This is a genomic window from Candidatus Latescibacter sp. (genome assembly GCA_030692375.1).
Taxonomy (GTDB): Bacteria; Latescibacterota; Latescibacteria; order Latescibacterales; family Latescibacteraceae; genus JAUYCD01.
The window spans coordinates 1-42,734 of the sequence record JAUYCD010000086.1 but is presented as its reverse complement, the minus strand read 5'-3'; the positions used below and the strand labels follow the sequence as shown (position 1 = coordinate 42,734).

The following is a 42,734-nucleotide window of genomic DNA, read 5'->3' as shown; positions in this document are numbered from 1 at the left end:
CTACAGCCCCCTAAATCCCCCAAAGGGGGACTTAAAAGACTGCAATACAAGGCTTAATTGGTTTTTTTAAAAAAGTTACACCTTCACATTTTCATCTTTACCGCGAAAAGTCCCCCTTCGGGGGATTTAGGGGGCTGCACTTAAAAATTAATAGTATTTGTTTAATAAAGAATTAGAAAAATATCATAGCAAGTTTGTGAATAATCCGGGCTAAATAAAATATAGCAAAATCTGTTCTTAACGGCACTTACTTTATACATCTTTAGTATTTTTAAAATTATATCGTGAGGACTGCTTGTAATATCCGTTTCGTTTTTGTATACTTTTCTCAGAGAGCGCACGAAGAAAAGGCAGGAGCAGTGCTCTCATTTCAGAGATGCCATATTTAACCCTATAGATGCCGCATACTTTCACGGCCAGACACGATTTACAGCAAGGAGAATCTCTCATGAAAAACGTCCTGAGCGCCCGTATCCCTGTTTTTTGTTTCCTGCTGTCCCTGATTTCCTTTACCGCCTTCAGCCAGTCTTTGGATGTCACAAAGTTGAAGAAAATACAACTGAAGAAATATATTGCAGGCGGTCTCATCTGGAAAGGCCAAAGCACCCAGAATACCAACTGGAATAAAATCTGCGAGAGTCCCGACGGCTGTATATGGTTTACCGGCGGCGACCACTGGGGTTCGGACGATTTCAGCCGCGCCGACCGCTACGACCGTCCCTGGGGATTCGGCAATACTGCAATATGTTATTATGATCCTAAAAAAGACAAATCTTTTGTCGAGTTCGAGTTGGACAAAGCCAGCGCCCTCTTTTCCAACGCTGAAACTCCCGGTTACGGGAAAATCCATTCCAACATCCAGGCCGATTCCAAAGGCAACCTGTATATGGCAGGATACCTGGGAAGCTCCTACAACCATGAATACACCCAGGCAAATTTTCCGAAAAGCTTCCAGGGCGGAGCGCTTATCCGGTACACTCCCTCCACCGGCCACGTGGAGTACTTCGGCATCCCATGCCCGAACGGCGCAGTGGTGGCTCTCTACTACGACGAGAAGCATAATTTCGTGAACGGCCTCACGGTGAATCGCGCAACATTCTGGCGTGTCAACCTGACCACCCGGGAGCTCTTCCAGTATGAAGCGAACGGCCGGATGACCCGTGTGGTTGACCGGGTGCGCGAAATGGCAATGGACCACAACGGCAACTGCTGGTTTAACAATGATTTCGGCGGCCTCACCAAGTTTGACGCCGAACACGATACCTTCACCGACATCGATATCAAACTTCCCGGGACGCTCATGGATTTCCGGGCCTCGGTCATGTCCTCGAAGAATGTGCTCTACGGCATCTCCACCGACGGCTTTGTTTGGGGCTTCGATACGGTGAGCGGCAAACTGACCGATTACGGCCATGTGATCGGCCTGCCGAAACAGCCGGACTACACTCCGAACATCGCCCTGGATGAAGAATGGGGCAGGCTCTACTTCCTGGCCGGGAATCACGGCGGCCCGGTGTATGAAAGGGCGCTGGAAACCCTCACCATCCTTGACCTTAAGACGAAAAAATATTACTGGATCGGTCAAGTGGAGGGAGTGGAAGGCTGCTTCGGAGCGGTGGCGGCGCGCGACCACAAGGTTTATTTCAACTGTTTCGGTTATATGGGCGACAAGAGCAAGGAAAACCTCGACCAGAGGGGCAGAGAAATCATCCGGCCATTCCTTGTCCGGTACGATCCGCCGAAAAACCTGGGCCTCTGAGAATTTCCTGAACATTTGATTGATATCTGATAGTGAGGAAAGACTGTCTGAACCGGTGATGCGCGTGATGATACTGATAAAATCTGATGAAAATATTTGCTTATGAGCTTTCTTTGTGTATTGTTCCAGTCAATATGCCTATCGCGGCTTTTGTTAGAATCATCCGCGGCATTTTTTTTATCATCTTTTATCACAACAATCACACGCATCACTGGTTCAGACAATTTTTTACAGTATCATTAACTCAGAAAACCTTCCCGGCAGGCTTTGTTATGAATTCCAATTCCATCAAACCCGAATACAAACACTCCGATATCACTTCCCGTATAATCGGCTGCGCAATGGAAGTACACACTATCCTCGGTAACGGATTCCAGGAAGTGATTTACCAACGGTGTCTGGCTTTGGAAATGCAAGGGCAGGGCTTGGAGTTTATCAGGGAACAGGAAATCCCGCTTTTCTATAAAGGAATAAACGTCGGAACCCGTCGGGTTGATTTTCTCGTTCAGGATACGATTATGGTCGAGATAAAAGCGCTGACACAACTTGAAGATGTCCATATCTCCCAATGTCTGAACTATCTGGAAGCCTATAACCTGGATATAGGGCTGCTCCTTAATTTCGGAAGCCGTAAACTCGAATTCCGCCGACTCACCCGCCATTAATCTTTTTGTCTTTTATCATCTTTTATCACAACAATCACGCGCATCACTGGTTCAGACAAGTGCTGTCTTTTCACTTCACCATAACATCCCAGTATTTGGCGGTGCGGGATTTCCCAGCCGGTCCTTCTACCTCCAGAACGACCACGTAATAAACTCCCGGTTTTTTATACGCATGAACCGGGTTCTGCTCGTTCGATGTCTCGCCGTCGCCAAACTCCCATTTCCAGCCCGTGATCTTGCCGTGGGATTCATCCTTGAATTCTATCATTCTCCGGTCCATATCCACGACCCTGAATGACCACCGGGCCTCGATGGGCTTCTGGAGCCGCTCTTCAAGGGGCATAAGGCGGAATGAACAGAGATAGGAGGCGTCGCTCACCATCTTGACATTGTGGGCGAGATTGTAGTGCCCGTTCCGTTTGCCGCCGTCGAAATCGAGAATCGACCACGAAAGCCCAATGCGGGAATTCTCCCTGAGCTGGGATACAACCGCATGCCCGGGGCCGTCATAGGGGGCGTAATCGAAGGGTGTTATGTAAGATTCCAGGACTAGATGGCCGCTCTCGCCGGGTTTGAAATTGTACTTGAAGGCGTAATTGGCCCAGGGAAATTCCGCGATCCAGGGCTGGCATCCCCACACCAGACACCAGCAGTTGTTTACCGGAGGAGTGAATATGTGGTAGTTCTGGGCCTGCACCCCGCTGAATGCGAGATGATTCTCGATGGGGTCCTTGATCTGGGGATTAGTAATGAACGGGCCGCCGGAAAGGTCGCCGTCCACCGCGATTTCAAAGATGTCGTTCAGGTATCCCCTCGGATTGAAACGCCCGAAATCCCAGTAATCGTCATCCGCTTCGTAGAGGAAATAGAGCCGGTTTTCCCCTTTCACCCAGCCGACCTTGACTTTCACATTGAGGTTTTTGGGATCGATATTGGCGCCGTGGCCGTCCTCGGTATCATTAATCTCTTCGTTTCCATAGGCATAATCGTCCGGAACGATATTCCAGTCATCGGTGTTGCCGTCGATACGGGGTATCTGGTCACGGGGAAACTGGAAGATTTTGAACTCCTTGTCGGGCCTTGAAAGGGAGAAACCTGCAGAGAAACACACAAGAGAAAGAGCCAGAAAAAAGAGAAAGATTCTGGACTGCACGATGAACTCCTTTGATTAATTTTATGATATTTTTTTTTGCTGTATATCTATAATGATGATTGCCTCCAAAATCAAGGTGAAAATGATCCGGGTTTTCGGAAAAGAGAATCTGCTTGTTTAACATAGGCGCCTGAAGTATTTTCACCATGAGCTTTTTGCAAAAGTTTAGTTAGATCCTGAAACAAGTTCAGGATGACATGTGTCATGCCGAACTTGTTTCGGCATCTATTACATAAAAGAAGCACAATAAGATCTGTCTCCATGTATATAACCGAAAATCAGGAAACAGGTATGAAACGGCGTTCTTTTTTTTCCGGAGGCGCAGTTGTCGCTCTGGGAATGCTATCCCCTGCATGCTCATCGCTGAAAAGCGGACGGAAAGCGGCGGCGGCCTCCTCTCCGGGCGCTCCGGGACGCATCATGTTTCTCTCACGGGGCAAAATTGGGATCATCCATGAGGATGGCTCAAACTTGCGCTACCTCGATTTTAAAATACCCGGCCAGAAAAGCTGGGGTTACGGCCCCCTGTTCTCCGATAAACGCCGCATATTCCTGATCAGCTATGAAGAAGGCAAAGCATGGGAAGGGAATGTACGAACGAATCTCTGGATTTATGACCTCCGCGATGAGAGCCTGCGCGAATTGACGATCAAAAACCGTCCTGCCCCGTTCATCGTTCCCAGCGCGCTGCTCCCCGGCGACGAGAGGATGGTAACCGGACCCATTATCGACGGCGAACAGCGGGTGATGATCATGAACCTGGACGGCTCCGACCAGAGACCGGTCACCCGCGCCGGAGAGGGATTCACCTACTGCGTCACCCTCAGCCCGGACGCCAAACTCCTGGCCTTCCATTCCACCGGAAAGATACCGTACAGGATCATCGTATCCGACCTCGACGGCTCACACAAGACCGTGATTGCCCAACACCCGGAGCACCTGTATTTCGGCCCGGCATGGTCACCGGACGGCACATGGCTGCTCTATCAGGATTGCCATCTCCTCAATGATAAAAATGAAATTCTCGATCCCGGCCATGACTGGTCGGATCTCTGTATCGGGAGGCCGTACGGCCCCAAGGGACCCGAGCACCGGGTGATCACCAACGGACAAAGCTGCTGGTTCGCCGCCTCGTACGGCAACCCCAAAATCCCCGAAACAGTGAGTTCGGGTTCGAATCTGCCTGTCTGGTCGCCGGATGGTTCCAAGGTCACCTATATCCGTCGCATGGAAGGCGCCCGTCCCCCCTGGAAGTGGTCCACCGACCGGCCGGACAAGGATCATTTCAACCGGGACTATCTCCCGGAACAGTCCAGAGGGGGAACGTACATCTGCCTTCTCGATCCCTTTTCCGGCAGTATCACCAGGCTGACCCGGCCTGAGCAGCACTCCTGGGACTGCTATCCCGCATGGTCGCCGGACGGAAAAGAAATGGCTTTCAGCCGGGCGAGAGACGGCGAGGCGCCCGGAATATGGATCATGGATTCAGACGGCGGAAATCAGCGCTTTCTCACCCGTGGGGAAGAAGACCGGGGAGCAAGGTATCCGAGATATATTCCTTGACCTCACCCGGCCTTCGGCCACCCTCTCCTAATTAGGAGAGGGTAAGAGCCGGGCGCATAATGAGTTACCCCCTCTCCTGACTAGGAGAGGGGGACAGGGAGTGAGGTAAAGAAACACCAGAAAATAGTGTACAACTGACTTTTTACCTGATCATCATACAATAAGGATAAAAAGTTTTGTTACGTAAATAATCGAAGCCTCAATACTGAAAGGTAAAAGGTACACGATTCAATGAAAAGAAGAGATTTTCTAACCAGGGGGGCGGCAGGCGCACTGGCTCTGGGAACGGCCGGGTGCGCTTCCCAACTCCCCAAAACCCGGAGCGCGGGAAATTTGGGGAAAACGGCAGCCGGCCTGGGGGAAAGCCGGGTCAACCTTATCTCCGGGAACGACCGCCGGAAGATGATACAGGAAGCGCTCGAACCATTCCGGGAGCAGATCCTTCAATCGATAGAAGGAAAGCAGGTATTCATCAAGGTGAATTGTGTCTGGCAGGACACACCTCTTATCGCCACACATCCGGATGCGATACGGGGGCTTTTGGATTTTCTCAAGCCGATCTATAACCGTCCCGTTCTCATCGGCGAATCTTCCGCATCGGACAGGGGAATGCTGACCCTTTTTAAAGAGTATGGATATACTCCCCTGGCAAATGAATACACTATTAAATTTCTCGATTTGAGCGAGCAGCCGACAACGCCCTGCTGGATACTCGACAAAAACCTCTATCCCACTCCGATACGGGTTATCGATACCTTCCTCGATCCCAGCAATTATATTTTCTCCCTCACCCGGCTGAAAACCCACAATGTGGTGGTGGCTACCCTGACTCTCAAGAATGTGGTGATGGGCTCGCCCCTGAAAAACACCCGGCTTAAAATCCAGGAAAAATCCAAGATGCACGCCAATGGGCAGGGAAACAACTCCCCGAAGATGCTGAATTTCAACCTGTTCATCATGGCGCACCGGGTGCATCCGGATTTCTCTGTCCTCGATGGGGTAGAAGGCTCGCAGGGCAACGGGCCGACCGAAGGGGAACCGGTCGATCACCGTGTGGTTCTTGCCGGGCCGGATTTTGTGGCTGTTGACCGCATCGGCTCGGAGCTCATGGGCATTCCCTGGGAGAATATCGGCTACCTCCAGTACTGCGCCTCCGCCGGTCTGGGGCAGGGGGACCGTTCAAAAATAAATGTGATCGGCGCCGATCCCGGCAGCCATGTTATTAAATACAAGCTGCATAAAAATATAGAATGGCAGCTCAGTTGGAAAAACGATCTGTCACTGGTGGAAAAGGTTAAACCGACATGGTGATTTTCAAAATATTTTTATTGCTTTCCACACAGGTTTGATTTATACTATCCAAATTATAAAAAAAATGTTCCTGGATTCTTGGATTTCATGCAGAACATCATATATAGATACTTTCTACTATGACCTTTTCCGGCGGATACATTTTTAAAAGTTTTGAGGGTGCGGCGGAACCTGTTTTACGAGATTTTCCCATTCCTGAAACAATTTCGCACGATTACCAACCGCTTCCGGGCCATCTGCGGGTGCCCTGGCGCCTGGAGCGGAAAGAGGCGCTGGAGCTTTTCCACAGCTCCGGCTGTGCGGCGCTTTTCCCCGGTCGTTTTGAGACTCTCGAAGACTGCGACCGGATACAAAACATTATTATCGGCGCAGTGCACAATTCCCTCCTGAACCAGGCCTGGAAACCGGAGATTTTTGAAGACCGGGGATTATTTATCGATGGTTTGAAAACTCTTCATATACTCTTTCCCTCCTCACGGATAATCATCGCCATAAATAAACGTAATCGAAGCTGGTTTGAGACTGCGGAAGTGCGGGAACTCGCCGCTGTCCGCATCATGTCCGACCGCTACCCGCAGGAGTTCCCGGCGATCCTCCGCCGCGACCTGCTCAAGGCGCCTGTGGAGAAAGAGGACGAAGCGACTCTGGTTATTCCCTTCCTCGATGTACTCCAGACCTCCGAATCCATGACAAGGGGACGACCGCTCATAGACCGTATCATCCTCGTGGCCGGTCCCGGGGTATCGAGACCGGGGTGGTACCGTATCCGGATCGGCGTCCGCTTTGAGGACATCCGCAAACATCTCCTGAAATCCGAGGAATACGGCCCCTGGCGGATCATCAGGGGCGATGCGCTGACCGGCGTTGTCCCCCAGAGCGACTCCGTGCAGATATCAGACCGTGAAATTACGGTTATCCGGGAACATGCGGTTCGGGATTTTTACCGCTTCCTCAATCCCGGCTTTACCTATGACAGCTACTCGCGGCTGACCTTTCGAAATTACCTGCCGCTTCTCCCCAAGCGAATGGATTCTAGTATTCATGGCGGCGTCCGGCCCTGCGTGCAATGCAATTTCTGCGATGAGGTCTGTCCGGTGAAAATCTACCCGCACCTGATATGGAAACATGTGAAAGCAGGAATGATCGAACAGAGTTTTCGGCTGAAGCCCCAGCTTTGTATCGACTGCCGGTTGTGCGATTATGTGTGTCCCTCCAAAATCAGCCTTTCCAGCTCTGTGCAGGATGCGGTAAAAAAGCGTCGGGAAGGAGGCGCGCAGTGAATACATTAATCGGCCGCTTCCGGGAGCTTATCGAGAGGATAGACCGGGTGTTCGAAAAATCCAGGCTGCATCCGGCCTGGGATACCATGTCCACCTTTTTCTTCTCACCCCGTGCGGTGAACCCGCTCAAAGGTCCTCACATCCGCGACAACACCGATCTAAAGCGCTATATGATCGCGGTGATGCTGGCGGCTTCACCGACCGTGCTCGCCTCCATCTACTTTTTCGGATGGAGGAGCCTTGCGCTGGTCATTTTCTGCTACATTGTCGGCATCTTCATCGAGATGGGATTCGCGGTGGCCAAGAACGAGGAGGTCACCGAAGGAATGTTTGTCACCTGCATCCTTTATCCCATGATCCTTCCCCCGACCATCCCGTTCTGGATGGCGGCGGTGGGGCTGGCGGTGGGGCTGATCCTGGGCAAGGAAGTATTTGGCGGCACAGGCAAAAACATCTTCAATCCGGCCATTGTCGGCCGGGTATTCCTGGCGGCGACCTTTCCCGGGCCGATGTCCTCCTCCTGGGTGGAGCCTTATGGCGGCGCCTGGGGCGGATTTCTCCACTGGGCAAAATCGGGCGATGCGATTACTTCCGCCACACCCCTTATAAATCTCAAGGGCGGTGTATTGACTCCCCTGAAGGATCTCATTATCGGCTCCACCGGCGGGTGCCTGGGGGAGACATCGGGCGCGCTGATCATTCTCTGCGGCATATTCCTGATTGTGACAAGGGTGGCGAACTGGAGGCTGCCTTTGGCCACTATCGTTTCGGCTTTGGCGATGGCGGAAATAATGCACCTGGCCGACCCGGTGAAATTTGCCTCTCCGGTTTTCCACCTTTTCGCCGGCGGCCTTTTGTTCGGCGCCTTCTTTATGGTGACCGATCCGGTGACCAGCCCTTTCACCAACGCCGGTAAATGGATATATGGCCTGGCCATCGGAGCTGTAACCATATTCATCCGGAACCTGTCCGGTTTCCCCGAAGGGGTGATGTTCGCCATCCTGTTTATGAATATATTCGCGGCGCTGATAGACGAGGTTGTCCTGACAGTAAAATACGGCAGGGGAGTCTCATCATGAACATGAACAGCAAGAAATGGATCATGGGCATGCTCCTCATCCTTTCGATTATCTGTTCAGGATTCCTGGCGCTGGTCAATATCAAAACCCTGCCCATCATTCAGAGGAATGAAGAAATAAAGAGGAAGGGCGTTGTTCTCGATGCCTTCCAGATAAAATACAATCCGAAAAACACGGCGGAGATCATCTCCATCTATAAAAACCGGGTGACCGAATCCGAGGAAAAGGGACTCAGGCTCTTCAAAGAAAAAGAGAGCGGGGCAACCGCTGTCTCGCTCAGCGGCAGCGGATTCCAGAGCATCATCACCGTGGTGGTGGCGCTCAATGGGGAAACGATCTCCGGTTTCAAAGTGGTCAGCCAGAATGAAACCCCCGGACTTGGGGCGCGTATGATGGAAAAATCATTTCAGGACTCATTTATCGGGAAAAAAGTATCGGGAGGAATCAAGTGGGTTAAAACCGGCCATTCCGGACCGAGTGAGTTCGATGCCATCACCGGGGCCACCGAAACTTCCAAGGCGCTCACCCGTATTCTCAACCTTGGTTTCTCTTCGTTTTACAATACTGCAGCCGTGCCGGAGATCCCAAAGGGCATGGAAGTTAAAATCATGATGACAGTCCTCAATATGTTCGGGATGAATTATGGTTTGCAAGATAGTGTCGCTATCCGCAAAAACTTTAAGGAAACTATCGCGGAATCGGAAGAAAAGGGAATAAAAACATACCTGGAGAAAAAGAGCGGCGCTGCTGCCATCCTTCTAGCCGGCAGCGGATACCAGAGCACCATAATCGTGGTAGTGGGGCTTAAGAACGATACTATCAGCGGATTCAAGATGGTGAGCCAGAATGAGACATCCGGCCTGGGATCGCAGATCGCTGACAACACCTTTCAGAATCAGTTTATCGGGAAAAAAGTATCCAATGGCATCAAACTTGTGAAAACCGGTCATGCAGGCCCAACCGAGTTTGACGCTGTAAGCCGCGCGACAGTGACTTCAGAGGCGCTGGAAAGGATGCTTAACAATGGTTTCCGTGCGCACTATAACATCCAAACCGAGCAGGTTGCCGCCAAAAGCGTGGAAACCGCCTCAAAGAGCGAGCCGATAGTCTCAAAGAGCGAGGAAGGTGCTTCGAAAAACGAACCGAACTCCTCCAAAAGTGAGGAAAACGCTCCGAAAAGCGGGCAGAATGCTGTAAAAAGCGAGGCGGTTATTTCAAAGAACCGGGAAATCAAACTCATCATGTCAATCCTTGATGTGTTCGGGATACCTTATGCCCCTCAGGACAGCGTCGCCATTCTGAAGAATTACCGGGAGCGCATTAAGGAAACGGAAGAAAAAGGATTACTCATATACCGTGACAACGAGAGCGGCGCTGCGGCATTGTGTCTTTCCGGAAAAGGTTATCAGGATACCATCACTGTGGTGGCGGCGCTGAAAGGGGATACGGTCAGCGGATTCAAAGTGGTAAGCCAGAAAGAAACTCCCGGGTTCGGTGAGCGTATCATGGATGATGCCTTTCAGAAGCAGTTCATCGGGAAAAAGGTGGCGCAGGGCATTACGCTTGTAAAAACCGGAAAAGCTGGGCCAAACGAGTTTGACGCCTTGACTGGTGCAACTGTGACTTCAGAAGCTGTCGTCCGAATACTTAATAACGGTTTTAACGCCTACTTCAGTGCTGTAAAATAAAAGGGTTGATTTATGGGTTTAGGACAATCCAGAGAATTTAAGGTTTTCTTTGAGGGGTTCTGGAAGAATAATGCCCTGTTCGCGATGATGCTGGGCATCTGTTCTTCGCTGGCGGTGACCAACAATGTAAAGAACTCCATCGCCATGGCCCTGGGGGTAATTTTTGTCACCACCTGCTCCTCAACCATAATCAGTATGATCCGCTCCATTATCCCGTCCCGTATCCGCATGGCGGTGTTCATGATGGTCATCTCCACATTCACCATTGTGGTGGATCAGACGCTGAAAGCTTACTATCCGGCCATATCCGCCGCGCTCGGCCCTTATGTGGGGCTGATCATCACCAACTGCATCGTGATGGGCCGCGCAGAAGCCTACGCCATCTCAAATCCGGTGATACCGTCCTTCTTCGACGGCCTCGGGGTTTCCTGCGGGTATTCATTCTCCATACTCGTCATAGGTGTTATCCGTGAGCTTCTGGGGTTTGGGACCTTTCTCGACATAACTGTGCTCGGCTCCTGGTGGACGCCCTGGGTTATCATGGTCATGGCGCCGGGGGCGTTTTTCGTGCTCGGGCTCTACATCTGGCTCCTTCGTACTCTCACCCAGAGGAATTAACTATGGGAATCGATTTCACAAATCTATTCATTATTTTCTTTGCCAGCATCATTACGCAGAACATGATACTCTCTAATTTTCTCGGGCTGTGTCCATTCGTGGCCGTGTCCACGGAGATTCCTACCGCCCTGGGCATGGGCGCTGCTGTGATCTTCGTGATGTTCATGACTATGGCGCTGAACTGGCCTATCAATTTCCTGGTTCTGGTGCCCCTCCACGTGGATTACCTGCAGTTCCTGGTGTATATCATGGTTATCGCGGCGTTTGTGCAGATAGTGGAGCTGTTTATAGACCGTTATTCCCCCGTACTCTACGTTTCCCTGGGAGTTTTCCTCCCCCTTATTACAGTGAACTGCGCCATCCTCGGGGTGCTTCTCATCGCGACTCTCCGCAACTATTCCTTTGTCCAGGGGCTGGTTTACGCATTGGGCAGCGGGATCGGCTGGACCCTGGCCATTGTGGCCATGGCCGGCATCCGTCAGAAGATGGCGTTTTCCGACATCCCCAAAGGTCTCCAGGGACCCGGCATCACCATGATCATTGCCGGTATAATGGCCTTGGCATTCATGGGCTTTTCCGGAGTAGTCAATCTCTAAAGACAAGGATCTTTTTTTTATGGAGTATATAGTACCTATCGTCGTTCTTACCGGTGTCAGCCTCCTCCTGGGCGGCCTGCTCATTCTGGCCGATGTCGTGCTCGCCGATTACGGTGAATGTCTGATTCGCGTTGCCGGGGAAGATGAGTTCACCGTTCGCGGCGGTCAAACGCTTCTCACATCCCTTATTTCACATAATTTTAATATTCCGTCTGCATGCGGCGGAAAAGCAAGCTGCGGCTATTGCAAAGTGAGAGTTATACAGGGTGGAGGTCAAATTCTCCCCACAGAAAAAGGATTTATCACTCCAGAAGAAAGAAAGGTAGGAATAAGGCTTGCATGTCAGGTCAAGGTTAAAAATGACATGGAAATTTCCCTGCCCGACTTTGTCGAAACGGTGAGAAACATCGTTAAAAACCGTCTGTATAATCCGAAACTGAAGTGGAAATTCAGAATGGAACATCTACAGTACGGTGAGGAAAAAAAGAAACCAAAAATAAAAATTGAAACCGATCACAGAGAAAAAATATATAATATAATAGAAGCTCACAGGGATATGCCCGGGTCTACTATTCCTATTCTTCAAAATATTCATACAGTTTTCAATTATTTGCCGGAATATGCGCTGGCAATGGTATCAAAAGAGATGAATATTCCATACAGCACTATCTATCGGGTTTCAACATTCTACAACGCTTTCAGTCTGAAACCCCGGGGCAGGAATATCATCAAGGTTTGCCTGGGAACATCATGCTATGTAAAAGGCGGCGCGGGCCTTCTCCATACCCTTGAAAAAGAGCTGGGTATATCGGTCCACCAGAATACACCGGATTTAAAATATACGCTTGATACGGTTAGTTGTATCGGGTGCTGCGGTCAATCGCCGGTAATATCGATAAACGATGATATTTTTGGATATCTGGATAAGCACAAAGTGATAGATGTTTTACATCACTATCCATCAGATAGGGTTAAAGATGAACAAATTAAAGCCTGAAGATCTTGAAAAAATCAGTCAGCGCATGAAAAAAATAATAAACCTGCGGGAAGGCTCTGGTAAAGCGAAAGTCATCGTTCACATGGGAACATGCGGGATCGCGGCCGGAGCGAGAACCGTCATGAATGCTCTTATGGAAGAGATTGAACGAAGGGATCTGAAGGATATCATCCTGACCATTTCGAGCTGCGCGGGATTTTGCAGCCGCGAGCCGATGATTACGATTGAATTACAAAACGAGCCGCCGGTGAAATATGTCGATGTGACGCCCGAAAAGGCCCGTGAAATATTAGAAAAACATGTTCTTGGCGGGTCGATAGTCAAGGAATACGCATTATCGATCGGGAGCGAAAGAGTATTATAGGCATTTCCTGTGGTTGTGCAAGGAAGAAGCACCCCGAGACGGTTACTCCCTGCATTCCGGCCTGTCAAGGTTGAAATTTGGAGATAGTTGAATGGCATATCGGTCGAATGCGTTGATCTGCACCTGTACGAATTGCATATCCAACGGTGCGTTAAAAATAAAGAATACTCTTGAATATGAGATACAGCGGCAGGGCCTGAATAATGATATTCAGATTGTCCAGACAGGTGCGAGCGGACTTTGTGTCAATGGTCCCGTTTTGATGGTGCAGCCTGATGGAATTTTTTATCAGTTTCTGAAAGTGGAGGATATTCCCAAATTAGTAGAGGAACATTTTCTTAAAGGCAGACCTGTTACTTCAAAAATGTATGTTCCTGCCGGCGAGGAAACACCGATTCCCAAAATAAGAGATATTCCTTTTTTCAAAGACCAGCGGCTGATAGCACTGAAAAACCGCGGCCTGATAGATCCGGAAAATATCGATGAATATATCGCGAATGATGGATATAAGGCGCTGGTAAAGGTTCTGACGAGCATGACTCCTGATCAGGTTATTGAGGAAATCAAAAAGTCAGGCTTACGGGGACGAGGCGGCGCCGGGTTTCCAACGGGCGAGAAATGGAGCATATGCAGGGCGGAAGTTCTGAAGAGAAGGGAGAAGTCGCCCGAAGCCCCCTGTTATGTTATTTGCAATGCCGACGAAGGCGATCCGGGCGCTTTCATGGATCGGAGCATCGTAGAGGCCGATCCTCACGCTATTATCGAGGGAATGTGTATAGGCGCATATGCGATGGGGGCCAGCGAGGGGTATATCTATGTGAGAATCGAGTATCCGCTTGCGATAGAAAGGATTAAGAAAGCGATAAAGCAGGTGCGGGAATACGGCCTGTTGGGCGAGAATATTTTCGATACCGATTTCAGCTTTAACCTCACCATTTTTGAGGGGGCGGGGGCGTTTGTATGCGGAGAAGAGACATCGCTGATCGCTTCGATAGAAGGAAAGACGCCCGAGCCGAGATTGAAACCTCCCTTTCCGGCTCAATCAGGTCTCTGGGGTTTCCCGACCAATATCAATAATGTTGAAACCTGGGCGAATATTCCGATGATCATAAACTGGGGTTCCACATGGTTTGCCGGAATCGGAACCGAAACAAGTCGCGGGACAAAAGTCTTTTCTCTCGCGGGGAATATAAATAATGCCGGCCTGGTTGAAGTTCCCATGGGAATAACCCTGAGAGAAATGGTTTTCGATATCGGCGGCGGTATCCCCGGCAACAAGAAACTCAAGGCTGTGCAGACCGGAGGCCCGTCAGGAGGATTCATCCCCTCGGAACTGCTCGATCTTCCCATCGATTACGAACGGTTGAAAGAGGCTGGCGCGATCATGGGATCCGGCGGCATGGTCGTCATGGATGAAGACACCTGCATCGTCGATATTGCAAAGTACTTTATCGCATTTACCACCGACGAATCATGCGGAAAATGTTCCACATGCCGTGAAGGATCGGCTGCTCTCCTTGGAATTTTGAACAAAATCTGCAGCGGCAAGGGAGAAGAAAGCGATATTCAATTCATGGAAGAACTCTGTCCGGTCATAAAAGATGCATCCATGTGCGGCTTGGGACAGACATTGCCAAATCCCGTGCTCAGTACGTTGAGATTTTTTAAAGATGAATATATGGCGCACATAGTGGAGAAGAAATGCCCTGCGAAGGTATGCACCGCATTGATAACATATCGCATTGATCGTGAAAAATGCAATGGATGTACGGTGTGTGCAAAGAACTGTCCGCAGAACGCAATTTCCGGGGAGAAAAAAGAACCGCACACGATCAATCCCGATTTGTGTACAAAGTGCGGTGTGTGCTTTGAAAAGTGCAAGTTCGAAGCTGTTATAGTTGAGTGAAATACAGAGCGACTAATGTATTGCGATTTTTTTACATGGAAGCCTATGCCCTACTTTTGCCATATTTTTTAAAAAATGGACACAACCATGAAACTCGTCAATATTAAAGAATTATTGGACGCGGAAGTATTGTGTTGTGAAGATATTTTAGATATGGATATCAAAGCGGTGTGCGGATCGGATTTACTGAGCGATGTATTGGCTTATACTGATGTTCATGCTCTTCTATTGACGGGATTGATAAATCTCCAGGTACTTCGGACAGCGGAGCTTGTTGACCTATCGGCTATTTGTTTTGTGAGAGGGAAGAAACCGGATAATTCGTTAATAACGATAGCGGGAAAAATGGACCTTCCGTTGCTTTGCACCAGATATCATATGTATGAAGCCTGTGGTAAGTTATTTTTGGCGGGGCTGGCCTGCGGTGAAAAAGTGACAAGGGAGCAGTAATTGGAAAATACGAAACAGATTTCGAAAATTCAGGAATTCATTTACGAAATAAAAGTCAAAGAAGTGATGACAAAGGATGTTATCGTCGTCGATTCGACCATGAACATGAGTGTTCTGGGAGATATTTTCCTTTCGAAGCGCATTTACGGTATACCGGTAATTGATAATGAGGAAATTGCAGGTATCATCACTATCGGAGACTATATCAAGTGGCTGGTTAACAGGGAAGAAGACTGCTTGATCGAAAAAAAAATGTCAAGAAAGGTGAAAACTGTCTTTGACTATTCACCGCTTGTAGAAGCATTGAGAAATTTCGAGAGCTACAGGTTCACCTGCTTCCCGGTAATCGACAAAAATCACAAACTGGTCGGCATTGTAACAAAAGGCGATATTATCAGATGTGTTTTAAAGAAAATGGAAGCAAAGTATTCGGATGAGGACATTCATACTTACAGGGCGAGTCATATCTTCGAAGATATCATTGCCGAAAAACTAACTTTGAACTTCCATTACACGATTAAATGCAAAGATTTTCAACAGGCAGGCGATTGCGCTACCAATATGAAAAAGACTCTGAAACGTCTCGGATTCCATTCCCAGGTGGTTCGAAGAGTGGCTATAGCCGTTTACGAAGCTGAAATGAATATGATCGTTTTTGCGGATGAGGGAGAAATCTTTGCAGAGGTTAATCCGAGTAAAATAAAAATCTATGCCCGGGATAGAGGCCCCGGGATCGAGGATATTGAGAAGGCAATGCTCCCCGGTTTTTCAACCGCTCCTGAGTGGGTGAGAGAATTGGGATTCGGTGCGGGTATGGGTTTAAATAACATAAAAAAGTGTTCTGATGAATTGAAAATACTGTCCGATGTCGGAAAAGGAACTGAACTGGAATTCGAAATACTTTTTGCTCCTGACTCTGAAAAGGAATAAAAATGAACCTGAAGGAAATAGTCGACTCATTGCATCTCGAAGTGAAATCCGGTGATGACAGGCTGGATACCGCGATAACCGGCGGTTATGTGAGCGATTTGTTGAGCGATGTCCTTGCCCACAGCAGGGAAGGGAATATTTGGATAACCCTGCAGATCCATCAGAATATCGTAGCGGTGGCCGGAACGAAGGAATTATCCGGGATCATCCTGATAAACGGGAGAGTGCCGGAAGAAGATACGCTCCGTAAAGCGGAAGAAGAACATATACCGATCATGGTCAGCAGCATGCCCGCATTCGAGGTGGTCGGTAGATTATACGCTCTGGGGATCTCAAGCACACAAACTGATGGTGAAAAAATATAAGATCGATTTACACATACATACCTGCCTTTCTCCCTGCGCCGATCTCACTATGCTGCCGACTGCAATCATCGATGAAGCGGCGAAGCGCGGACTGGACTGTATCGGAATATGTGACCACAACTCGTCAGAAAATGTCGCCGCGGTAATAAGAGCCGGAGAAAGAGCCGGCGTGCATGTGCTGGGTGGAATGGAGATAACGACCCGGGAAGAAGTACACATCCTGTCGTTATTTGGAGAAGACGGCGCTTTACACAGAATGCAGGAACTGGTGTATCGGAACCTGCCCGGAAAGAATGATGAAACAAGGTTTGGGGAACAGTTGATCGTTGATGAATATGACCGCATAGTCGGCTCCTCAGGCAGGCTGCTGATCGGAGCAACGAATCTATCATTGGAGGAAACGGTTCAGGCAATCCTGGATAATGGAGGAATCGCCGTTGCCTCACATATCGACCGTGAGCAGTTCAGTATTCTCGGACAGCTTGGATTTATCCCGGAACATTTGCCGCTCCATGCCCTTGAGCTCTCGCCGAGGGCCGACGCTCTTAAAAAGGATTCGTTCAAAAACCTCGGCTATCCGCTCGTTACTTTTTCCGATGCCCATTATTTGACGGAAATCGGCAAGACTTCAACGACCGTTTTTGCCCGTGAACTGTCCTTTTCTGCGCTGAAAACAGCGCTGTGATGACGCCATGAAAGGCAGCTTGTGATGTAATGCAGGATATATCGTTACATATACTTGATATTGTTGAAAATGCAATACGGGCTGATGCCAGAACCGTCCACATCGAGATCGGTGAATATCCGGATGAAGACCGGTTGAGGGTCTGCATAAGAGATGATGGATCGGGTATGGACAGTGAAACGGCGGGAAAGGCTCTGGATCCTTTCTTTACTACGAAAACGGGGAAAAGAGTCGGATTAGGGCTTTCACTGCTTCAACAGGCGGCTGAGCAAACCGGCGGGACCTTGACGATTGATTCAAAAGAGGGGGAAGGCACCTGTATTACCGCCGTTTTTGTTCTCAGCCATCCGGATATGAAACCGTTGGGAAATATTTTTGAGACAATGGCGGCATTGATAGCCGGATATCCGTCTCTCCGGTTTATTTACGATTATAAAAAAGGAGATGATGTTTTTCATTTCGATTCTTCGAAGTAGAGGTTAAACAAATGGTTATTAATTCAAACCGCTTTTTAACTCACCCCATAATCCCCTCTCTTGCAAGCAATAGAGGGGAAGACCCAGATATGCATGATAAATAATGGGTTATGAAAGATAAAAGGGTTTTCCCCTCGCCCGTTTACGGGAGAGGGGACATGGGGTGAGGGTTCTTTATTTGCTCCATTTCTTACCTTTGCTGAGTCAAATAGATAAGCGATTTATAACTATTAGGAATGCATTGTATGATTACGTGTACGATAAATGATAAGGTGCTACAGGCTGAAGAAGGAAAAACCATCCTTGAGGTCGCTCGGGATGAGGGCATCCACATACCGACGTTATGCTACCATAAAGATCTGACGCCTTACGGGGCATGCCGGTTATGTGTGGTTGAAATAGTGGGCGGATCACGGCCGGGCATTCAAGTATCATGCCTCTATAAAGTCACTGAGGGTTTGATAGTCAAGACCGATACCGAAAGGGTGGTGCAGGCCCGAAAGATTATCATTGAACTCCTGATGGCCCGCTGCTCCGACTCCGATAAAATAAATAAACTGGCGGATGAATACGGGGTAACAAACGTACGAATTCATCATGAAGATCAGTCCAAGTGCATTCTGTGCGGGCAATGTGTCCGCGTGTGTGCAGAAGTTGTCGGGATGAGCGCGATAAGTTTTTCCAACAGAGGGATCAGGAGAAGAGTCCAGACACCTTTTGACAAAATCTCGGAAACCTGTATTGGATGCGGCGCCTGTGCGTATCTTTGCCCGACACGGGTCATACACATTGAGGAATCGTCTTAAAGTTAATGTAAGTCCATGAGAATCGACGGCCTTGCTACACGTACATGTTCAACAAGCGTATGGTCGACGACAGAATTTACTTGATATCCCCCTTCCGCGAATTCTTCATCTATGCAATAAAAACCCCCCTGCACGTGCGGTATGTGCAAAACCGCATTTACTGCGACAAGTTCAACTCTCCAGCTTTGTTTCAAACCAAATCCCCTGCGCCTCGCCTGACCTTCATGAGTAATTTATCTGTTAAACTAACCCGAATTATGCATGAGAACAGGATTTTAGTCTCTGTGAGCGTAAAACACAGCCCCCTAACCCTCAGTCCCTTTCCCCCGAAGGGGGCAAGGGAAGTCGTTGCTCCATAGTCTCTTCCTGCCCCCTTCAGGGGGAAGGATGTCCGAAGGACAGAAAGGGGGGCTGCGTCAAACAATCTCGACTTTTGCAAAAGGCTCGATTGTAAAAAAAAGGTCCTGTTAACCCGAATTATTTATAAACTTACATAAGTATTATCTCAACTTATTTTTAAACAAATAGTTATGCCTACTTTTTAATGGCAGCCCCCTAAATCCCCCAAAGGGGGACTTAACATGGTAAAGATAGTAACATGTAAGTGCAACATAATTTTAAAATAACTGTTACGTTTTGTATTTCAGCCTTTTAAGTCCCCCTTTGGGGGATTTAGGGGGCTGTAGTCTTGACGCTTAAAGAAAGAAAATCCTTTTTTATGAATAATCCGGGTTAATAACAGGACCTTTGATTTTTTCCGATGGATGACCGAGATTACTTGAGGAGAGTCATCTTCATGGTTTTGGAAGCATCCTTTGTTTTTACCGTATAGAAATACATTCCTGCAGAATGCCTCATGGCGTTCCAGGTGACTGAATGGCCCCCGGCCTCCATATACGTGTTGACTACGGTATCTACTTTCTGACCGCTCACATTAAATACTTCCACCGTCACATTCCCGGCTTTTGGAATGATAAAACTGATCGTGGTAGTCGGATTGAAAGGGTTGGGAGTATTCTGCGATAATGCAAAAGCTGACGGCGCGGTTTCCTGCACCCCCACATTGTTGGAGATCATACCCTTAATGGAATCTTGCGCTATATACCACAAACCACCTCGCAGAGTGATGTCACCGGTTGAATAGTTATCCGTATACAGGCCGTCAAAAGGCGAATTGTAATCAGCATGTATGTTCCATCTTCCCTGATCAATGCCTGTGGCAGTCTCCCCGGCATAGGCATAGTACCCGATACCGGTGCCGTCAGGGCCCAGGAGTCCGAAGGATATCGCACCGAGATCATAGGTCCCTCCTACGCCGAACAGATTGGAGTCGGCAGAGAAATGCCTAACTTCGGGTTGAACGATGTAGTCATGGCAAACCCATTTTCTCACGGCATCCGGCTGATAATTCTTGTCGAATATACCGTCGCCGTTCTCGTTGGACCAGACGAAGAAATCACCCGCGTTTTCCGCCGCCGGATCGACCATCGTCTTCATACAGGAGCAATGGCAGTTCAGGAATATGTACCCGTTACGCATCTCAAATCCATTCGGACCGCCGTTCATCTGGCCGCCGGCTTTTTTACCTTCGACGCTGGTCCAGAAGGAGGTCATATTAACTTTCTTGATGATGGAGCCGTCGGTGGCGTCGATGGAGATGAAATCGGACAGCGCCACGCCGCTGTAGTCGTGATACGACTGGTCAATCGTGTAGACTATGTCGCCGTCAGTGATGCAGCCGGGATCGACATCAAATCCACTGGCCCAGGATGTCATGCCGTTAACACCCCAGGTGGTCACATACTGTGATTCGCCATTGGGCACCCACTGCATCTTCCGCACTCCCTTGACATTATTTGCGCGTGGGCTGCCGACTTCAACATAGAAATAGTTGAAGTTATTGGGCTGGAGAGCGATGACGTTACCCCTGGACCACCCGGTGCCCAGGGACATGGTGGTGGTCTCTACAAATAAACTGTCAAACGGGTTGTTGCCGATTGTCCATTTAATTCGTCCGCCCGGCGAGAAAAAAAGCGGATTGGCCAGCCCCTTGCCGTCCGGGCCTATTTCCTGGATTTTAGCCTGGGTGCCGCCACTACTGGAAGGGATATTAATAAATTTGCAGACCGGCTCCCTGGCACTCTTATTATTATATCCCCAAAGGTAGTATGTATAATCACCGGCTGGGACAATATTGCCGTCTTTGCCCTTCCCGTCCCAGTAAATAATGTTATTCTTCCCCGTTTCATAATTGGCCAACTTGGAGAAATACACCGAGGTGTCCACCTTGTTCATGTAGTGCCATCCCAGGAATCCATTCCTGATTTTGCTGACCGAAGCAGCTTTACCGGTGGTATACACGCAGAGAATAACCCCGGCCGGCGTTCCGGTGACATCAAACGGAATACCCAGTCTTTTGCCGTCAAATTGATAGGATATTTTCGCCGGAGCGCTCAACTTGAGGGGCGTAGGCTGAAAATTGGCCGCATAGGCAACCGATACCAGGAAGAACAGTGAGGTGCACATCAAAAGTACTTTTCGCATATTCCCTCCTACGAGTGGATCATTAAAAAGCCAAACACCAGTCAACTCTATTACCTGTTTAAATCCCTGAACCTCCTTTCGCGGACTATTTGTGGAATGTATTGATAAACCCGGATTATGTAAAATATACCTGTTACAAAATACTATCCAAAGGTTTCTTATTACAGATTTCATCCATCAGATTTCTTTTACAGTTTAAAAAAGATATTCCTCCGGAAAAGCCATAGGCATACCAGCCACTCCACGAGAAGACGGAAAACACTTTTAGCGGGTTCGATCCAGACACCTATGTACCCTGCCACCGGCCCGAGGAGAATCCCCCCCGTGTTAAGAAGCCACCTTGAGAAAAAACCGTCGAGCATGTATATGAAAATGGAGTTCATCCCGATAACGATGAAAAGGAAGCTCCATTTCTTATAATTCCTGACATCGATGAGATAGTAAAATCCGAGAAGAAGAAGTGTAGCCAGGCCGCAGGTGAAGATAGCGTAAGAGCTGGTATTCATCCGATGCGATAACGGCATGAAAGGGCTGAGCAAAAGACCAATAATGACTCCGATAATTCCCAGGATAACCAGGGTTTTCATGAATTGTCGATTATTGATACGATTGAGGAGAAGCTTCCCGATGATGGATCCGTATACCACAGGGGCGACGTTGGTGATTATTGGGTACAGATACCCCCAGCGGCCGGCCTTTCCGATGACAGTTTCATCGATATGGTAGACTAGATTCTTGAAGACCTCGTAACTGTTGCGCCCGACATCGTATACAGGGATGATGAAAATAAAAAACCAGTAGATGAAAAGGAGCGCCCCGAAAACGGCAAACTGCGACCTTATGCTCAATCCGAGGAAAAAGAAGGCGCCGAAATAGGAAAGGGCCAGGACCTGGAGCACTCCGGCTCCCCATTGCGGTTTTCCGCTGCTGAGCCAGGAGAGGAGGAATCCCAGGGCAAAGAGAGCGACGCTTCTTTTGAAAGCGTGGAGAAGTCGTTGACGGGAACTGTCCCCGCACTGTCGGCGTTTTTGGTCGGAAATGGCCATAGACACGCCGATGATGAACAAAAAAGTAGGAAGAATGAGATCCTCGAAATGGAATCCCACCCAGGGAACATGAGTAAGCTGCGTGTAGAAAAATCCGAGGACCGGGTAGTCGGACAGTTTTGCCAGGCCAAGGGTTCCCATAAGCATTGAGAGCATGATGAAACCCCTGAAGGCATCGATCGAAACGATACGCTGGGTGAGACCGTGAGAAGGTGCAGAGGTGTTATCCATACTTGGCTCACATGGTCGGTGTGTGAAAAAGAGAGGTAAGAGAGCTCACAAAGTACACAAAGTCAATTAAAACAGAAGATAAAAGACAGAATATAGAATTATAGAATATAAGATTTTCGCGCAAAATATATAAAATTAGTAAAGGAGTCAAGATAAAAAGTAAAACTGGCCATCCCCCATTTTTTATTCGGCGACAGATATGCCATATCACATATCTACTCTTTAGGCAAAATCCCCACGCCGCATAAAGCGGCCCCCCCCTTATTAAGGGGATTTAGGCTGCCTGCCAACATGATTCCCCCCTTAACAAGGGGGGATGTCCGAAGGACAGGGGGGATTTGTCCTTCATGAGGACTTGCATTAACTCGATAATATTTTCATAAATATATTTTCGTGGAACGATAAGCATCATAAAGAGTTACAAAATATTGATTCAAAAATCTGGGGAATCGCCAGAAAAAGTAAAAAAACTTTAAATTCATCAAGGAACCTAAGATTTATTGCCGTAAATAAAGCAGCTAGTATAGTCTGCTCATCCCTTCCATGTAAGCTCCCAAAAGTTGGATACAAAACAATAATTTATTTTCTGATATCAAGTAACGAATCTTCGTTACCGGATGACGGATATCCGTTATCAAAGACATGATTTCCCTACTTCAAGACTCGTATCACTGTTAATCTATATCTTTTTACATTTCATTGATAATCAACAAGTTAAAAAAATTATTACCTGCCGTCACAAAGCTTTTCATACAGCTTTTTGCAGTTGGCATTCTTATTGCATTTACATAAATGGCGTTGCGGGAAAACAGTCCGAAAAAGAAATAAGACAGCCGCTTCGCGATTTTTCGGTTTTTATGCCGCCGAGCGACGGAAAGTCAATAACACTAAAGAAAAATGGAGGTATCATGGAAGGTATCCGGCTTTCAAAAGCACCTATCAGCATTAAGTTGCTGACATCGACGATTCTCTGTATCATAGGTCTCATATATTTAGCTCTATTGGTGCATATATGTATCGATACGGAAATGAAAGTATCGTTGGTTGCCAAATCCTACGGCGGTATGGAATATATCGAGCTGACCGACCATGCACATATCTATCTACCGTACTATTCTCTTTTTATCTTCTTTATTCCGATAAGCCTGTTCATGTTTACTTCTTACGGTGAAAAGCTTAAATCATTTTTCGCCGTCGTCCCTTTTTTGTTCATCGTTGTGGATATTGGTTCAATGTATCTGATACCCTATGTTTCACCAATATTCGCTACGGTATTGTATATAGCGGGGACATGCCTCGGCCTGACTTTTTTAACTCTTTTCTCCCTGTTGCAATACGAGCTTTGGTTTCGAAAAACCGTTAAGGCATAATATCTGAGATTGAAACAAGAAAATGCAGGAAATAACGCCAAATCATATTCACTTTAAGATAAAAGGGAGAACGGGTAGTATGTTCAGAAAACTATTGTTGGTATGTGCAATGATGAGTCTTTCAGCTTTGACCGCAAAATGTATGTATGCGGAAGAAACGAAAGCTGAAGGAACAAAAGTTGGCGCACATATAAAGATGACCCTTTATGATTACAAAGATGGTAAGAGCAACAATATACGGGGCCATGAATACGCAGGAATGGATTTCCGGGAGATGATCGTTTACCTTTCAAGTGAATTGACGGATAAAATCTCGATTGATTTACAGCCCTATTTCGCTCCCGGCGGCGTAGGCCTTAATACGGGTGCAACACCGAGGTTCGGGGTGCCGATCAGTAAAACCAAGACCACGACCAGCATTACACCCAACTTTGTAGGATGGGTCAAAGCAGCGATGAAAGTTGTCCTGCCTCATGAATATGAGCTGACCGTCGGTATTGTGAAACCTCTTTTTACATGGGATTATGGTGCGGAGCTTTTCTGGGAGGAAGAATACAACGGCGGAAAGTTTTCTTGTAATACCAACCTGGGGGCCATGCTGGATACAGGGTTTGAGCTCTACAAACCCTTTGAAATCTGGAAAGTGTCGTTACCGACCTATCTTTACCTGCTGAACGGCGGCAATGAATTTACCGACAACAATAACACACCGATGGTCATGATCCATGCCGAACCCGAAATCGGGGCATGGAAATTCCAGGGTTCGCTTGCGCGAGGAACGTATGATAACGACAATAAGTATCCGGTGACCAGATATTCCGCGGGCGTGTCATACGAATGGCAGAAGTTTTCAATCCGTTCCGAATGGGCCGGAGGCAACTGGGAGAAAAACATCAAAACTCCTACATCAGCAACAACGGCCAGCCTAACAGATGCGACCCCTTTCGGATACTATGTTAAACTGTTCTACAAATTCGCGCCCTGGGGAAGGGCTATGCTGCACTATGATTACGCCGACAACAACTTCAACGATATAAAAACCAATCCGGGCGGAGAAAGATTCACGACCATTACACCAGGTTTGCAGTTGAAGGTTGCGTCCGGTTCTTCCATTCAGATCCAGTACGACATTGCGGACTGGAGACGAACCGACAAGAGTTCAACTCTCAAGTTCAACAGGCTTTCAATCGGATCGAGAACAACGTTTTAACTTTAATAAGTGATGTGCCGGTATGAAAAAATATAAAATAATGCTTTTTGGTTTATTGTTTGGGCTTATGATCCTTCTGGTGGGATGGAAGACACACGAATCGGATACTCTTCAATCCCAGTCCCGCTATCTCTTGGATACGTACTGTACCATAAAGGCGCCGGGCGACACCAGGGTCTTGAGCGCTCTTTCAAAGGCTTTGGACAGGATAGAGGAAATCGACAGCAAATTCAATATGTTGAATCCTAAAAGTCCGCTGTATGATTTCAATACCAACAATAAGCCCATAACAGATAAAGAAATTGTAGATTTGGTCCGGATCGCCCTTGATGTGAGCGAAAAGTCCGACGGGAAATACGATATCACCATTTGCTCGGTTGTTAATCTCTGGGGGTTTTTCAGCGATAAACCGGCGGTGCCTCTCCAATCCTCGATTGACAGCCTTTTGAATGATGTGGGATACAAGAGCCTTAAAATCGAGAATGGCATCCTTACCAAGAGCAATCCACGTTCGCAAATCGATCTCGGATCGATTGCGAAGGGATATGCCGTTGGCGAGGCGGTAAAGGTATTGAGACAGGAAGGAATTACCTCAGCGCTCATTGACGCCGGCGGAGATATTTATGCCCTGGGTACCTACAAAGGGCGGCCTTGGAAAATCGGGATTAAAGACCCACGAGGGGATGGAGTTATCGGATCATTGGACTTGACCGACATGACGGTCGTTACATCCGGGGACTACGAACGGTATTTTATCAAAGATGGAAAACGGTATCACCATATTCTTGATCCGCAAACAGGATACCCTTCTCAGGACATGGCCAGTGTAACAATAATCTCTCCCGATCCGGTTCTTGCCGACGGATGGTCCACAGCTCTGTTTGTGCTGGGTGCGGAAAAGGGAATACCCATTATCGACGCCATGCAATCGACGGGAACTTTTATGGTGACTACCGATGGCAGGAAAATTTATTCATCGGGTATGCAAGTAAACACTCAACTGGTAAAAAGGAGATAGTCATGAAAATGAAAAAAACAGCAGCCATTATTACTGTATTCTTTGTGTTTTTCCTTGGGTTGACCGGTATTTCACAGGCAGTAGTGCTGCTTACCAAAGAACAAGCGCTCAAGCAGGTCTTTCCGGATGTAGATCAAGTAACCACGGAGACTATCACGCTGACCAGCGCTGAAGCAGCTAAAATCAAGGGCCGGCTTGGCGGTCAGCTCGTGCATTTCCAGGCTGGCTCCGAATCGGGAAAAATCGGCGAAACTTTAAACTTTACGTTTTACATAGGTGTCAAAAACAACAAACAAGTCGGTGTCGCGGTCATTGATGCACAGCCTGGAAAATGGGGGCCAGTCGATTTTATTATCAGATTAACCCCCACTCCCGCAAAGGTTCAGAATATGGCGGTAATGGCTTATCAGGAGAAACGCGGCCGTCCGATTGCCCGTAATAACTTTTTGGATCAATTCACCGGAAAAGGAAGCAGTGATCCGATAGCGCTCAGAAAAGATATCCGGGCTATCAGCGGCGCCACAATTTCTTCGGAATGCACTTGTTTTGCGGTTAAAAAAGTAATAGCGCTTTATGAAGAAGCTTTTTTACCCCGGCTGCAGAGCGGCAGTCTTACGTTAAAGAAATAGAGTTTCAAGGTAACATAACGTCTTAATAAATTGCGCATGGAATACAAAATAGATACTGTAGCGAGTTCTGGATGACGTCATGCCGAACTTGTTGCCGCTTCGCGGGAACGATGAAACCGTTTCTGTTTAATCTCTATGGGTTAAATTCCCCGCCGCTTGCGGCGTTTGAAAAGAATAAACCTAACAAGATACCCCGCTGCTTGCGGCGGGGAGTTTCATTTCGGTCATAGATACCGAGGATCGTTCGGTTTATATGCATGAATATACTCTCGATTTTTCAACTGCGCAGCCTGCTACGGCACATGATGCAGGTACTAAAAATAATATATTTTTCAGCTCTCTGAGTGTAGAGAATATATTTCTTTTTTGCCTCCTCCGCTGGGTAGTGATTGCTGTTCTGATTCTGTTCGGGATATTCAGCGCTTTTCCGGGGATTCTCGAAAAATTATACCTTCGCTCAAACCTTCATTGGCCGTTTGTGATTGCAGGGCTTCTCGCTATTATGAATATCCTGATCCTGCATCATGCGCGCAGTATTCCAAAGACCGGGAATGAACGAAGCATACATATCAATATGTGGTCTCAGATATTCTTTGATCTGGTCATTCTGACCATAGTCGTTCATTATGCGGGGAGCCTTGATACAGCCGTATCATTTGCCTATCTTTTTCACATAGTGCTGGCCTGTATTTTCTTTAGCCGAATCCAAAGTTTTTTAGTTTTTTTATTTGCCTCGCTTTTGTTCATTCTCTGCGTTGCTTTGGAAACTGCCGGGCTTATTTCCCCTGTCAGTGTCTACGGAGAAACCGTTTTTCGCTCTTTCGTCGTACCGGGCCCCATGAATGTTATCATGCCGGTATCTTCGACGTTAGCCATTTTTTTTATTCTCTGGTACCTTGTATCACACCTGTCTGATCTTGTACGAAAGCGTGATTGCGAACTTATTGAGACTAATCTGCAGTTAAAGAAAACACAGGAGGAGAGAGCAAAACACCTGTTATGGCTGACTCATGAACTGAAAGCGCCATTGGCTGCCATCGATGCCAATATACAACTCATTCAAAAAGGACATTGCGGGGTTTTGCCCGACAAGACCCTCGATGTTCTTGAGCGGATTTCTGCGCGGAGCCGGAAGCTCGGTATAGAAATTCAGGAGATGCTGCAACTGACAAATCTTCGCGATGTCCGCAAAGAAACCCTTCGGTGGGAATCAATCGATTTGGTGGAAATTATTACCTGGTGCCTCGCCCAGCTTCAGCCATCAGCGGAAGAACGGAATATCAGGTTTGAAAAAAATCTGCAATCCGCTTGCGTAGTGACCAATGAAGATCACATGAAGATGCTTTTGCTTAATGTGATATCAAATGCTGTAACATATTCACATAATAATAATACTGTACGCATAGAGTGTCTTTCCTTTCCGGATTCCGGACCCCTGGTAGTCGTAGAGGATCATGGTATCGGCATAGAGCCCAATAAACTCGAAAAAATCTTTAATGAATACTACCATACTGTCGAGGCGGTTAGACATAACAAAAATTCCACCGGTCTCGGCCTTACTATTGTCAAACATATTGCTCAATCTCATAATTTGTCAATACGGGTTGCCAGTTCACCGAATGCAGGAACTCGATTTGAGATCAGGTTTCCGGGTTCCGTACCACAGGCAACTGAAAAAGAAAAGGAGAACGATGATGTTTTATGTTATGATCATTGATGACGATGAAGATTTCGCCAGCGCTACTGCAACGGTTCTTGAGCATGCAGGGTATGAAGTACGGGTGGAATCGGATATTCCCGGCGCTGAAAAAAGTATGAAAAAAAGACAGCCCGATCTTGTGATACTTGATGTTATGTTTCCGGAAAACAGTTCAGCCGGTTTTACTCTTGCCCGTAAAATGAAACATTTTGAGGAAACATTCAAACAGATTCCCATTCTCATGTTGACAGGGGTCAATTCGAAATTCCCGTTTGGATTCAGCACCAGCGATATCGATGAAAAATGGCTGCCGGTTGAGGATTTTTTAAAAAAACCGGTGGATTTCGACATTTTGCGAAACAGAGTGGCGGCTCTTCTCCCCTGTCAAAAGTATTGAGAGTGCGGCGGAAACTGTTTAACGAGATTTTCCCATTCCTGAAACGATTTACGAGCCTCCAACCGGATATTCATTTCCTCCGCCTCCGGGGGTAAGGCTTCCTGCGGTTATTGCAAGGGCCGGAAGCTCATCGATGTGGAGCCCTTGCTCCCACCGAAAAACCTTTCATGATCAAGGCTGAGATTACCGCCGTCACCCGTCTTCTCTGCCAGGTGAAAGTCGTTGAGCGGCCCCAATTCCTCTTCCAAAAAAGAAAACAAATGCCTTTGTATTCCCAGCCACATATACGATATTACATGCATCGCAACCCCCATGAAGAAAATTGGTATAGTGAGTTCTCTCAACATCAATATACTGTATTTTATGGGGGTTAGCTATATATTTATGCTCTTTCTCGAAAATACATTGAACTAGTCTTTCGGTGTATCGTAATGTTAAATAGACTTTTGCAAAAGGCTCTTTTAATACAAATTTATTGAGGAGTGTATTGACATGAAAATAGCCGTTTCGGGAAAAGGCGGCGTTGGAAAGACGACACTGGCTGCTCTCTTATGCGTCTCTTTTCAAAAGGCGGGGTATCGTGTGATGGCAGTGGATGCTGATCCCGATGCAAATCTCGCTTCAACGCTGGGATTCCCCGAACCGGAAAAAATAATTCCTATCGTCGATTTGAAAGAAATCATATCCGAGCGCACGGGAACTCAGCCGGGAAGTATGGGCGCTTTTTTTAAGCTCAACCCCCGCGTTGATGACATCCCCGAAAAGTACAGCGTCATGCATAACGGAATCCGCCTTCTCCTTATGGGGCGGGTCAAGAATGCGGGAACGGGATGTTATTGCCCGGAGAACGCATTTGTCAGAGAGCTTATCGGGCATCTTCTCCTTGACGACAAGACCATCATCATCATGGATATGGAAGCCGGAATCGAGCACCTGGGGCGGGGAACCACGCGTGATGTGGATGCTTTTATCATCGTGGTTGAGCCGGGCAAGCGTTCTCTGGAAACCGGTCGGCGGGTGGCTGAACTGGCAGCGGAGCTCGGTGTGAATGAATATTTCATCGTAGCGAATAAAGTACGGGGGAAAGAAGATATGTCATTTATCGAAAGCTATTTTCCCCCCGATGTAATGCTGGGAGTCATTCCCTTTTCGGAAGATATCAATAAAAGCGGGAAAGGCGACAGCGGGGTGTCCATAGAAGATGTACATATAATAGACGGCATCAGGGAGAGACTTATCAAGGGAGTATTACATGGCTGAAGAAATAAGAAAATCAATTGATCCGACTTCGCTGAGACTCATCGAAAAAGCGAAGGAGGAGAATCTCGAAACTATCTGGGATCGCAGGCAGAATCAGCAGCCTCAGTGTGGATTTGGGATTGCCGGAGTGTGCTGCAGAATTTGTGTGATGGGGCCATGCCGAATTACGAAGAAAGCATCCCGCGGGATATGCGGCGCTACCGCCGATATCATAGGAGCAAGGAATTTTGCGCGTATGGTGGCCGCGGGAACAGCCGCTCACTCCGACCATGCCCGCGACATAGTGCTGCTGCTTCGCGATCTCAGCACAGGGAAAGCCTCGGATTTCAAGATACAGGATCCCGAGAAATTAAAGAAGCTTGCAAGAGAATTTGGTGTGGAGACCGACAACAAGGATATCATGAAAATTGCCCGCGACCTGTCTGAAAAGGCGCTTGCGGAGTTCGGCCAGCAGGAGGGCGAGCTTACTCTGAAAAACCGCGCTCCCGAAAAAACCAAGGAAATGTGGCGTAAAGAGGGGCTTCTCCCCCGTGGGATAGACCGTGAAATCACCGAAATGATGCACCGGACAAATATCGGAGTGGATAACGATCCTCTCAATATCATCAGGCAAGCCATGCGAGTAGCCCTGATCGACGGCTGGGCGGGATCGATGATCGCTACCGACCTCTCGGATGTTATCTTCGGAAGCCCGCAGCCGATTCGCGGCAGGGCGAATATAGGAATTCTCGAAAAGGATGAGGTTAACATCATTGTCCACGGTCACGACCCGACAGTTTCCGACATGATAGTCCGCGCAGCCCGTGATCCTGAAATGATCGCCAAAGCAAGGGAAGCCGGCGCCCAGGGAATCAATCTCGGCGGGATCTGCTGCACCGCCACCGAAATTCTCATGCGCCACGGTATCCCTGTGGCCGGCAACTTTCTTCAGCAGGAGTTGGTCATTATCACCGGGGCAGTGGACCTGATGGTTGTTGATATTCAGTGCATTCTGCCCGGCCTGATCGATGTAGCAAAGTGCTTCCATACGGAGATTGTCACCACTTCGGAAAAGGCTCAGTTTCAGGGCGCGAAGTATGTCCATTTCGATCACAGCGATGCTCTCGCAACCGCCAAGAAAATAGTGGAGATGGCAATCGAACGTTTCAAACACAGGGATCCCGGGAAGATTGAGATTCCCCCGGAAACTCAGAATTTTATCGGCGGATTTACCGCTGAAAACATTTTTCATTTTCTCGGCGGAAGGTATCGTGCAACATACCGTCCCCTGAATAACGCCATCATGGAGGGACGTCTCCGCGGTGTGGCTGCTATTGTGGGATGCAATCATCCCGGCCTGACCCAGGATTTGTTCCATGTCACCATCGCGCGCGAACTGCTCCGTCATGATATTCTCGTCGTCGAAACGGGCTGCAGCGCCACCGCATGCGCAAAGTGGGGACTGCTCAGTCCGGAGGCGGCCATGGAATACGCCGGAGAGGGTCTCCGTGAGATTTGCGAAGCGGTCGGCATACCGCCGATCATTCATTCGGGAAGCTGTGTGGATAATTCACGGATTCTTGTTGCGCTCTCCAACATGGTGAGCGAAGGAGGTCTCGGCGATGCGATCTCCGATATTCCTGTAGCGGCCTGCGCTCCGGAATGGATGAGCGAAAAAGCTGTGACCATAAGCCTTTATGCTGTTGCGAGCGGAATTTATGTGGATATGTCGCCGCAGTTCCAGCTCGGCGGCTGTGAATGGGTGTTGAAATTCCTCACCGAGGATATTGAAAAAATGACCGGCGGGAAATTTGCGTTTAAGCTGGACCCCGTCGCTATCGCTCAGGGGATGATCGAACATATCGATAAAAAACGCGAGGCGCTCAAGCTCCGTCCCATGATGTATCCGGTCAGGGAAATTGCGGTGGAGGTATAGTGCCCGGAACTTGAACAGAGCAAACTATACATATGGATGCCGAAACAAGTTCGGCATGACACGTGTCATGCCGAACTTGTTGCCGCTTCGCGGGTACGATGAAACCGTTTCAGGATCTTTTCCAAAAAATGCGCAAAGAAATATTTCGCCCTATAGCATAGTCGAAAGCCGATGAGAACGAATAATTTTTTGACTTGATGATACATGGAGGAAGTACGGAATGTCACGAATAATTGCAGGAGCAGCCATACGAGGTGCGCATGTCTTTTATAGGGAGGCTGAGGAAAAGTTTACCAAAGCGGTGGAAGAAAAAGGAGAGGACCAGAAAGTAGAATTCCCCGAAACCGCCTACTTCCTTCCCATGGCCAATGCGCTCATGGGATTGGAAGTGAAAACGGTTGGGGCAATCCGCCCCATTCTGGAACATGCTCGAGGACTTTTGCATGATCCACCCTCGGAATCGATGTGGCTTCCCTATCTTGGAGATACCCTCGACAGCGGCATTTCCACGCTGCTTACGACGGAAGTTATCATGGCGCTCCGCTACCTCTACAATGAAGAGCCGCAGCCGGGATGCGAGGGATTTTATACCGACACATGGCTCCGTAAACTGGGTATTCAACTTGTTGACGGCCGTATGCCCGGCTTCGCCGCCATTCTCGGAGCTGCGCCGGACCTGGACACCGCAGTGAAGGTCATACGCGAGCTCCAGAAGAGAAGCATTCTCATTTTTGTCGGCTCCTCGGTGAACGGAAGAAGCATCGTTGACCAGCTCAAAGAGGCCGGCGTCGAAATGGGCTGGGATACCTATATCGTGCCCTACGGCCGCGATACCGTGTCAGGTATTTATCCGCTCAGTTGGGCAATCAGGAGCGCGATGACGTTCGGCGGCATCAAGGCTGGAAAGGGACTGGAATGCCTTATGTATACCCGCGCCAAGGTTCATGCTTTCGGGCTGACGCTCGGCGAGGTGGACGATCTCAAGTATGCGCTCGGTGCGGGGGCTATCAACATGGGATTCCCAATCATTGCCGACACACCGATTCCGGAGATACGGCCGACGGGAATCTGTAACTTCGAGCATGTCGTTCACGAGCTCGATTACAACAAGATTATCCCAACCTGCATCGAGGTTCGCGGGGTAAAGGTGAAAGTTACCGACCTGCCCATTCCGGTGCCCTACGCAGCGGCTTTTGAGGGTGAAACGGTCAGAAAAGAAGATATGTACTGCCAGTTCGGACACAAGTACTCGACAGCTTTTGAATATCTCCGAACAAGGGAGATGGATGAAATAGAGGATGGCAAGATCGAGCTTATCGGTCCGGATGTCGACACACTCCAGGAAGGCGGGGCGCTTCCCCTGGGAATACTGATCGAAGTGGCGGGAAGACGCTTGCAGAAAGATTTCGAGTCCATCATGGAACGCCAGCTCCATACGTACCTCAACGAGGCGATGGGTATCTTCCACATGGGCCAGCGGGATATCGTCTGGATGCGCATCTCCAAGGATACTTACCGGAAAGGATTCCGGCTCAAGCACTTCGGTATCATCATTCATGCGCAGTTACATGACATATACGGTGAGATCGTTGACAAGGTTCAGGTTACGCTCATTACCGATAAGGACAAGGTCGAGGAGGTTCTCAAGGAAGCTCAGGCAGCCTACAGCTTCCGGGATGAGCGGATCGCCGGAATGACCGACGAGAGCGTCGACACATTCTATTCCTGCACTCTCTGCCAGTCTTATGCGCCCAGCCATGTCTGTATCATAAGCCCCGAGCGCCTCGGTCTTTGCGGCGCCTATTCCTGGCTGGACGGGAAGGCGGGGTATGAAATCAAACCCAAGGGATGCAATCAGCCGGTGAAAAAGGGAGAGGTTATAGACGCTGTCAAAGGCCAATGGAAAGGGGTCAACGACTTCGTATATCAGACATCAAGGCAGGCGCTCAAGCGGTTCAACGCTTACAGCGTCATGGAAGAACCCATGACGAGCTGCGGATGCTTCGAGTGTATCATGGCCATGGTTCCGGAATGCAACGGTTTTATGATCGTAAACCGTGAATTCGGCGGTATGACCCCCTGCGGGATGAATTTCACCACCCTGGCTGGCTTTGTCGGCGGTGGTTCCCAGACACCGGGATTTCTGGGCGTCGGGAAATTGTACGTGGTATCGAAGAAATTCATCAGCGCTGACGGCGGCCTTCTGAGAATGGTCTGGATGCCGAAGCAGCTCAAGGATTTTTTACACGAAAAGCTGATGCATCGCTGCGAAGAAATCGGCAATCCCGATTTCATCGATATGATAGCCGATGAGACGATTACGACCGATGTGATGGAATTGATGGAATGGTGCGCTGAGAAAAACCATCCCGCACTCACCATGCCTTCCCTGCTGTAAAAAAAACAGACGGCGCTGCACGATGTGAATTGAATTGTCTTAACTGTAAGGGAGAATTATGTACGCGAGAGTGATGACCGCTCAGATTATGCCGGGCAAAACGGACCAGATGCTGAAAATCTATCAATCTATCATTTCAACAACAAAAACCCTTAAAGGTTTCAAAGGGATTCTTACCTTGACAGATCGTAATACAAACAAAGCCATTTCCATCTCCTTATGGGAGACAAAAGCCGATATGATCGAAGGGGAGACCGGTGGATATCTAAAGGAAAAGATTGCACAAATTGCAGCCCATAATACTTTTGCCGTGCCTCCTGTCACAGAGCACTATGATGTTAATATCTATATACCGCCAGATATTCTGGAACCAAATGCAACCGATAATTTAATGACAACCGGCTAAAGATTGTTGTATCGTCGGGAGTGACAGGGCGCGATCTGTATGACTTGTTGACCCTCGACGATAGCAAAGGTGGATTCTTCATATAAAAAAGTAACATACAGTTTATCGAAACGAACATTCAGAAACAGGAGAGGGTTTTCATGGCACTTACCGCTTTGGATATTTTCAAGAATCTCCCTAAAACGAACTGTAAAGATTGCGGGGTTCCAACCTGTCTTGCTTTTGCCATGCAGCTTGCGGCCAAAAAGGTCGAGCTCAGCAAATGCCCTCACATTTCCGAAGGGGGGAAAGCGGCTCTGGATAGCGCCTCGGCGCCTCCGGTAAAGCTCATTACCATCGGAGACGGGGAGAAAAAGGTGGAGGCGGGTAACGAGACCGTTCTTTTCCGTCACGAAGGGACGTTTTATCACGAGACCGGCATCGCCATCCTGGTTTCCGACTCGCTGCCAGAAAATGAGCTGGTGGAAAAAGTAAAAAAAATAAATCAAAAGACTTATGAGCGGGTCGGGTTCACCCTCGGTGTGAATCTCATCGCCTTGAAAAATGACAGCGGGAATGCTCTCCAATTCGCCCGCGCCGCTGAAGCCGCTCAGAATGCTTCGGCGCTGCCGCTCATTCTCATAACGGAAGATCCGGCCGCCATGAAAGCAGCAGCCGAGAAAATAAAGGACAAGAAACCGCTTCTCCATGGAATCACAGCGGGCAACATCGATGAAATGGCGCCGGTTGCCGCCGCTCTGAATCTACCGGTGGTTATTTCCGCTCCTGTGGAAGCTTTGGCCGAGCTTACCCAGAAGGCGCGTAAGCTGGGAGCGGATAAACTTGTGCTGGAGCCTGTTTCCAGTGGTTTAACACGAAAACTCGAGGATCTCACACGTCTCAGGAGAGCGCAGCTCAGGAAGAATTTCCGTGATGTGGGATTCCCGCTCCTGGCCAACGCCGTCGACGGGGAAAATCCCTACCTGGAAATCAACCGCGCTGCCTGCTATGTCGCCAAATATGCTTCCCTGGTCATCGTATCCGGGCATGAAGACTGGCAGCTTCTTCCGCTTTTGACAGTGCGGCAGAACATCTATACGGATCCCCAGAAACCAATCCAGGTCAAACCCGGAATCTGGGAAGTCGGCAAACCCGGCCCTGATTCTCCCGTGCTCGTGACGACTAATTTCTCGCTTACCTATTATACGGTTGAGGGCGAGATAACCTCATCGAGGATACCGTCCTACGTTCTGGTCATCGATACAGAAGGAACCTCCGTTCTTACCGCCTGGGCGGCGGAGAAATTCACCGTGGAGATGATCGCGTCCAAGCTCAACGAGAGCGGGGGGCTCAAGGATAAAGTAAAACATCGTAACCTTGTTATTCCCGGTCTTGTAGCAGTGATGACAGCAAAGCTCAAGGAAGAATCCGGCTGGAATGTGCTGGTCGGGCCGCGTGAGGCGACCGGGATTCCCAAGTTTCTCAGAGCCATGGTATAATGAAATTCGGTTATGCCGTTAAGTCAGCAACATATAGTAAATAAGAGAAATTGAGTGCTCCTGTGTCTTTAAAGATCCCCCCTGCCTTCGGCATCCCCCCTTATTAAGGGGGGAATTTAGGAAGGGGATTTTGTCAAATCCTAATAAATGTTTACATAGTCCTATAAACAATTTCCTTTTTCCCTCCTTAGTAAGGGGGGCAGGGGGGATTAACCTTTCAGATGATCAACTTAGCTTACTTAACGACATACCTGTTGATCTTAATTGAATCCAAACAGTAATGAAAAATAAAATTTCCAGGGATTTTGAGTGTCTTTCACCAATGAAAATGTGGATGTTTCCATGTCCAGTTTATTTACCCAGGTTGGGTCGGGACCGTACGCCGTGGAGAATTCCAGCATAGTCGGCAGATTGTAGAAGGAGATGGCATCCAGCCTCAGTTCCACCCCGGCATCGCGTTTGAATCCCTTCGCGGACCAGCTCAGGCTGCGCACATCCCAGGCTCTTCCGACATCGGCAAATACCCCCATGTAGACATGGTTGAAGTACCAGGTAAAATATTTCTTTTTCATGTCATAGAGAAGGGGAAATCTGTAGAGAACCTGTCCCATGACATTTTTACGGCCGCTCAGGCTGTAGAATGTGTATCCACGCATCTGGGAGGGGCCGCCAAGCTGAAGCTCGTAAAACTGGTCAACCTGACGGTCGATCATATTTACCTGGCCGCGGAGCTGCAGAGTGTGTTTCTCGGTCGAGGGAACGGGAATGCGTTCTACCCAGTTGACATAGAACTGATCGTAGGGGTATTTCTTATATTTTTCCCTGAGGAAGCCCACATACTCGAAATCATCGAGGAAGAAATTGGTGAAACGGTCGTACCTGACCTGGATTTTCCTGCCCCCGCGAGGATTGATGACCTCGTCACGCGCCCGGTTGTAATTGTCCTGGTTATAGCTGAGAGCCAGATCGAATCCGCGGGAATAGGTGTAAGAAGGTTTGAGAACCAGCGGCCCGGTTTGAAAATCGGTGTAGGCAAGGGTGGCGTTGTACTGGCTGTAAATGATGCGGCCCTCGAAATTATGCCGGTCATGGTAGCTGTACCGAACACCGAAATCTATTTCATTCAGGTCAAATGTCCGGTTTTGGATAATGGTGCCGAATTCCTCCATGTAATTTTCATGGGTATCCACACTTCTGGTCTGACGGTACATTTCCACGAATACGGTAGGAATCAATTTTTTATATTCGAACAGGGCGAAAAGGTCGGTGTCCTTGTTTGAGGGGGATATATCCCCGCCGAAGAGAAAATTCCCCTGGTCCACCACCTCGCTGTTCACCAGATAGGCGCCCAGTTTAAAATTGCTGCGGTCGTTGATAATTCTCGGCATGACCGAGAACCCGAGCGTTTTCATCTGGTACGGCTTTGAGGCGGTCGAGTTGCTGCGTGCAGCGTTTGTACTTGCGGTGGTTCCTGTTCCCTGAACAGGACGGTCTGTCTGGTGAAACATGCCAGAGTCCGCAACCTTTACCCCCTCATTAAGAGGCATCAGCCTGATTTCGTAGCCATCCGGGCCATAATAGGAGAAAGCCAGCGTGGTGTCGCCGGGAGAAACCGCCGGGGAAAACGCCCCGCCGATAACATTGGTCAGCCGGCTCACCGATCCGTCGGAGAGATACACCCGGTAAAGGTTCGGGATGCCGGTCACATCGGATGAGAAAATAAGAGAGCGGCCGTCTGCGGTCCATGACGGGTCGCGGTCCTGGCCGGGAGATGCGGCCAGATAACGGAACCCGCCGCCGTCGCGGTTGATGACCGCGATATCGACATGGTTTTTACGGTGGATGGTGAAAGCGATGGAAAAACCGTCCGGAGACCATTTCGGCCTGTACAACTGGGTGCCGTCGGTGTAGAAGGTGATCTGCCGGAGAGAATTGTCCTTCCTGGCCATGATATACAGGTTCTGGATCCCAGCGCTGTTCCTGACAAACACCAGTTCGCTCTTGTCCGGCGAAAGGTCCGGATACGTGCCCCGGAGGTCGTGCGTTATCCTTTTACGGGTGCCTTTCCGGGGGTCTTTGGTATTGATCACATACCGGTACATGTCCCACCAGTGGGACCCGTAGCGGTTCGAGGCCGAGCGGCGGTTGAAAAGGATGTTCCATTCATCGAGCCAGACAGGGCCGGATTGGATGCCTCCGGCGAGTATGATATCGAACTGTATCCCCGATTCGGCGGCGGCGCTCTCTTTTTCTTCAGGTGTTTTCAGATCTTTCAGCTTTTTGCCAAGCTTTTCCCTCGCCCTGGCTTCCTGGCTGTCCTTGTTTTTCCATTTCCAGCCGCCCGGTTTGAGATTGGCTACAAAACAGGAGGTAATTCCGTAATCCTGCCCATAGTTAGAGACATAGGCCAGCTTCGTGCCGTCGGGAGACCATGTGGGAGATCCGTTGATGAATCCGCCCTTGCGGAATGGTTTGCCCTCTATGAGCGCGCCGAGTGAATCTTTCACCGCGGTGTACTGTTTTCGCAGATCCCGCGACCATAACCTGTAAAGCTCATCCTGGGAGATATTCAGGACCCGCCGGCAGGCGATATCGAAGGTGGCTGCCGTTGGAGCGCCCATGGCTTTCATAATGGCGCCGATCTTGTCTTCGCCGTACCGGCCGGCGATATAGGTCACCAGGCTGTACCCGTGGTTGTAAATCATCTCGTTCTCACGGCCGTCCCAGTTGAAACTGGCAATCTGGTCGATCGAGAGCAGCTTGTCGTGAAGCGCCGCCTGACGGAGCATCATGTCACGGTGGGCGTCCAGGCTGTCGAAGTGCGCGGTGCGGGCCTGGTATTGCGCGACTCCTTCGGCCAGCCAGGAAGGAACGGTGAACATCGGGATGGCGTAAGAGGCCAGCACATTCGGGTAGCCGACCAGCACATCATCCCGCTTCTCATTCTGGTAGCCGATCTGCTGATAGTAAACCATGGGAATCCGGCGGGTCGCTTTCATGGAATTGCGCATCGAATAGATATGGGTAAGCTCATGGGTAATCACATTCCAGAGCCAGTCGCTGTAGCTTCTGAACTCATAATCGAGACCGGTGGCGTAGATTTCAACCTTGTTGTCGTAATAGTATGCCCCGCCGTTGGAATAATCCTCGTCGTCACGGATCACGATGTGGATTTTGGAATCGGCCGGGCCGTACATCTGAGAGAGCGGCCCCTGAACCTTTTCAGCGACAGCGGCGGCCTGGAAGGCGGTAAATTCCTGCCCGGCCGCGTAATAGACAATGAAATGCTCCGTTGAGTATTCGAGCCATTTCGCATTCACGGGGTTCTGGGCATTCCCCATAGCCGGGGAAAACAGGAAAGCGCAGAGGGAGAAAAGGAAAAGGACGGCCTTTTTCACTTGATCACCCCCAGCTTGTATATAACCGTCCGCGTCCTGGTGGCAATTTTAGCAATATAGAGCCCGCTGGCCAGTTTCGATGTGTCCATGGTAATCTCGTTCGGCGCACCGGGGATGACCTGGTTTTCCGTGAGGCGGCATTCATACACCTTCCGGCCGTCGGCGGAATATACGGTCACGCTGCACGGGGTATTTCCCTCCGGGGTTATGCGGAAGGTGCCGATTCCTCCGGTCACCGGATTCGGATAACAGTAAGCCTCGAATTTCGCGGTCGATTTTACCGTCGAGGGAATGGCGCTGTTCAGGAGCGCGGCAGACAGTCCGGCGCCGCCCCGCCACATGGGCCAGGAAGCGGTGTTGTCCGGGACAGTGACTTTGAGGCCGCGGGCGCAGAGAAGACCCTCCGCAGTGCCGTAGGCAAGACCTGCAGACCCGGCGGCGCTCATTTTTATAAGGAGCGGAGAACCGGCGATTGTCCCCGCCGCTGTGACCGGGAATCCCACAGTTTCTTTTTCGGGGGCGTCATAGGACAGGATTCGCATGTCCGAAGTCGCAAAAGCGATATCCGGGCGGCCGTCATGGCCAAGGTCGCAGACTATCGGCTGGGAAACGATCTTTTCGCCGGAGTCCCCTGGGGGCAGCCTGCGGGGGAATCCATCAACCGGAATGCCTCCTGCACGGAAAGCGCACAACCGTGAAGCGGTCGACTGAAGAATTTCCGGATACCCGTCCAGGTCGATATCGGCGGCGACAGGCTCGCCGACCGGGTCATCGGGAAGGGGAGCGGTTTTCATGCTGCCGTCCTTATGGAGCACATAAAGGATTCTCCCGATTGTAAGTATTGTCTCATATTCGCCGTTCCGGTCTAAATCGGCAAGGAGCAGGCCCGCTGCATGTCCGGTGGGAAGCGAATGCCTGGCGAGGGTCTTGTCCCCGATGCTCCCGAGAAAGATGGTATTGTCATCACCGAGCGCCGCAATATACTCTCCTGCCGCAGCCAGCGTCCTGATATGCGTGGTGTCGGGCAGGGAAATCAGGTTCATGACTACCGAGGGCAAAATACCTAAGGTCATATCGAGGAGATAACTCCGGTTTCCGTCAGCCGACCGCACGGGGAGGATAAGATGCTCAGTAGATGAAACGACGGTTTTCAGGATGGAGCCTTCGGCTGTAAAAAGGGAGCCGTCCGGGGTTTTAAGCGGAATCACGGCCGCCTGATCGAGCGCGGATGCGCTCAGGCCATAAAAAACAACTGTCGTACGAAGAGGAGCGGCGAGCAGTATTTGCCCGGCGGCGCTTCCCCTGATAACGGCGGGATGACTTGCCGCAGGCGCTGTGAAAATCCGGTTCGTCCTGGTATCGATGACCCTGAGGGAATCTTTAAGGGAAACCACAAGCTCATCGGCGCCGTCCCCGTTCAGGTCGGCGGCGGTAACCGCGCTGAACGCGGAAAGGGAATAGCTCTGGGTTTTAGCGGCAAAGCTCACGGTGATATTCATGATATCACCCGGTTTGGAATTGACCTTCACCGTGATCCCGGAATTGCCTCCCCACATGCTGCCCGAATGCGGCTCGGTGGTGGGGGAGAGAGTGTTCTGCCCGCCCAGCTTATAGGTGTCGCCATCGTATCCTTCGCTGTACTCCGCGCGCGGGTCGCCGAATCCGAAAGGTGCGCCTATATCCTGACGGCCGTCGGCTTCAAGCAGGTCCACCCCGCGTCGGTAAGAATCGTCGTTTATGGTATCGAATGCCCGGTTTTCCCGGATGATACGGTCGTTGACATGCCAGATGAGAATCCCCGAGCCGGGGATGAAAGCATCGTAATGATTCACCTTCATCCAGACCCCCGAGGAATCGGTATCCGAAAAAACAGCCGCCGGGAGTGAGTCGCGGGAAGCGTAGCGCTCGCGGTTTTCGATGAGCAGGTACTCGTCGCCGGTAATGGGAATCCTGATTCCATGGGGCAGCGAGGAAGATACATGGGTCGCCGCGATATCGAGGGTGGTATCGGAGGTCACCACAACCGGGTTTACCCAGCCGAGCGCGATTTTCGACCAGATGCAGGGATACGTGGGTATGAATCCCCGTGTGCCGTAACCGTACGCCATCGCGCCGGTATCCATGAGCGCCCAGCCGCCCGCTCCCGGAAACCCGTCCCTGTTGTTGGAGAGAGAGGGGAGTCCCAGCCTGTGTCCGAACATCTGGGCAAGGATGCCGTTCAGACCGGCGATCCCGTTTTCCGAAGCCATTTCGGGAATGATGATTCCGTTGTCGATATTCACTCCGTCGATGATGAGCGGCCCCCCCAGGTAGGTTTTGAAATCATCCCCATTCAGATAGGCCGAGGGAATGTCATTCAGCCCGCCCGAGGTTTCCTTGCCCATTCCCGCGTGGATGATCATGAATGTGTCAAAATCTGAAAATGAAACGGACGCTCCCTCTTTCTGTTTGCAGGTTTCCACAGCTTCCCTGAACAATTCCGCCAGTTTTCGATAGGTCTGTTCTTTGGTACGGCCATTTCCGTACTTGTAGAAAATATTAGACATGGTATAGGCCGAGCGCACGTCATCCGGGAGAATGCGGTATTGTACGGAGACCCTGCCTTCCGAGACTGTCCTCAAGTAGGTATCGAGAGCCTGCAGGTGGCTTGCGAAGTAGCGCTTGTCATGAGGGGGGATATCCCAGGGATGATAATACTGGCTCTGCGCTTCTGGGTTGGTATAATAATCCCGCACGTCGAACGTTCCACGCCCGGTGGTGGTTTCGCGGTCGGGATTCTCATAGGGAAAATCTACCCGTATGGCAAGAACACGGTATTCACGGGCGCATGCTGTTTCAACTCCGGAGAGGATCGCCAGGGCGAACATACAGGCGAAGATGGCTTTTTTCAAAAGAACAGGCTCCTAGTGTAATGTCAATCAGATAATGTCTGGTGCTGAAGTTTCTTTTTCTTTTTACCCCCTTAAAAAGGGGGTCGCCGCTCAAGCGGCGGGGGGATCTTTATTCGCCGGGAAGAAGAAATCCCCCCTGCCTTTGGCATCCCC

35 protein-coding genes are annotated in these 42,734 nt (G+C 49.4%); 29 read left to right on the top strand and 6 right to left on the bottom strand.

All coding sequences use genetic code 11. From position 1 onward, the window contains the following. Positions 1–448: 448 nt before the first annotated feature. Positions 449–1,759, top strand: a complete 1,311-nt coding sequence (locus Q8O92_05565; protein ID MDP2982779.1) for a hypothetical protein — start codon at positions 449–451, stop codon at positions 1,757–1,759. 272 nt (positions 1,760–2,031) lie between these two features. After that, positions 2,032–2,424 (top strand): GxxExxY protein, encoded by a 393-nt coding sequence (locus Q8O92_05560; GenBank protein ID MDP2982778.1) that lies wholly within the window; start codon positions 2,032–2,034, stop codon positions 2,422–2,424. 70 nt (positions 2,425–2,494) lie between these two features. Here Q8O92_05560 and Q8O92_05555 read toward each other — a convergent pair whose 3' ends face one another. Continuing rightward, on the bottom strand, positions 2,495–3,577 hold the full coding sequence (locus tag Q8O92_05555) for a PKD domain-containing protein (protein ID MDP2982777.1): 1,083 nt from the start codon (positions 3,575–3,577) through the stop codon (positions 2,495–2,497). A 291-nt stretch (positions 3,578–3,868) separates the two neighbouring features. Here Q8O92_05555 and Q8O92_05550 point away from each other — a divergent pair, with 291 nt between their 5' ends. From Q8O92_05550 to Q8O92_05520, 7 genes are all read left to right on the top strand, one after another. Beyond that, positions 3,869–5,140, top strand: coding sequence for a serine/threonine protein kinase (locus Q8O92_05550; GenBank protein ID MDP2982776.1), 1,272 nt, complete (start codon positions 3,869–3,871; stop codon positions 5,138–5,140). A 231-nt stretch (positions 5,141–5,371) separates the two neighbouring features. Next, positions 5,372–6,451, top strand: a complete 1,080-nt coding sequence (locus tag Q8O92_05545; GenBank protein MDP2982775.1) for a DUF362 domain-containing protein — start codon at positions 5,372–5,374, stop codon at positions 6,449–6,451. A 119-nt stretch (positions 6,452–6,570) separates the two neighbouring features. Beyond that, positions 6,571–7,731: a 4Fe-4S dicluster domain-containing protein gene (locus Q8O92_05540; protein MDP2982774.1), complete on the top strand. Its 1,161-nt coding sequence runs from the start codon at positions 6,571–6,573 to the stop codon at positions 7,729–7,731. Next, positions 7,728–8,810 carry an RnfABCDGE type electron transport complex subunit D gene (locus tag Q8O92_05535; protein MDP2982773.1) on the top strand — a complete coding sequence of 361 codons (1,083 nt, stop codon included), beginning with the start codon at positions 7,728–7,730 and terminating at the stop codon, positions 8,808–8,810. The genes Q8O92_05540 and Q8O92_05535 overlap by 4 nt, the downstream gene beginning before the upstream one ends. After that, complete coding sequence (locus Q8O92_05530) at positions 8,807–10,498, top strand: FMN-binding protein (GenBank protein ID MDP2982772.1); 1,692 nt, start codon at positions 8,807–8,809, stop codon at positions 10,496–10,498. The genes Q8O92_05535 and Q8O92_05530 overlap by 4 nt, the downstream gene beginning before the upstream one ends. A 12-nt stretch (positions 10,499–10,510) precedes the next feature. Further along, a complete protein-coding gene (gene rsxE / locus Q8O92_05525; protein ID MDP2982771.1) occupies positions 10,511–11,116 on the top strand; it encodes an electron transport complex subunit RsxE in 606 nt (201 codons plus the stop codon). 2 nt (positions 11,117–11,118) lie between these two features. Beyond that, positions 11,119–11,712 carry an Rnf-Nqr domain containing protein gene (locus Q8O92_05520; protein ID MDP2982770.1) on the top strand — a complete coding sequence of 198 codons (594 nt, stop codon included), beginning with the start codon at positions 11,119–11,121 and terminating at the stop codon, positions 11,710–11,712. Here Q8O92_05520 and Q8O92_05515 read toward each other — a convergent pair. Further along, positions 11,702–11,881 (bottom strand): hypothetical protein, encoded by a 180-nt coding sequence (locus Q8O92_05515; protein MDP2982769.1) that lies wholly within the window; start codon positions 11,879–11,881, stop codon positions 11,702–11,704. The two genes, Q8O92_05520 and Q8O92_05515, sit on opposite strands and share 11 nt — an antisense overlap. On the opposite strand from Q8O92_05515, the gene Q8O92_05510 reads away from it, so the two are divergent. The 9 genes from Q8O92_05510 (at position 11,810) to Q8O92_05470 (ending at position 18,691) form a co-directional block, all read left to right on the top strand. Next, positions 11,810–12,709, top strand: a complete 900-nt coding sequence (locus tag Q8O92_05510; protein MDP2982768.1) for an NAD(P)H-dependent oxidoreductase subunit E — start codon at positions 11,810–11,812, stop codon at positions 12,707–12,709. The genes Q8O92_05515 and Q8O92_05510 overlap by 72 nt on opposite strands. Beyond that, positions 12,690–13,073 carry a (2Fe-2S) ferredoxin domain-containing protein gene (locus Q8O92_05505; protein ID MDP2982767.1) on the top strand — a complete coding sequence of 128 codons (384 nt, stop codon included), beginning with the start codon at positions 12,690–12,692 and terminating at the stop codon, positions 13,071–13,073. Before Q8O92_05510 ends, Q8O92_05505 begins: the two co-directional genes overlap by 20 nt. 91 nt (positions 13,074–13,164) lie before the next feature. Beyond that, complete coding sequence (locus tag Q8O92_05500; protein ID MDP2982766.1) at positions 13,165–14,979, top strand: NADH-quinone oxidoreductase subunit NuoF; 1,815 nt, start codon at positions 13,165–13,167, stop codon at positions 14,977–14,979. A gap of 87 nt (positions 14,980–15,066) precedes the next feature. Continuing rightward, positions 15,067–15,429, top strand: a complete 363-nt coding sequence (locus Q8O92_05495; GenBank protein ID MDP2982765.1) for a hypothetical protein — start codon at positions 15,067–15,069, stop codon at positions 15,427–15,429. Positions 15,430–15,495: 66 nt separating this feature from the next. Further along, complete coding sequence (locus Q8O92_05490; GenBank protein ID MDP2982764.1) at positions 15,496–16,359, top strand: CBS domain-containing protein; 864 nt, start codon at positions 15,496–15,498, stop codon at positions 16,357–16,359. A gap of 2 nt (positions 16,360–16,361) precedes the next feature. After that, the gene (locus Q8O92_05485; protein ID MDP2982763.1) at positions 16,362–16,724 is read left to right on the top strand and encodes a serine kinase; all 363 of its coding nucleotides are present in this window, start codon (positions 16,362–16,364) and stop codon (positions 16,722–16,724) included. Further along, positions 16,708–17,409 (top strand): PHP domain-containing protein, encoded by a 702-nt coding sequence (locus tag Q8O92_05480; GenBank protein ID MDP2982762.1) that lies wholly within the window; start codon positions 16,708–16,710, stop codon positions 17,407–17,409. The genes Q8O92_05485 and Q8O92_05480 overlap by 17 nt, the downstream gene beginning before the upstream one ends. Before the next feature lie 29 nt (positions 17,410–17,438). Then, positions 17,439–17,885, top strand: a complete 447-nt coding sequence (locus Q8O92_05475; GenBank protein MDP2982761.1) for an ATP-binding protein — start codon at positions 17,439–17,441, stop codon at positions 17,883–17,885. 245 nt (positions 17,886–18,130) lie between these two features. Then, positions 18,131–18,691 (top strand): 2Fe-2S iron-sulfur cluster-binding protein, encoded by a 561-nt coding sequence (locus tag Q8O92_05470; protein MDP2982760.1) that lies wholly within the window; start codon positions 18,131–18,133, stop codon positions 18,689–18,691. A gap of 774 nt (positions 18,692–19,465) precedes the next feature. On the opposite strand, the gene Q8O92_05465 is transcribed toward Q8O92_05470, so the two are convergent. Together Q8O92_05465 and Q8O92_05460 are read right to left on the bottom strand one after the other, a co-directional pair. After that, on the bottom strand, positions 19,466–21,235 hold the full coding sequence (locus Q8O92_05465; protein ID MDP2982759.1) for a T9SS type A sorting domain-containing protein: 1,770 nt from the start codon (positions 21,233–21,235) through the stop codon (positions 19,466–19,468). A gap of 188 nt (positions 21,236–21,423) precedes the next feature. Continuing rightward, a complete protein-coding gene (locus tag Q8O92_05460; GenBank protein MDP2982758.1) occupies positions 21,424–22,512 on the bottom strand; it encodes a hypothetical protein in 1,089 nt (362 codons plus the stop codon). A 617-nt stretch (positions 22,513–23,129) separates the two neighbouring features. Between Q8O92_05460 and Q8O92_05455 the strand changes: the two genes are divergently transcribed. The 11 genes from Q8O92_05455 (at position 23,130) to acsC (ending at position 36,292) form a co-directional block, all read left to right on the top strand. Beyond that, positions 23,130–23,882: a hypothetical protein gene (locus Q8O92_05455; GenBank protein ID MDP2982757.1), complete on the top strand. Its 753-nt coding sequence runs from the start codon at positions 23,130–23,132 to the stop codon at positions 23,880–23,882. 79 nt (positions 23,883–23,961) lie between these two features. Next, a complete protein-coding gene (locus Q8O92_05450; GenBank protein ID MDP2982756.1) occupies positions 23,962–25,092 on the top strand; it encodes a hypothetical protein in 1,131 nt (376 codons plus the stop codon). A gap of 22 nt (positions 25,093–25,114) precedes the next feature. Beyond that, positions 25,115–26,110 (top strand): FAD:protein FMN transferase, encoded by a 996-nt coding sequence (locus Q8O92_05445; GenBank protein MDP2982755.1) that lies wholly within the window; start codon positions 25,115–25,117, stop codon positions 26,108–26,110. A gap of 2 nt (positions 26,111–26,112) precedes the next feature. Next, a complete protein-coding gene (locus tag Q8O92_05440; protein ID MDP2982754.1) occupies positions 26,113–26,739 on the top strand; it encodes an FMN-binding protein in 627 nt (208 codons plus the stop codon). A 502-nt stretch (positions 26,740–27,241) separates the two neighbouring features. Beyond that, complete coding sequence (locus Q8O92_05435) at positions 27,242–28,456, top strand: HAMP domain-containing sensor histidine kinase (protein ID MDP2982753.1); 1,215 nt, start codon at positions 27,242–27,244, stop codon at positions 28,454–28,456. Then, positions 28,431–28,835, top strand: a complete 405-nt coding sequence (locus Q8O92_05430) for a response regulator (protein ID MDP2982752.1) — start codon at positions 28,431–28,433, stop codon at positions 28,833–28,835. Before Q8O92_05435 ends, Q8O92_05430 begins: the two co-directional genes overlap by 26 nt. A gap of 492 nt (positions 28,836–29,327) precedes the next feature. After that, positions 29,328–30,095 (top strand): carbon monoxide dehydrogenase accessory protein CooC, encoded by a 768-nt coding sequence (locus Q8O92_05425; GenBank protein MDP2982751.1) that lies wholly within the window; start codon positions 29,328–29,330, stop codon positions 30,093–30,095. Beyond that, positions 30,088–32,010, top strand: a complete 1,923-nt coding sequence (gene cooS, locus Q8O92_05420) for an anaerobic carbon-monoxide dehydrogenase catalytic subunit (protein ID MDP2982750.1) — start codon at positions 30,088–30,090, stop codon at positions 32,008–32,010. The genes Q8O92_05425 and cooS overlap by 8 nt, the downstream gene beginning before the upstream one ends. 220 nt (positions 32,011–32,230) lie before the next feature. Beyond that, on the top strand, positions 32,231–34,408 hold the full coding sequence (acsB, locus tag Q8O92_05415; GenBank protein ID MDP2982749.1) for an acetyl-CoA decarbonylase/synthase complex subunit alpha/beta: 2,178 nt from the start codon (positions 32,231–32,233) through the stop codon (positions 34,406–34,408). A gap of 58 nt (positions 34,409–34,466) precedes the next feature. Beyond that, positions 34,467–34,814, top strand: coding sequence for a hypothetical protein (locus Q8O92_05410; GenBank protein ID MDP2982748.1), 348 nt, complete (start codon positions 34,467–34,469; stop codon positions 34,812–34,814). Between the two features lie 140 nt (positions 34,815–34,954). Continuing rightward, positions 34,955–36,292: an acetyl-CoA decarbonylase/synthase complex subunit gamma gene (gene acsC / locus Q8O92_05405; protein MDP2982747.1), complete on the top strand. Its 1,338-nt coding sequence runs from the start codon at positions 34,955–34,957 to the stop codon at positions 36,290–36,292. Positions 36,293–36,552: 260 nt separating this feature from the next. On the opposite strand, the gene Q8O92_05400 is transcribed toward acsC, so the two are convergent. Both Q8O92_05400 and Q8O92_05395 read right to left on the bottom strand, forming a co-directional pair. Beyond that, positions 36,553–39,690 (bottom strand): hypothetical protein, encoded by a 3,138-nt coding sequence (locus Q8O92_05400; GenBank protein ID MDP2982746.1) that lies wholly within the window; start codon positions 39,688–39,690, stop codon positions 36,553–36,555. Further along, entirely contained in the window at positions 39,687–42,581 is a 2,895-nt protein-coding gene (locus Q8O92_05395; GenBank protein MDP2982745.1) for a T9SS type A sorting domain-containing protein, read from the bottom strand. Before Q8O92_05395 ends, Q8O92_05400 begins: the two co-directional genes overlap by 4 nt. Positions 42,582–42,734: the final 153 nt, after the last annotated feature.

Coding starts and splice junctions, on each gene's coding strand:
- Q8O92_05565 (MDP2982779.1), top strand. CDS start 449: ATGAAAAACGTCCTGAGCGCCCGTATCCCTGTTTTTTGTTTCCTGCTG.
- Q8O92_05560 (MDP2982778.1), top strand. CDS start 2,032: ATGAATTCCAATTCCATCAAACCCGAATACAAACACTCCGATATCACT.
- Q8O92_05550 (MDP2982776.1), top strand. CDS start 3,869: ATGAAACGGCGTTCTTTTTTTTCCGGAGGCGCAGTTGTCGCTCTGGGA.
- Q8O92_05545 (MDP2982775.1), top strand. CDS start 5,372: ATGAAAAGAAGAGATTTTCTAACCAGGGGGGCGGCAGGCGCACTGGCT.
- Q8O92_05540 (MDP2982774.1), top strand. CDS start 6,571: ATGACCTTTTCCGGCGGATACATTTTTAAAAGTTTTGAGGGTGCGGCG.
- Q8O92_05530 (MDP2982772.1), top strand. CDS start 8,807: ATGAACATGAACAGCAAGAAATGGATCATGGGCATGCTCCTCATCCTT.
- rsxE (MDP2982771.1), top strand. CDS start 10,511: ATGGGTTTAGGACAATCCAGAGAATTTAAGGTTTTCTTTGAGGGGTTC.
- Q8O92_05520 (MDP2982770.1), top strand. CDS start 11,119: ATGGGAATCGATTTCACAAATCTATTCATTATTTTCTTTGCCAGCATC.
- Q8O92_05505 (MDP2982767.1), top strand. CDS start 12,690: ATGAACAAATTAAAGCCTGAAGATCTTGAAAAAATCAGTCAGCGCATG.
- Q8O92_05500 (MDP2982766.1), top strand. CDS start 13,165: ATGGCATATCGGTCGAATGCGTTGATCTGCACCTGTACGAATTGCATA.
- Q8O92_05495 (MDP2982765.1), top strand. CDS start 15,067: ATGAAACTCGTCAATATTAAAGAATTATTGGACGCGGAAGTATTGTGT.
- Q8O92_05490 (MDP2982764.1), top strand. CDS start 15,496: ATGACAAAGGATGTTATCGTCGTCGATTCGACCATGAACATGAGTGTT.
- Q8O92_05485 (MDP2982763.1), top strand. CDS start 16,362: ATGAACCTGAAGGAAATAGTCGACTCATTGCATCTCGAAGTGAAATCC.
- Q8O92_05480 (MDP2982762.1), top strand. CDS start 16,708: ATGGTGAAAAAATATAAGATCGATTTACACATACATACCTGCCTTTCT.
- Q8O92_05475 (MDP2982761.1), top strand. CDS start 17,439: ATGCAGGATATATCGTTACATATACTTGATATTGTTGAAAATGCAATA.
- Q8O92_05470 (MDP2982760.1), top strand. CDS start 18,131: ATGATTACGTGTACGATAAATGATAAGGTGCTACAGGCTGAAGAAGGA.
- Q8O92_05465 (MDP2982759.1), bottom strand. CDS start 21,235: ATGCGAAAAGTACTTTTGATGTGCACCTCACTGTTCTTCCTGGTATCG.
- Q8O92_05460 (MDP2982758.1), bottom strand. CDS start 22,512: ATGGATAACACCTCTGCACCTTCTCACGGTCTCACCCAGCGTATCGTT.
- Q8O92_05455 (MDP2982757.1), top strand. CDS start 23,130: ATGACGGATATCCGTTATCAAAGACATGATTTCCCTACTTCAAGACTC.
- Q8O92_05450 (MDP2982756.1), top strand. CDS start 23,962: ATGTTCAGAAAACTATTGTTGGTATGTGCAATGATGAGTCTTTCAGCT.
- Q8O92_05445 (MDP2982755.1), top strand. CDS start 25,115: ATGAAAAAATATAAAATAATGCTTTTTGGTTTATTGTTTGGGCTTATG.
- Q8O92_05440 (MDP2982754.1), top strand. CDS start 26,113: ATGAAAATGAAAAAAACAGCAGCCATTATTACTGTATTCTTTGTGTTT.
- Q8O92_05435 (MDP2982753.1), top strand. CDS start 27,242: ATGAATATCCTGATCCTGCATCATGCGCGCAGTATTCCAAAGACCGGG.
- Q8O92_05430 (MDP2982752.1), top strand. CDS start 28,431: ATGATGTTTTATGTTATGATCATTGATGACGATGAAGATTTCGCCAGC.
- Q8O92_05425 (MDP2982751.1), top strand. CDS start 29,328: ATGAAAATAGCCGTTTCGGGAAAAGGCGGCGTTGGAAAGACGACACTG.
- cooS (MDP2982750.1), top strand. CDS start 30,088: ATGGCTGAAGAAATAAGAAAATCAATTGATCCGACTTCGCTGAGACTC.
- acsB (MDP2982749.1), top strand. CDS start 32,231: ATGTCACGAATAATTGCAGGAGCAGCCATACGAGGTGCGCATGTCTTT.
- Q8O92_05410 (MDP2982748.1), top strand. CDS start 34,467: ATGTACGCGAGAGTGATGACCGCTCAGATTATGCCGGGCAAAACGGAC.
- acsC (MDP2982747.1), top strand. CDS start 34,955: ATGGCACTTACCGCTTTGGATATTTTCAAGAATCTCCCTAAAACGAAC.